We start from the raw sequence: 57,671 nt of genomic DNA, 5'->3' as shown, positions 1-57,671 counted from the left end.
CGCGTAATCATTACGAATCTTGTCAACGGCGACTTGAGCCAATCTATTCTGAATTTCATAATCGATCTCCTTTTCACTTCTTACAAAATCTCTATCTACTAATTTGATTTTCCTCAAGATAAAAGGGAGGGTCAACCCTTGAACAAGTAAGGTTAACAGAATCACAACAAATGTGATGAAAAGAATGAGATTCCTTTGAGGAAAAGGAGTTCCGTCGGCCAAAGTTAATGGGATAGATAGCGCTGCTGCCAAAGAAACGACGCCACGCATTCCAGTCCATCCGATAATCATTGGCGTTTGCCAACCGGGCGATTGAGCGTCTGCAACCGTTATAAAATTTCTCATGATCAAGGTCGTAATTACTGCAGCATACCCTGCAAAAATTCGTACAAGAATAAGGACTATTGTAACGGCGACGCCATAGCCAATAGCAGTGGAGATATTGGTATCACCCAATCCAGATACAATTTCCGGTAAATCTAATCCGATAAGCATAAAGACAATGCCATTCAGCAGAAAGCAAAAGCTTTCCCATACGGTTACTGTCCGGATTCGAGATGCACTGCTCAAAAAATCGTGACTACGATACGAGAGAAATAAGCCGCCACTGACAACCGCAAGAACCCCAGAAGCATGAAGTTGTTCTGCGATCAAATACATCGAGAAAGGTGCAATAAAAGTTAGCAATATGTCTGTATTGGAATCGGTTGGTAAAAGTTTATGCATTTTCAGAAAAACATAGGCAATTGTAAGTCCGATTCCCACTCCGCCAATACACATCCAAATAAAGCTCCCGGCCGCTTGGTACCATACATACTGCCCAGTAGCAGCAGCAATCATTGCAAAGCGAAAAATTATTAGTGAGGAAGCATCATTCAACAAACTTTCACCTTCCAATATGGACGCCAGCCTTTTGGGTACCTTCACGAATTTTAAAATTGCACCGGCACTAACCGCATCAGGAGGGGAAACTATTCCACCCAATAGAAAACCGAGAGCTAAGGAGAATCCCGGGATAAAATAGTTGGCAAAAACGGCAACGGACAATGCTGTAAAAAAGACCACAACAAAGGCAAAGCTGAAGATAATCCGGCGCCATCGCCAGAGTTCTTTCCAGGAAGTTGACCAAGCTGCCTCGTAGAGGAGCGGCGGTAAAAAAATAATGAATATCAATTCGGGTTCTATCTTTATAGGGGGAACTCCCGGGATAAAACTTATTACAAGTCCCGCTAATACGAGTAAAACAGGGTATGCAACCTGAATTTTTCTCGCCAGCATGATCAACATCGTAATTAGTAGGACTAAAAAAAGGTAAAACTCAAAATTCTCTAACATATGTAAATTTTAGGTATATAAATATAGATCAAATTTCTAGAAATATTTAAACTAGCTTGGCGGTATTCATGGTGGTAGATCTTCCTAAATTAGTTAAAGTTTGTCTTTCTCATAACCCACGATCTAAAATATGAGATGGCATTATTATAAAGAAAGGCCCGTCTTTGAGAAGTTTTACTTAAAATATAGTTTCAATAACAGTATAGGACAATACTCTAGGAATAACAACCCGAAGCTGTTCGAATACAACGATAAGTAGCATAATTACAACTAGAGGTATTTCCCTTTTCGCGATAATTACAGATTAGCCTCAATATATTTGTAAAGTTGAACATCATCAATAAACAATAATTATGGATAACAAAACATTAGGTAATAATATTGCCAAAGTGCGGAAAGAGCGAAATATGTCGCAAGCACAGCTTGCTGAACTTTTATTCGTCAGCCCCCAAGCAGTTGGAAAATGGGAGCGGGGAGAGTCTTTACCAGACTTTTTAACACTACATAGACTTGCGGAAATATTCGCAGTCGATCTAAACTACTTCGCCGAAAATTCGAAATTAGGAGATAGCGTAGCAAGTCAAAAGGTGGTCATTGGCACTTTAGATGACACGAAAGGAAATTCTCTGGAAGAGGCAAAATTTTCTGATACGGGACAAAAGCCGCTACTGACAGATTTTAGCGGTAACACGCTAGCCGAAACTGATTTTTCTGGCGTAAATGCGCCAAAGAGAAAATTTCTCGGAAGTGAGCTGCGTGGCACAGACTTCAGTACAGCAGATTTCACGGCAAGCATTTTTAAAGGAAGTGATATCCGCGATGCTAATTTTGATTCGTCGAACCTTACGGACTGTACATTTTCTGCTAGTAATATGACGAACGCAAATTTCAACAAGACCGTTCTCGCACGTACAGAATTTTATGCGTCGGAGTTGAACAATGCTAGATTTAATAGTATAAAGCTGACAGATGTCAAATTTACGGCGTCGGATCTCAGAAAAACCATTTTTGAACACTGTGAGTTCAATGGTGTTTGCTTTAAGTCCTGTGATATGAAAGGCATAAGCTTTGATGGGCAAGTATTTGTCGACGTAAAATTCGATAATGCAGACCTAGCAAACAGTTCATTTAGAGGGGTTATTCTTAGAAATGTTTCCTTTCGGCCCACGTTTGCGCTTACCAATAAATATTATAAGAGTATTAAAACAATCGATTTTGACGGGGCCTCAATGGACAAATTAACCTACGCAGCTCTTAAGGGAGTAGGCGTATCGCTTGAGAATATTGTGCTCTTATAAACAACACGATACAAATAGAAGGCATGGTTCTGCAAGTATGAACCATTGCCTAAGTGTAGGTGCCATACCAATGAAATCCATCAATTCCGGGAAATTAAATTAGGAGAGTCGTCAGCGCAGCATAGTAAAGCTAAAATATGCTAAACTAATTATCAAAGAAAGATTGGGAGACGGGTTGTATTCACGATTTCTTTCATGACAAAATAACTTTCCATATGTCTGATTCCCTTGATTGTTGCCAGTTTATTAAAATTGAATTCATGATAGTGATCAACATCCCTAACCATCACCTTTATTTGATAGTCAAATGCACCCGTTACGTGGAAACACTCGACTACTTCTGGAAATTTTTGTATCTCCTCCATAAATAACAAGGCACTTTCATTGGAATGTTTTTCCATACTAATGGATACAAGGACCATTAGATTAAGATCAAGTTTTCTTCTGTCCAGCAGAAAGACTTTCTGTTTGAGAACGGAGGTTGCCATTAACTTCTTAATACGTTCGTAAACGGGAGTCATGGATAAATTAACACGGTCAGCTATTTCCTTGTTACTTATGTTCGCATCCTGTTGCAAAAGGTCCAGAAGCATGAGGTCTTTCTCATCCAATTTCATTATCGTAGTAAATTAAATCTAAAAAAACTATATCTATGACTGTAGTTAGATCGTAAACACTAGTAAATAAAATACAACCATATTATTTTACTAAAATAGCCATAATTACAGATATATAATACTATCATTTAAACTATATGTAGTAAATTTAAATTAATTAATTACTATCAATTTACCAACCTAAATAAAATTATGAGTGAGCCTCAATTAAAAAAAGTCCTTGGTCCGGTTATGTTATGGGGATTGGGTGTAGGCTATGTTATCTCGGGAATGTATTTTGGATGGAATCTCGGTTTGGCAGAAGGCGGCACATTGGGATTGGCCATTGCTACAGTGTTCGTTATTATCATGTACCTTACATTTACTTTCAGCTATACAGAGATGGCGTGTGCGATCCCTAAGGCTGGCGGAGCCTTTGAATATGCCAATCGAGGATTGGGCAAGCATTTGGGATTTGTCGCCGGTATTGCACAAAATATCGAGTTTGTTTTTGCTCCGCCTGCCATTGCTGCTGCTATAGGTGCTTATCTACATTTATTGCATCCTTCGGTTGACTATCTTATTTTTGCCATTGGGGCCTATGTGATTTTCACTTCAATGAATATACTGGGCGTAAAGCTCGCTGCATCATTTGAATTGGTCGTAACTGTTCTTGCGGTTATCGAATTACTAATATTTGCCGGTGTTACATTTCCGGCTTTCGAATTTTCCAACCTTGAGCACAACGCATTGCCCAATGGCTTCTCGGGTATTTTTGCAGCTATTCCGTTTGCCATCTGGTTTTTTCTCGCTATTGAAGGTGTAGCGAATGTTGCTGAGGAAACGATCAATCCACAGAAAAATGTATTAATCGGCTTTGGATCGGCCATCGTAACTTTAGTTGTGCTTTGTATCATTACATTTTTGTCGGCGGTGGGTGTCGGCGGCTGGGAGGCTGTTGTTTATCCTGTCGGAAGCACTGAACCCTCCGATTCACCATTGCCACTTGCCATTGCACATGTCATTGACAATCGCCATATTCTCTATAAACTACTTATAGGCGTTGGTCTTTTGGGTCTTATAGCCTCATTTCATGGTATCATTCTCGCTGGTGGCAGAGCTACCTTCGAATTTGGGAGAGTGGGGTATGCACCGTCGATTCTTGGAAAAGTACATCAACGATTTAAGACTCCGGCCAATGCACTCTTAATCAATATGGCTATTGGCATCATAGCATTATTGACCGGAAAGACCGCAGGTATTATTACCATCGCATGTTTTGGGGCAATCTGTCTTTATATAATATCCATGTGGTCATTTTTTGCCTTGCGAAAAAAGGAACCCGATTTGGAACGCCCATTCAAAGTTCCATTGTATCCGCTGTTTCCGGCAATTGCATTTATTATTGCTGTCGTGTGTCTCATTGCAATGATATATTATAACCCCTTGACAGCTCTATTATTCTTTGGGCTTGTCATCTTATCATACCTCTATTTCCTAATCTTCCTTGACAAGGACAAAACCATCAAATTATGATAACTAAAAATGAAATTATTGCCAAATTAACAGCAAGCACAAGTACGCACGTTAAAGTTGCCGTCGCTGATATAGACGGGGTGCTCCGTGGGAAATTTATGCATCGGGATAAGTTTATCTCTGCACTGGACAATGAATTTGGGTTTTGCTCGGTGGTGTTTGGATGGGATGTTAACGATCAGGTTTATGACAATGTGGAAATTACAGGCTGGCATACAGGATACGGCGATTTCCCGGCGCGTATTGATGGAAATACATTTCGACAGATTCCCTGGCAAGAAGATATTCCCTTTTTTCTAGCTGATTTTGAATCTCCGCTTTCTCGCGACCAAAATGTGTGCCCAAGATCACTCCTTAAAAACATAATTGCACAGGCGGAGACTGCCGGATTTAAACCAATTTTTTCACAGGAATTTGAATGGTTTAATTTCGTGAAAGCCGATAATGCCGCTCCCCAAAATAGTTTTAGAGATATGACACCGATAACATCTGGTATGTTTGGTTATTCCATCTTACGGATGTCTGACAATTACGGATTTTTTCAGGATCTTTTGGCTATGCTCGAAAGATTCGGTGTACCTCTTGAGGGGCTACATACGGAGACCGGGCCAGGTGTTCTGGAAGCTGCGATCCAATGTAGTGATGCTCTTGAAGCTGCGGATAGGGCTACGCTCTTTAAATCTGCGGTTAAGGACATCGGAAAAAAACATAATATCACGGCGAGTTTTATGGCGAAACAGACCAAGGACTTACCAGGCTGCAGCGGCCATGTGCATCAAAGTCTTTGGGATCTCAACAAACAGAACAACCTCTTTTATGATAAAGAAGATGAACTCGGAATGAGCCAGTTGATGAAGCATTTTCTTGCGGGGCAATTGTATTGTTTACCTGATATTCTACCGTTATTGGCGCCCACTGTTAACAGTTATAAAAGGCTGACTGAAGGAGCATGGGCACCGACAACCCTGACTTGGGGCATAGATAATCGTACCACAGCACTCCGCGTCATCGACGGTGGTCCCAAAGCCACACGCATTGAACACCGTGTTGTCGGTTCAGATGTGAACCCTTATTTGGCAGTAGCAGCATGTTTGGCTAGCGGGTTGTATGGCATCAAGTATAAATTGCCATTGGATAATCGACATACTAGCGGTAATGGTTATAAAGATCTGCAACACGGCGTGTTACCAAGAAACCTCCACGATGCGACCGCTCGAATGGCGCAATCGCAAATAGCCTCCGAGCTATTTGGCCAAAAGTTTGTCGATCATTTTTGTAAATCACGGTTATGGGAATGGCGACAATTTTCTGAGCAGGTCACAGATTGGGAAACAAAAAGATATTTTGAAATTATTTAACTGAACAATGGATACAGCAAAAATTTACGGTTTTAATTTTCCGACACCGATCCGTTTCGGTGCTGGAGTGATCGACGAGCTACCAGACTATTTATTGACCAATGGACTTAATCGCCCTTTACTGGTAACGGATCCGACTATCGCCCAACTACCATTTTTTAAGGGAGTCCAACAAAAGCTGACGAACAAAGGGATCGACGTTATTGTCTTTCATGATTTGCATAAAAATCCAGTAAAATCTGATGTCCTCTTGGGAGGAGATGTCTTTAGAGGGCAAAATAGAGATTCAATTATTGGCGTTGGCGGTGGAGCAGCACTCGACGTAGCACGGGCAATTGCCTTGCGCGCAAATCATCATCGTGATTTATTTGATTACGACGATCTGATCGGTGGCGATATCTATGTGACCAACGAGATACCACCATTGATTACTGTACCTACGACCGCCGGGACTGGGAGTGAGGTGGGGCGTAGTGCTATTATTTCAGAAGATGAAACCAAGAAAAAACGAATTCTGTTTAGTCCCAGATTGATGGCAAAAATTGTATTTGCCGATCCTTTGCTTACAATGGATCTGCCACCGTTTATTACGGCAGCAACGGGAATGGACGCACTTACCCACAATATGGAAGCCTATTTGGCCAAAGGGTATCATCCGATGTGTGATGGTATAGCGCTTGAAGGAATGGCCATGGTGGCGACGTCTATTGAGTGTGCTACGAAAGAATCAGACTTGCCATCCCGCTCCAAAATGCTTTTGGCATCATTGATGGGAGCTGTTGCTTTTCAGAAGGGATTAGGAGTCGTTCATAGTTTAGCGCATCCGCTGTCCTCGCTCCTTGATACCCATCATGGACTGGCCAACGCGGTGAATCTTCCTTATGGAATGCAGTTTAATTATGTCGGTTTTGAAGATCGTTTCGATAAGATGGCCATGGCTTTAGGGCTCGGTAGTCATGCTGGAGACAGGGTTGTAGACTATCTGTTTGACCTCAATGTACGTTTGGGACTGCCTACACAATTATCTGCGATAGGCGTGCAAAAGGAACATCTGCAACCGTTATCAGAACTGGCGTTTGCAGATTTCTGTCACCCATCAAACCCCAAGCCCGTTAGCAAAGCAGATTTTCTTGCAATTTATGAAACCGCTTACGAAGGAAAATAATATGTTAAAAATCGGTATTAGTGCGTGTTTTTTTTATCCAGACCCCGAGAGGACGGTCTTTGGACACAAATCACTGAGCTATATGGAAAATGATATGGTTCGATGGATAACTAAAAAAGGCGTTCTTCCTATATTATTGCCGGATCTTGAAGAATCATTATTAGCGGACATCTTACACCAGATGGATGGCATAGTTCTTCAAGGTGGAAGCGATATAGCACCCCAGCATTATGGAGAAGAGCCTATCGGACCCTGGAAAGGAGACCCTTATCGGGATCAATATGAGCTAAAGATATTGGATTATGCCATCAGAAATCATAAGCCAGTCTTAGGTATCTGTCGGGGATTTCAGTTAATGAACGTCTATTTTGGAGGCACAATGTATCAGGATATCGGTAGTCAGCTTCCTCAGTCGGCTGTACATCGTTCAGCAAGTCTATACGACACCATCAATCATCCCGTACATATAGAACCAGGAACACTTTTCGACAGACTATATGGCCATGTTGCCAATCCATTGGTCAACACTGTACATCATCAGGCTATTAAAGATCTTGGCCGTGATCTCGAAGTCTTTGCGCGCTCGGAAGACGGATTTATCGAAGCATTTGGTTATACCAAAGAAGCGGCCGGGAAAGTGATGGGTGTACAATGGCATCCCGAATTTTCCCAAACACAGAAGGGAATACTTTTAGATGAAAATTTAATTCTTAATGTTTTTATCGAACATGCAAGACAACATAGAAATTAGAAATCCTGCAACCGGTGCTGTAGTAGCAACGTTGCCTTCAACCACAACAGTTGAATTGGAAAATACACTCTCCTTACTAAGACAGGGACAGCAAAAATGGGCCAACGTTCCTTTGAGGGATCGTTTGGCGTGCATCATACAATTTGGGGAGCTGATCTTGGCGAATAAACAGGAACTTGCGGAGATCCTTACCAAGGAGACGGGCAAACCCATCACACAATCGCTTAATGAAATTAACGGAGCACAAAACCGTATTGAGCATCTTCGAAAAAATGCTGAAAGATGGCTTTCAGAAGAAATTATTGTAAATGAGGGGGCTACACTAGAACATATTCGCTATGAACCACTTGGTGTCATTGCCAATATTTCTGCATGGAATTTCCCTTATAATGTGGGCTTTAATATTTTTCTGTACGCCTTGGTTGCGGGCAATGCCGTGCTCTATAAACCTTCTGAATTTGCTACGCTGACCGGATTGCAGTTTGCAAAATACCTTTATGAAGCCGGTATACCTGATGATGTATTTCACTGTGTTGTTGGAGATGGGAGGATTGGCGAGCATATCTTATCATTGCCATTGGATGGCTATTTCTTTACTGGATCCTATAAAACTGGAGTACATATTGCTAGGGCCGTAGCGCATAAATTAGTTCCAGTCCAGCTTGAGCTAGGCGGAAAGGATCCACTATACGTAACAGAAGATGTGAAAGATATAAAACAGGCGGCAGTGTCGGCAGCTGAGGGCGCTTTCTACAACAATGGGCAGAGCTGTTGTGCTGTTGAACGTATCTATGTTTCAGAACAGATATACGATGAGTTTGTCGAGGCATTTATTGAGGAGGTAGCTTCCTATCAGGTTGGCGATCCATGCGCTGGAGACACATTTATCGGTCCTTTAACGAGGGCTGCTCAGCTGGACGTCCTTGAAGATCAAGTGAAAGATGCCCTTGAAAAGGGAGCAACACTACGGTTGGGCGGACATGTATTAGAAGGTAAGGGATATTATTATGCTCCCACAGTATTTGAGCACTGTAATCACAACATGCTACTTATGCGTGAAGAGACTTTTGGTCCGTTGATAGGTATACAAAAGGTAACTTCAGACGAAGAGGCAATTACGTTGATGCAGGATACGACCTATGGCCTTACTGCAGCGGTGTTTTCGTCCGATCAGGATAGAGCAATGAATATCCTTAGCAAAATGGATACAGGAACGGTATATTGGAACTGCTGTGATAGGGTAAGCCCTAATGTGCCTTGGTCCGGAAGACGAAATTCTGGCTTAGGTTCGACCTTATCGGCTCAAGGTATACGAGCATTTGTTCAGCCTAAAGCCTATCATTTAAGACCCGCATAATTTAATGTTTAATTCTATGGATATAGCCCATTATGCCGATCGTTCATTGGATAATGGGCTTTCCCTCAAAAATAAATTTCGGTACCCCATGAGAGTGAGTGCGTAAAGATTATGGGGTCCGCTTCATGGAAAAGTGATCGCCAAGGTGACTTATGCCGATGCAATAGATATGCAAGTCCTTACTGAGGAGAGATAGACTGAATGAATTCGCTAAAATACTTGAAGACTCTCGCAACATTTTCTATTTTTGTTACAAACAGAAAAGAAATGAGCACTGAAGTGACAGGTTTGAAGCGTGTAGCCACACTATGTATATTAAGAAATAAAGATAAGTTTCTATTGTTAAAGCGCCTTAAAGAACCCAATAAAGATATGTATGTTCCCGTTGGTGGGAAATTAGACCCATTTGAAAACCCGGATGATGAGGTAGTTCGTGAAGTCATGGAAGAAACAGGGATCCATATCACGTCAAAACAATTTTGTGGCATGTTAACCGAAACATCACCGATCAATTACAATTGGATCAGCTATGTATATGTATCCGATATCGAATATGTAGAGGCCCCCTATTGTAATGAGGGTGACCTCGAATGGATCGCTGCAGACGAACTGGAATCTATTCCGACCCCTTTAACCGATCTTTATATTTATGATTATGTGGCTAAGGGAAAACTGTTTGCTTTTAATGCCGTATATGATTCAGACCTAAACTTGACCGGGTTATGGGAACAATATAATGGCATCAAGATCAAGTAAACTACTTAAATTGAATTAAAATTAGAATGATTATCAATAAAACTGCCATTAAAGTCATCGCATTCGATGCAGATGATACATTATGGGTAAACGAACCATATTTTCAAAAAGCAGAACATGATTTTTGTGCGCTGTTAGAAAATTATCTTCCACAGCATGCAGTATCAAAAGAATTATTTGAAACAGAAATGAATAACCTGTCCCTCTATGGGTATGGTGTGAAAGGCTTTATTCTTTGTATGATAGAGACTGCCAGCCGTATTTCGGCAGGACAGTTATCGCTGAAGACAATAAACAAAATCATAGCGATTGGACAAGATTTATTAAAGATGCCGATTGAATTATTGGAAGGTGTTGAAGATACGTTGGTAAGGCTGAGTGCACATTATAAGCTAATCGTAGCCACAAAAGGCGACCTTTTGGATCAGGAAAGAAAGCTGAAAAATTCGGGTCTCCAAAAGTACTTCCATCATGTGGAAATTATGAGTAACAAGAAAAATGACGATTACTCAAAATTATTAAGAAAAATTGAATGCCCCGCTGAAAATTTTATCATGATCGGAAATTCAATCAACTCCGATGTTCTGCCTGTTTTGGCATTGGGGGGACAGGCAATACATGTCCCTTACCATGTGACTTGGACACATGAGCAAGCTTGTGATGACGTTAAACCAAGCAATTTCCTGCAGGTAGAAAGTCTAGATCAACTGTTACCGATTCTGCTTTAATCGAAAATGCGCATCTAGATGCGCATTTCTTCTACCGGCTGTTACCCAGCAAAGAGCTGCGAAACAATTAACTGTTTTCTGTTGTTATTCATCAGTACAGTTAACCTCTCACATGGCAATTATTACAAAATATCTATTTTTCCTTTTACCCTTTTTTATTTTAAGCTGTAAGAGCAGTCAGCAAAAAGGGGATACGTTCTATTTTGGTGGAAATATTATTATGATGGAAGATGATTTTCCCCAGGTAGATGCGTTAGTAGTAAAAGGCGGGAAAATTCTTTTCGTCGGTAGCCGGAAAGAAGCGGCCCCCTATGTAGGGGAAAACACGAAACAGATCGATTTAAAGGGAAAAACTTTACTGCCTGGCTTTATTGATGCCCATGGCCATATCACTTCAAGAGCAGGAATGGAACAGGCAATAGATTTATCGCCCAGTCCATATGGTACCGTTAATTCAATACCAGATCTTCAAAAGACTATATTATCAGTTATTAAGCGAACAAAATTAGGCGCGTCTGTTCCTGTATTAGGAAATGGTTACGATGATGCTATCATGCGTGAGCATCGCCATCCGACTCGTCAGGAATTGGATGCGATCAGTACGACAAATCCTATTATTGTCATTCATGCTTCTGGTCATGCAAGTGTTGCCAATAGTGCGATGTTGAAGTTATTAGGTATTGCCGAAAATGTAAAAGACCCGGAGGGGGGACATTACGGCCGAAGCCCCGATAATCGACTAAACGGCAAACTAGAAGAAAATGCCTCTTTTGCCGCACTGGTGAAGTTGACGAATATGATTCCCAAGCCTCAACAGGCCAAAAATGAGCTATCTCAATCCCTAAAAGATTTTGTCAAAGCGCAAGACGAATGGCTTAGTTATGGGCAGACAACAATCTGTGACGGACGTTCGATGGGAGTGGGGGTTGGCCTGTTGAAGGAAGCAGCTTCGAAAAATCTTCTAAAGGCAGATGTGGTTTATTTTCCGGATTTTGAAGCAAACAAAGCCGAATGGAAATCCTTTAAACCCAATTACATGAAATACGAAAAGCGTTTGAAATTTGGTGGATTTAAATTTTCGGATGATGGTTCGCCTCAGGGGAAGACAGCTTGGTTGACAGAACCATACCTGGTTCCACCAGAAGGTCAACCGGCAGATTACAAAGGCTTTCCAATCTTTTCGGACCAGACCCTCTACAATGATTTAAAAACAGTGTTTTCAAATCATATTACGGCACAACTACATGTTAATGGCGATGCGGCTATTGATCAGGTACTTCGTGTGATCGGCAGATTGAAAGCCGAAGGAATTTATAAGCCTGAGCTTAGGGCAACCTTGATACATGTGCAGAACAGCCGCCCCGATCATATCGCCAAGATAAAAGATATCGGTGTTATTCCTTCCTATTTTTCATCCCATGTTTACTTATGGGGAGATTGGCACTATCAAAGTGTTTTTGGTCCCAAACGTGCGGCGTTTATTAGTCCAGCTCAGTCGGCAAAAAAAGCGGGAATACTGTTTACCATCCATCATGATAGCCCAGTAACACCTCCAGATCTATTGACCGGGGTGTATGCTGCAGTCAATCGGACGACACGTTCGGGAATGTTGTTGGGGCCAGATGAACGTATTGATGTCAGGGACGCGCTCAAAGCAATTACCATCAACGCTGCCTATCAGTATCAGGAAGAAAAAGATAAAGGGTCTCTTAAAAAAGGAAAACTAGCTGATTTGGTTATTTTGGATCAAAATCCATTAACAATTAATCCCCAAAAATTACGGGACATCAAAGTAATTGAAACAATCAAAGAAGGGAATACCGTCTTTAAGCGAAATTGATCAATCTGTCAATCCCATAATAAAACAGCATTGTAAACTCATTTTGATTCGCGATTGTTTGGAAAAACCCACTATTGTACTGTTAGTTGCCACTCTGCTGGACTAGTGACGATGAGTCGAAGTCATCGTTTTCAAGAGGATCAAATGTTGGGATAAAACAGGAGAGTTGTATAGTAATACAACAGCGTCAAGTCTTCATCCTTTAAAGAAATAGCGAATAATAAATCGCCACATGCAAATATTAAATGGTCTTAAACTTTTGCGGCTTGTGGCCTATTTTTACACGATGATCGATTCATGATGTCACTTTTGAACAAACAATAGATCTATTTCATCATGCAACGCAGGGAGGGTTATCTTAGATGGAATCCTGTTTTTACTAAAATCCAGAAATAATTATGAAATCGCTATTGATATTTCTTTTTTCGATAAACCTTGTTTACGGTCAATCTACACCAAATTTGACAGTAGGTTATGGAGATCGCTATGATAGCCTTCCCAAATTAGTAATCAAAGCAGCTACACCAGAAGACTATCATAAAGCATTTAGCTCCAACATTATCAATAAAACTCCTGCTGTTGAACGGAAAAGCTTTGTGATTCCTACAGGCAAAGGCAAGCTAAAGTTCAGGAAATATAGTTTTTCAGCCGGTTATGGTGATGGATTTAAGGGTTGGGCGTATAAAGGCTATCTTCCCAAACTGAAAATGCATATTCTCGTAAGCAATCATGTTGCTGAATCATTAGGTTTTAGCGATTTAGTTTTACTCGATAGCATCAACGGTAGTCAACATACAATTGCTTCAGTCGGCGACGGTGCAGTTGAAATACCAATTCCATCTCCAAACGGAGATTTTCTTGCTTATTATTATAATGAGGTCTATGCTGCGAATAGTTGCTTTATAGGGGTACTTGCTGTCCGCAAAGAAAAGGCTCCTTTCCGGATCAAACTTTCCGAATACAACAGTTTTGAAACGGACAATTGGGCGGTGGAAAACATCAGATGGATCGATAGCATGACGATTATCATAAAAGCATATACGCTTAAAAAAGTTGCCAATGAAAATATTAAGCAGTTTGCGTACTACACTGCCCGGTTAAGCAAAGAAAATACAAACTAAGGTATAGAGATGAACATACAACAAAATATCATCATGCTAACTGTTGCTGCAATTTGCTCTTGTAACAATCCTAGCGTACCCCTACAAAAACGGGATGTTAAGCAATCAGAACATCCTATTGACGGAGAAGTAGTGATATCCAGGCAGCAGATAGATACGGTCCCCGCCTCGCATACCACGAATGAGGTTAAGACAACAACATCCATAAAGTTCAATGAATTTGTCGTTTCGATTCAAGGTATGGCCATTTTTGATCCAGAAAGGATGGATCGACTACAACGTGATACCGTAGAAATCGAAGCAGAAGTCGGGGAAAGCATCGAGGGAACTTATATTTCTATTTTAAGTGATCAGGTCCGTGACTTGAAGGTGGAACAACGCTATGAAACCAGCGTAACTATTATGAATGAAGGTCCCCATTGTGATCTTACCGAATGGAAACATTTTAACTCAGACTGGAAGCCTTTAAAACAAAATGGGAATGGCCTTTTTCTAAGTGAAGAATATACTGATCAGGATCATCGGACCTTTCCCAGCGTATCTATGGACGAATTGAAACAAAAAGTAAAAGAGCAGTGTGGTGAAGAATGGTTTAAACTTTTGGCTAAAGTAAAATCGCCATCTGAATATCCATCAGCAGTCGGTATAAGCCGTTATTTCTTACGGATCGCATGTCGTCTTAAAGATAACGGTAAAAAAGTTACCAAATTAATCATTATCAAAACTCCAATGGGATGTTAACAGCTTAATTGCTGAATCACAATACCAGGATTTTCCAAGTTATAAATCTATACAAAGAGATTACGAAAAAAGTAATGCTTTCAAAAGATTCAGTATTTTAACACCGGTTTTATTATTTTTGCTATGGTTGGACCAATGAAATACCACTTCAAGAACACAACAATGAAATTAAGCCTATTGACTAAAGCAATTTTTACTATAGTATTCTTATTTTTAACAAAGAATAATATTTTCGCCCAAACCAAATACCAAAAGGATTTTTATGAGTTTTGGTCTGATATCAATAAACATTATGCTTATTTAGAAAGGCAAAATATCGACTGGAATAAAGTCAAAGAAATTTATTCTTCACAAGTAGAAAAAGTTAAAAATGACAACGAGTTTATTCAGTTGCTTGAAAATACGTTGAATGAGCTGTACAATGGACATTCGTCGTTAAGCACAAATCTTAATACATCAAACAGGATAATTCCATCATGGTCCGACCTACGTGTCGAAAAAAATGGAAACAAATATTTAATAAAAGACTTAAGAAAAGGTTTTGGTGCAGATTTAGCTGGGTTAAAAATTGGTATGCAAGTAACTCTTTTCAACGGAAAAGCAATCGATGAACAGTTAAAAAGTTTCTTACCTCGATTTACAGATCATTACAGTCCAAAGATGTATCAGTATGCTTTAGATATGCTTTTTGCGGGAACTCATGATAAGAAACGCGTGATTACTGTCGTTGAAAACGGCGAACGTAAAACATTTGAACCGGTAAGCTATGGCAATCGGAATGAATTGTTGTATTATAAAATTATAAATGGAAACACAGCCTATATCAAAATCAATAATTCACTGGGAAATAACAACTTGATCGCTGAATTTGATACGGCGCTTGACAGTTTGATTTCTAATAAAAACCTTATTTTGGATTTAACTGAAACCCCTAGCGGTGGAAATTCAACGGTTGCGAGGGCCATTATGGGGCGGTTTGTCAATAAAGTTCTACCTTATCAAATTCACGAATTTGATGAGAAGGATTATGACACAAAACGACATTGGGTAGAGTATGTAAGCCCACGTAAGGAAATCTTCAAGGGTAATGTGTATGTTCTCGTGGGGCACTGGACAGGAAGTATGGGCGAAGGAATAGCTATAGGTTTTGACGCGCTTGATAGAGCGACAGTTATTGGCACACCTATGGCCGGGCTATTAGGCGCAATTTCAAACTTCCGTCTCACAGAAACAAAAATTGGATTCCAATTCCCAACGGAAAGATTGTATCATATCAACGGAATGCCAAGAGAGGATTTTATTCCCAAGATTTTGTGTGAAAATATCGAAGAAACATTAAAAAAAGCGAAGGAGATAGCTTGGTAGGTTAGATAGGAGATGATGGCTCAGTTTGCCTGAAAACTCATGGAGCAATGTTAGGATCAATGTGAACAACTAAAGAGTATATGTTTAGTAAAATTAATAAAACCTTTATCCTTCTTGTGCTTGTACTTGTTTCCAACTACAGCAAAGCACAAACCGGATATAAGAATTTAAATATACCTGCATCAGTTGAAGGATCTAACTTTTTTAATACGGATAAAAGGAATTGTATAACGCTTCCATTTGGGTATTCAAATATTTCAAAACAACTACCTGTCGATTCCGTAATGTCGGCTATGCAAGATCACCGTGGTTTAGGAAATCGCTATGCATTAAAATTTGATCAATCAATCAAAAACAATCTCGTAACGATACCCGAAGCATATGATGTTTCTTTTCCATTTGAGCAAGATATCGGCAAAGAATATAATCAGATTAAACTTGCCTCCAATTTCCTCCGTTATGGGGATTATTCGCTTCATTTTCTGGCCATTTATAACGCTGTCCGCTATAGTGAACCATTCATAAAAAAAATATATTTAATTTCAGTAAAGAATGGGAAGCCGGTTGATATAAGAAGAATTTATCTTCATCATGAGGGAGAAATGGGATTCACAGACTATACACTATTCTATATCGATAAAAATTTTATAATCTCATTGCGGGATTATGAATTTAATGAGAATCCCTTTAGGCAAAAACCTGTTTGTCAATTTCAGCTCTTAAGCAACGGAACATTTGTCAGATACTATGATCAGAATGGATTATATAAAACAGATGAAGAACAGGGCTCAATTAAAAATCACCATAAAGAAGGAAAATGGATCGAATTTAAAACAAATCGGTTTGTGGACTTACAAGAATATCCATCATTTACAGATTCGTATACGTACTTGGAAGCAAAGTATAAAGGAGGTCTTCCTGATGGCGAATGGAAATGTTATAAATTATTGCAGGAATATAATGAAGAAACGGGGGAACCAATAATCAACACAAGAAAAAGAGGACCGTTGATTTATACTGAACTATACAAAAATGGATTATTGGAAAAACGAGAGTTCCATATTCTTGATAAGTAGCCCCTCCGTTATAAGTGATAAATATGTAACTTGTAGAAAAGGTGAAAAAGGCTCCGAAGTTCCTTCTAATTAGAACTTAAAATATGAAAATAATACTACAGTTGCTATGCGATTTGTAGTTTGCCAGCAGTGGATATAGCCCGAAAAAGGCGGAATAATAGACGCAGAATATTAATTATGGAAATAATCATCAGACAAGCAAAAGAAAGCGAAATCAATGTGTTAATTGAGTTTGAACAAGGGATCGTTGAAGCGGAACGACCTTTTGATAACACATTAAAGCCAGGCGAAATTCATTATTATGATCTCCTCGAATTGATCAAGTCTAGGGAGGCTGAAGTCCTTGTCGCAGTTGTTGACGATCAACTTGTCGGATCAGGATATGCGAAATTATTGGATGCAAAACCTTATCAAAAGTATGAAAAGTATGCTTATCTTGGTTTTATGTACGTTAGGCCAGAATATCGAGGTCGGGGTATCAACAAGATGATTTTACACCGATTGATCGATTGGGCAAAAGAAAGAAATATCTCGGAAGTAAGACTTCAGGTTTATGAAGAAAATACCAGTGCAATAAAAGCCTATGCAAAGGCAGGATTTAAACCAAATCTTCTGGAAATGCGTATGGAAATCGATGACAGATAATAGTGAAAATCCAATGAGATAATATCTATAACAAGTAAAAAAGACTTCTTTTAAAACTTTAAAAGAAGTCTTTTTTTTATTAATAAGGCATTACACACTCATTTTAAACCGATTTATTCGTTGTTATGCTCAATTTCGGCAATGACTTCTTTGGCAGATTTAATCACCTGATCATTCAGCTGAATAATCATATTTGCTTGAGATGCTGCATTGATAAGAATCCCTTTTACTTTTGGCGATGCGTTAATTGCTTTGTACATTAAATCAGGATTGATATTTGCATTGGGAACGGATACCAGCTCATCTGCGAGATTAAAAACCAATGAGTTATAGTAGGTTTGCCAATCGTCTTTTGATGGTACTACGGTTTGATAATATTCCAAAATTCCTGTTTTTAATTTTCGATCCTTAATGAGACCGATTTTTCCACTAGATCGAAATCCTTCATAATTTCCAGTATTTCTGATCTTAAAGATCGGATTAAGGTTCATCTTAATACGGTCATTTGGGCTGACTTTCACCAAGCTATCAATTTTTTGTTGGTTTAATTCCCCGTAAAATTTACATCCTTCCGCTGTGTTCGTTAGGTAGGAATTTTGCTTTTCTAAGTCGTGGACATCTTTTTCGAGATCGACTTTTAGGTCCTCCAAAAATTCTTTTACTTCTTGTTGTTCATGCCTATGCTCACTCCAACCGTGAAGCCATATCGAAAGTGATACTGCAAAAACGATAATGAAGATCTCAATGGATATTTCTTTCAATTTTTCGGTGAGACTATGCTTTGGCTCCTTTGCGGTTTTATAAATTTTCTTCGTGTGCTTAATGATCTCGTCTTGCATTTTACAGCTTTAAGTTAATATAAAGGTGATTTGTTAAATATTGGTGCTAATACGCAAAGATGCAAAAGTTTGGTAAAACACACAAATTAATAACTTATCTATTACCTCTTTTATGGCAGAAAACACCTATCAAATTGTTTTATCGGGTATATACCATGGATTACACTAAATAGTGACTGGTTTAGAACAGAAAAATTCCGTATATTTAGGTCCGTAAATTAACTGAAAATAGACTTTATATTATGAGAATTCGGGCAGGACTGCTAGTAGTAGTGGCTCTTACGCTTCCTTTCCTCGTTTGTGGGCAAAATCGCTATCAAATTAATGGCACAATACCCCCATTGCAGGATGGTGCTAAAGTATTTTTGATCTACGAAATAGAAGGTAAGTCTGTCGTGGATTCCACTTTTTCCAGAGGAGGAAATTTTTCATTTTCGGGAACCGTAGACTATCCTGTTTCATCATCGTTATATCTCAATAAAAATCCATATGTAAATAGACCAGCTCGCAACGAGCAAATGGATTTTTTTCGTTTTTACCTTGAGCCTGTGACTATGGAAATGCGAGCAAGCGACTCCTTGAAGAACATTGTAATTAGCGGGTCTCAAATTAATCTCGACCAAGATGCTTTAAAAAAAATGCGAAGCGTTGTAGATGATAAATTTACAGCACTTAATAAAGAGTTTTATGCACTTTCAGCTAATCAACAGAGCGATCCTAAAGTACGGGAAGCTTTTATTGATCGGGAAAAGGGATTAATGGATGACCTGTATAGCGTTCATTTAGCATTTGCTCGCCAGCATCCATCGTCTTACCTTAGTTTAATCAGTTTATCCTTTGTTGCTGGACAGGAGAAATTTATAGAAGAGGTTAAAGGGATATACAGCGGTTTAGCGGAGGAGCTCAGAAGCTACCCTTTGGCCAAAGAGATACCCATGCAATTAGAATCGTCGATCAGGACGAAAGTTGGACAGATTGCCCCCGATCTTGAACTACAAACGCAAATGGGTACGAGTCTAAAACTAACTGAATTCCGAGGAAAGTATCTATTAGTAGACTTTTGGGCTAGTTGGTGTGGACCATGCCGTGAGGAAAATCCAAATCTTGTAGCGCTTTACAATAAATACAAAGATTCGGGATTCGAGATCTTAGGAGTATCCCTGGACAAGGCGGCTCAACGCGAACAATGGATGAAAGCAATTGCAGATGATAAGCTCAGTTGGCCACAAGTATCTGATTTAAAAGGTTGGGATAGCCAAGCAGCAAAACGTTATGGCATAAATTCCATACCAGCAAGCTTCTTATTGGATCCCACAGGAAAAATTATATACCGCGACCTCAGGGGAAAAGATTTAGAAGAAAAGTTAAAGGCGATCTTTTCAGATAAAGACGATCATAAATAGTGCGTTTAGTAGTGTGTCCGATAAGCCGTATTAAGACTGGAGTATTCTTGTTAGGCCCGGAACGTAAATGCAAAATGTAATAAGAAGAAAGCTGGTAATAAATAGGCTGATCAAATCACTGATTCATCTAATCTATAAATAAATTCCTCGATTTCGATTTGGCGTGCATTAGCAAAACCTCGGTCTGTACCAACCTTAACAAAACCACAATTTTCCAGTACTTTTTGAGAACCGATATTATCGAAAGCGACACGCCCATAAATCGGACGGCTTGTTTCAAATGAAAGAAGTTCTTTAAGCGCCTTTGTTGCAATTCCACGTCCCCAGAATTTCCGGTCAATCCAATAAGTGATCTCAGCATCACCATCAATAACAAACTTCGCAATACTTCCTACAATTGTCCCATCAACCAGAATCGTTTGATTGTTTATACTTGGCTCATTGAGAAATTTAGCATATTTCTCAAGGTAAGCTTCTTTGTCTGAAGAAGTACTTGAGGTAAATGCGGCGAGATAATTTGCTTCTTCATCAAGCTGAAACTGATAATGTGTTTCTAAATCCGTGTATACTGTCGGTCTAAGTGTAAGTTGAAAGTTGAGGGCATCCATGCTTTTTTATGTTCGGTTTATTCCCAAATATAGTAATAAATACACTATTGTTTAAACTCGCCTCAGGTATATGTGGATATGAAGCAAAAAACAAATTCTATCGTCTTCGAATTGGGCGTTTATATCTTTCCAACCTATATTGTCATTGACCGAGATGGCAAGATCATCTTTAGAGATTCATCCGAGGGTCTTGCCCGCATAAAAGATATTGTACTAAAATAATGATTACAATAGGCCAAAGTTATTATAATCGTTGTGGTAGTAATAATATTTATCGCTTAAAAAGATCAACCATTTACAACTGCAGTAAGTATGAATATGAAAGTTTTCATCAAAGCCAACTTAAAGTCCAGCTGAGGAAAAGCCGAACAAAGGTAGAAGTTGGTCAGGTCAAGAGCCTTTAAATTTAGACTTCTCCTTTTATCGAAATTTAAGTGGGTATGATGTTCCTTCACTGAGCCCATACGGGGAGAGATGTAGATACCTCGATTCCTAAAGCATTATCTTGGTATTTAAACACAGTTTCAGGTACTATGTGGTTTTCGCTTATATCCACCCCCTTAACAGAGGAAAAGAGATTTAGATGTCTTTTCACAAGCGGCATGGTATGAATATATGAACGGGTTATTTTGTCAGGGTCGGAGTCGCAACTACTATTTTTCTTAGCCTTAGACCTCGCTTGGCATATGTACATATTATCGGTGTAAAAAAAGATCATTTCAATCTTATTTTCAGGATACAAGGCTTTAATGTCTTGTAGCATTTGAAGATGCACCTTATTAACGATATTGACCTCAACAGCAAAATCTTCGTCATGACTTAGCAGCCCCAACAGCTGTTCCTCAAATCTCCGATATCCATCTTTTAAACCTAGTTCAGCATAGCTTTGAACAAAGAGATTTGGGTCAAGTATCTTAATCCCTTCTGGGATGAAATACTGACCACAAGTACTTTTCCCAATGTAAGGGGGACCGGTTATCACATATATTGTCGCCATGATCAAATACTTTGAATCGTGCCATCGCGATGCTCTTCAACCATTTGCCCATCCTTGTTATAAACCAATGGCTGTTCGCGAGAAAATAAATAGGAACGAATGCTCTTTTGCAATTCTTGCCTCCATTGTATCTTTTCATCCGCAGACATAGTGAGCGGATCTTTTTTCATCTTTCCAGTTTTGACAAGTTCTTCTTCTTGAATTGTCCTTTTCATTTAAAACTTAATTAACATTAGCTTGTACGATTAATTAAATATAAACATATATTAATATATTATAAAAAAATATTAATATAAAAAACGCCAATAATTTGATGAATTGACTTTTGATTGGCAACAAGATCCATTAATAAAAATTGACTGGAGTTGTTTATTCTCTTTAGCAAGAAAGCCTACAAAGAATTATACAGTTCATAGGTAAAGCTATGTACCTATTTGAATAGTTTAAGGTAAAATTTAGACAACTAACAAAATGTAGAGCAATAATGTAAAACTTTCGAACTCATTAATCTAGCTCAGAATCTCGTATTCATAACGACTCTCCAGTCACCGGATTTGGCTCTTATTATACGTGGGATTTGGAAGAAGACACTCCCATTAAACATGAACTTCTTTGCTTTTATCTAAGTGCTGTTTTTGGTGCCGATTTAGTACTCAAAAAAGAAAAACCGTTTTTAACAGTGTTAAAAACGGTTTGTTTTGCGGAAAGGGAGGGATTCGAACCCTCGATACAGTCATCCCGTATACAGTCTTTCCAGGACTGCTCATTCGACCACTCTGACACCTTTCCGTGTTTCAGTGCACAAATGTAGTAATTTTTTAATTTATTGCAACCTTATTCGTATTATTTACCATCCAATTTATTATATTCTATTGAGCCTAAGCCTATTGTTTTTATTTTTTAATGAATAAAACTTATTCCTTATTTTTCGGAATGACAAATAATTATTTCGACATAAAAGGGGAGGTCCTTGACATAGCGCTAAAACGCACCAGGGAACGTATTACAATGATAGAATCTGCTTTGGAAACCGCACGGGATTCAAGTAATGACGATACAAAAAGTAGTGCTGGAGACAAATATGAGACGTCACGTGAAATGATCCAACAGGACATTAATCGCTACCAGAAACAACTCGTGGAAGCCAATAAAGATCTGCAGCAACTGATCAGTATAGAATCATTATCAAATGATGTAATTGATGTCGTCAGATTAGGAACACTTGTTCAAACCAATGTTGGACTATATTTGATCGCCACAAGTATCGGAGCTGTAAAAATAGGGACCAATAATATCTTCGTTATCTCGCCTGCATCTCCAATTGGACAACTACTTATCGGGAAAAAAATAGGTGATAGTTTTGTTTTTAATAACGTTAATCAAAAAGTTATTGCAATTTACTAGGTGATGAAAATACCGAAAAATTAAACAATATGCCGATGCATCTGTTCTTATTTAGTACAGAAACAAAGAATGACATGAAATTCAATAGTTTACTTTTAATCTTCTTGCTTGGTGCTGCACTATTTATTCACTCTTGTAGATCGCCCGAGTCGGACGAAAAACTAAGATCAAAAATCGAGACAGCGTTGGAAACTACTGCGGGAATCGGAGTCGATGTCGAAGAGGGGAATGTAACCTTGAATGGACAAATAGGTTCAGACTCTCTCAAGCAGGACATAGAAAACAAAACAAAGCTAGCCGGAGGAGAGGATATCAAATCCATTCACAACAATATTGTCGTAAATCTTCCTGAACCAGAAGATGCCCGTGAAAAATATCATGAAATTTTGGGCGGCGCGATAGATTCTACCTTAACACGAGATGTTAACCTTGTTCTGGAAGATTTTCCGACCATTACAGCACAGGTTAAAGAAGGGATTATAATTGCAACGGGTAATCTTGAAAAATCAAAAATAGATACACTCAAGAAACGATTGGAACATATCAAGCCCAAAGGTATTGATATAAAAGGGGTCACAAGCCGATAGCCTAAGAAAAAAAGAAGCTACCGTCAATTGGCAGGCAGCTTCTTTCATTTCTTCATATGTTTATTTAATACCTAAGTTAAGCATTTTCTATTAAATCTCGTATAGCAACAGAAGCTATTGCCCCACCAAAAGCCGCTGGTAGATAGGACATGGTGCCATAAGCGGACTTTTTAAAATTACTCCCATCGGTATACAATAATGAATCCTTGTTTGGAAGTTCGGTTGAAAATGCCACTTTCACTCCATCACGTATACCATGTTTGCGCAATTTCTTACGGATATGTTGGGCCAACTTACAATTATAAGATTTACCGATATCAGCAATTTTTATTTTTGTCGGATCCACTTTGCCACCGGCACCCATTGAACTTACAAATGGTATATTGGCTTCTAACGCCCTCCGAATGAAAAATAGTTTCGGTGTAATACTATCAATGGCTTCCACACAATAATCTGGCGCCAAATCTAATAAAGCGGGTATCTTTTCTGGAATGATAAAATCTTGTATTACGGTTAAATCCAATTCAGGATTAATGGCCAACAATCTTTCCCGCATAATTTCAGCTTTTGCTTCACCATGATTAGTTGCCAAGGCAGGCAATTGTCTATTACGGTTAGACGGATCCACTGTGTCTCCATCGATAATGGTCATTTTCCCAACTCCCGCTCGGCATATAAATTCCGCAGCAAAGGATCCAACACCACCTAATCCCAAAACCATCACATGTGAATTTGCCAATTTTTCAACCGCTGATCGACCTATCAATGCTTCGGTACGTGACAGCCAACTTAAATCTTTCATCTATCTAAATTTGTTTTTTTATATTTTCATGAAACCTTATAGCTATCCGACAACGTGAATAAACAGACTATGACGGCCTCACTTATTAAATACTTTCTTATAATTCTGGTATAAAGCCCGCTTTAGCTCCTCCAACTCGATCGATCTGATCCGAGCTACGTATTGATAAAGCGTAGTAATTTCTACGGTCGTATCTGTATCCGTTTCTAGAAACAATTGACTGAGTGAAATATTTTCCAAAAGCTCGTCTTGGCTTCCATTTAAACAATGTCCACCTATTGAAAGATAGTACCCCTGATCAATTAATTGCCGAGCTAGTGTCCAATTTTTCCGATAGCCATGGAAAACAACAGCTTCGTTAAAATTCACTTTTTTTAAACAACTGACAATCTCCTGAAAAGCTCGAACACAATGAATAATCAACGGTTTTCGATAAACTTGAGCCAGTTGAACCTGTCGATCAAAGACCTGCTGCTGCTGGATGAGGGGAATAGCAATATTTTTATCCAAACCGCATTCGCCTATCGCCAAAACTTGAACCTGTTTTAATCCTCCTTTCATTAAGGCTAAAGCAAGTTCAGAATTCCCGTCTATATACCATGGATGTAACCCTATGGAGCAATCTGTTTCAGTGATTTCTTCAGCATGATTCAATGCGATATTCTTCACCGAGAGAATCGCGCGCTCTTTGATCGGATAATTCCGATGAGTATGTAGATCGATATAAGGAACTTGTGGTACCAATGGGACAAAGGTCGAAAAAATACTTGAAGCAAAAAATATTCTCTACAAATTTAGTATAGTTTTATTCTTTCAACTTTGCATCTAGGGCTTCAAGGATGGCTGAAGCTTTCAAAAGGCATTCTTGATACTCCTGATCTGCAGCTGCCTGATTGGTGACCGCCCCTCCAGTATGAAAGGAAAGGTACCGTTTTTGTTTATTATACAGCAGTGAGCGGATGACTACATTAAAATCGAACTCATCATGTACAGTGTCAAAGTATCCGATAGACCCTGCATAGATACCTCTCTTTCGAGCTTCAAGCTGATCGCAAATTTGCATAGCTGCAATTTTAGGAGCACCTGTCATCGAACCTGCAGGAAAGGTATTTCTAAATACATCCACATTGGCGACTTTTGGGTCTTGCATGCAGGTAATGGTAGAAATCATTTGATGCACTTGTTCGAAGGATTGAATCTCAAAAAGGCGAGTAGCCTCAACTGTTCCAGGAAGAGCACTTCGTGTCAAGTCATTACGCACCAAATCAACGATCATCACATTTTCCGCAATCTCCTTTTTTGACCTCAACATATCAGCTATAATCTGTCGGTCCTCTTCCGGGCTTGTTCCTCTTCTAGCTGTCCCTTTAATCGGTTGAGAAATCAGCTTTCCCTGCCTTTTCGCTAAAAATCGCTCCGGAGAAGCACACATGATAAAATGATGTCCTACTCTGAAGAATGAACTAAATGGGGTAGGTGATAGGCTATTTAATTGATGATAAACTTCGAGCGGCGAGATGTCGACGTTCTCCGCATAAAATTCCTGACAAAGGTTAACTTCATAAATGTCTCCACGTTGAATATGCGCTTGCACATCTTCAAATGCTTTAACGTATTCACTTTTTGTCCAACGCGATTGTACTTGCACTACGATTGGAGCTGCTAAAGGAATCTTCGTATCGGAAATAGCTTGATAGATTTTAACTGGATCTTCAGCCTCTATATGCACTTGATTTGCCGTCCATCGGAGCGTAATCGCTGGCACGAAGAAATAAGTTTCCGGAAATTCGAGCTGATCCTTTCCCGTTGTCTGTAATTCCTCTATCTCATTCTTGAGGTCGTAGGATAGAAATCCAGGGATAAACTGAGATTGATGTAAATTCAAAAATGTATCGAGCTGATCAAATACATTTTCATTTGCACGGAAGGAGAATAATGCCTTGACAGCCAAAACTTGCTCATATCTTCCCCATTGATCGGACATCCCATTACTATTAAAGAAAGAAATTTCATCAAATTGCCCCGACCAATGCAGGGCTTTTTGATGAAATTTATCTTTAGAATCGAGAAGATCAAAACTTTCGATCCGCATAGTTTATTTTGATAAAGCTAATGTTTGTTTACGATCAGGACCTACCGATAGGATTGTGATAGGTACTTCAAGAGCTTTCTCTAAATAAGAAATGTAATTTTTTAATGCTTCAGGTATCTCCTGTTCAGACGTTATACCAGTCAAATCTTGTTTCCACCCATCAATTTCTTCCAAGATAGGTTCGGCTTGATGTGTGATGATTTCATAAGGCATATAATCAATCACTTCACCATTATATTTATAATGTGTACATGCATAGATTTTGTCGAAGGTATCCAAAACGTCGGCCTTCATCATAATCAAGTCTGTTACGCCATTAAGCATAATAGCATATTTCAAGGCAGGAATATCAATCCAACCTGTACGGCGAGCACGACCAGTAGTTGCTCCAAATTCATGACCTAATTGACGTAATTTTTCGCCAGTTTCATCGTGAAGTTCAGTAGGGAAGGGACCACCACCTACACGAGTCGCATAAGCTTTAAAGATACCATATACCTTGCCGATTTTATTTGGCGCAATACCTAGGCCTGTACAAGCTCCGGCTGTTGTGGTATTCGATGAAGTTACAAATGGATAAGAACCAAAATCAACATCCAACAGCGTACCTTGCGCACCCTCAGCCAACACACGTTTGCCTTCTTTCAGATATTGATTCACCAAATGCTCTGAATCCACATGTGGGATAGATTTAATGAATTCGATAGCATCTAAAAATGCCTTCTCTTTTTCACTGAAATCAGGTATCTCACCATAGTGCGAAAGAATGCTTAGGTGTTTTTCTTTCAACTTTTGGTAACGCTCTTGAAAATCCGGAAGTGTCGTATCACCTACACGTAAACCATTTCTACCGGTTTTATCCATGTAAGTTGGACCGATACCTTTCAAAGTGGATCCAATTTTTCCTGCACCCATTTTTGATTCTGAGGCAGCATCCAATAATTGGTGTGTAGGCAGAATAAGGTGTGCTTTTCGCGCTAAAACTAAATTGCCTTTACCCACCGGATCAAAACCAGCTGTCTTCAGGTTGTCTAACTCTCTTTTTAAGATAATCGGATCGATAACGACACCATTACCAATAAGATTTAGTGTACCTTCATTGAAGATACCAGATGGAATTGTGTTGAGTACGAATTTTTTGTTATCGAATTCCAACGTGTGTCCGGCGTTAGGGCCGCCTTGGAAACGAGCGATTAAATCGTATTTTGGACAAAATACGTCTACGATTTTACCTTTACCCTCGTCACCCCATTGTAAGCCCAAAAGCACATCAACTTGCATAGCTTTTAAAGTATAGTAATTAAAATGTTATTAATAAAAATAGACTCTATTTAAAAATAAAATGTTCAGGAATTTTCCCCTGAACATTCCTGAACAAATGTACTATTATATTTAAGAAAATATAAGATTAATTTGAAATAGCTTCGTGAGCGACGGTCTCTTCTTTTTTGTTCTTAAGTTGACAGTCTTGACATACACCATACAAATTGAGTGAGTGGTGCTTAATATCAAATTTTAAAAGATCTCCCATGAGACTCTGAATTTGGTTGATACGTGGATCACAGAATTCAACAACCTTATTACATTCAATACAGATCACGTGATCGTGTTGTTTGAACCCATATGACTTCTCAAATTGTGCCATGTTCCTTCCAAACTGGTGTTTTGTAACCAAGTCACAAGAGACCAAAAGTTCTAGAGTATTATAAACTGTAGCACGACTGACACGATATTTCTTGTTCTTCATATGGATATACAAAGACTCTACATCAAAGTGATCAGTACGTGAATAAATCTCTTCCAAAATCGCATAGCGCTCTGGTGTTTTTCTTAGATTTTTATTTTCTAAGTAGGCTTCAAAGATTTTTTTTACAGTTGCAAAATTTTCAGCTTGATTCATAGTAAAAATATTCTTGTACAAATTTACCAATTAAGATTGATATTTCCTCTATTAAAAATAGTGCTTAATAGTAGTCGCCTTAGCGTAATTTTCAATCCAATGGTTGGCTACTAATTTTCCGATTCATATCGATTGACACCTGTTATCCCCCTGACTTGCTTTAAATTTCTCATCAAACTTTCAAGCTGAGCAGTATCATTTACATACACCATAATATTACCATCAAAAATACCTTCGTTACTTGAAATTGATAAGGATCGAATATTAACAGCAAATTCTTGAGAAATAACAGTTGTAAGTTTATTTACTAATCCTACATCATCTATGCCAACGATATGTAAACCTGTCAAAAATGCAGAATCCTTTGTAGAAGCCCAGCGTGCTTTTAAAATTCTATAGCCATAATTTGCCATCAGCTTGGAGGCATTTGGACAGCTCGTACGGTGAATTTTTATACCATCATTAACTGTCAAAAAACCGAAGACATCATCACCAGGAATAGGATTACAACAGGGTGCTAGAGTATAATCAACCTTCTGCATATCATCACCGATCAAGATCGTGTCGAATTCCTTCTTATTTATCTTTTCAACTAGCCCACCTATATGGGTATTAAATTGATTTCCTGATGAAGAACTTACATTAATTTCAACCGCTTTCTCATGCGCAACATATTCTCTCAGTTGCCTGATATCAACAATACCCTTGGCAACATTATAGAAAAGGTCCTGCGAACTGGGATATTTTAAAAAGTTGGCAATTTTGTTAATATTATCCGTATTGTAAGTAACTTTTAGCGATTTCAACTTACGTTCCAAAATTTCTTTCCCATCTTCCGCTACTCTTCTCTTTTCTTCTTTTAGAGAAGATCTGATTTTGGATTTGGCTTTCGCAGTCACAACAAAATTCAACCAATCCTCTTTAGGTGACTGCTTGCTTGATGTAATAATCTCTACCTGATCCCCATTTTGCAAAATATGGCTTAAAGGAACAAGTTTGTGATTTACTTTGGCGCCAATACAACTTGCACCGATATCAGAGTGAATCTCAAAGGCAAAATCTAAAGCAGTGGCATTGTTGGGGAGTTGAATCAGTGTTCCTTTGGGGGTGAATATAAAAATCTCATCGGAGAAGAGATTCATCTTAAAATCATCCACAAAATCCATCGCATTCTGATCTGGACTGCTTAAGACGTCACGTACTTTTTTGATCCATTGATCCAAGCCAGAATCTGAATTTGATTCTTTGTACTTCCAATGTGCTGCAAATCCTTTTTCGGCAATTTCATTCATCCGTTTGGTTCGAATCTGAACTTCTACCCATTGCCCTTTAGGCCCCATCACCGTAGTGTGTAAGGACTCATAACCATTTCCTTTCGGAGAGGAGATCCAATCCCGAAGACGGTCGGGGTTAGGACGGTACAAATCAGTGACAATAGAATAAACTTTCCAACATTCTGTCTTTTCTTTCTCATCCACAGCATCTATTACAATACGTATAGCAAACAAATCATAAACCTCCTCAAAAGGAATCGATTTTTTTCGCATCTTATTCCAAATAGAATGGATTGATTTAGGTCGCCCAAATACGGACGCCTTAATACCCTGTTCCTCCAATATCTCTTTGATTGGACCAATAAAATCGCCTATAAATTTTTCACGCTCAGCTTTTTTCTCATTCAGTTTTCTAGCGATAAATTTATAGGTATCCGGATCAGTAAATTTCATCGAGAGATCTTCCAATTCGGATTTTATCGCATACAGCCCAAGACGATGTGCCAATGGCGCATAAAGGTAGCTTGTCTCTGAAGCAATTTTCAGCTGCTTATCCCTGGCCATAAATTCCATGGTGCGCATATTGTGGAGCCTATCTGCCAATTTAATGAGAATTACACGAACATCGTCGGCCAATGTGAGCAACATTTTCCTAAAGTTCTCCGCTTGCATAGAGCTGTTTGGATCGAAAATTCCTGAAATTTTGGTAAGCCCATCGATAATTCGGCGAACTTTCTTACCAAACATTTCTTCAATTTCATCCAGAGTAACATTGGTATCTTCAACTACATCATGGAGCAAGGCGCATACAATAGATGTCGTCCCTAAGCCAATCTCTTCAGCAGCAATTTGGGCAACAGCAATTGGGTGATAGATGTAAGGCTCCCCTGATTTACGTCGCATCTCTTTATGACTATCCAACGCCAAATCAAATGCCTTGCGGATCTCTTGCTTGTCCCCGCGTTGTAAAGTTGGTTTACAGGCGCGTAACAATGCTCGGTAACGTTTCCTTATCTCTTTGTTTTCTGCTTCAATATCAATCACATAATCTTTCATAAACGTTGCAGGTAAATGATGTTTTTTGAGTAAATTTGTGTAATTTAGTTATTGTATTCTTGAATACTAATTTTCAAGCTAACTATTTTGTAATAAATCTACCAAAATATTATAGCATTGACAAATTAAAAAGCGTTATATAATTGCCCAAATGAAGACAATATTATTTTGTTTGCTATTCCTCACAGCGACTCTGTCCGGATGGGCGCAGTCTCAATCACTCACTCTTCCTTTGTATGGAGAGGGGGCACAGGAGACCGTAAACAGTTATATGACAACAACCTTGGCAAACGGAGAGGTATTACCCTGGTTTCCGATTCCACAGGTCACTGTTGTGGCCAAAAGGACCTGGTCAAGTGAAGAAGCACGAAGAGAATATCTCCGCTTTAGAAGAAATGTCCTCAAGGTTCTTCCTTATGCAATCTATGCGCAAAAAAGATATGATCAACTTGACAGAGACCTAGCGCTGACTTCGGACAAGAAGGAACATAAAGCATTGGTTGAAAAATGTGAAAGTGACGTAAAACAGATGTTTGACCGAGAAATCAAAAATATGACTATTTCCCAAGGCAAAATACTCATTAAATTGATCGATCGTTATACGGGACATACCGGCTATGAAATGGTAAAGGAAATGAAGGGTGGGATTTCCGCTTTTTTTTATCAGGGAGTCGCGAAAATATTCGGTCACAACCTAAAGTCAACTTATGACCCAAAAGAAGACTTTGCCATTGAAAATATCATTAGGGAATTTGAGAAATCGAGACCCCAACCTGTCATGTGACCAATCAAACTAAAACCAGATGAAAACAGTATACGACTTTGACGCACTTCAGTTTAATGGTAAAAAAAAATCTCTCGCTGATTTTGAAGGTAAAGTTTTACTCATCGTCAATACTGCTAGTCAATGCCTCTTTACCAGACAATTTAAATCCCTCGAAAAACTCTACCAAAGATATAAAGACCAAGGTTTCGAAATCCTGGCATTTCCGGCAAATAATTTTCGTAACCAGGAACCATTAACCGGTGGTACACTAGAGACATTCTGCCGGATCAATCAACAGGTGAGTTTCCCTATTTTTAAGCGTAGCCATGTTATCGGCGAATACACAACACCCTTATACAGTTTTCTTTCAAGCAAAGATCAGAATGGACATATTAACAGTAAACCTTCCTGGAATTTTCACAAATACCTGATAAACAAAAAAGGAGAGGTCATTGATTTCTATTATCCGACTACTTCGCCATTATCAAGTAAAATTTGCCGCAATATCGAGCGTCTTTTACAAGAGTAACCCATAAACTGCTTACCTTTGCCGCGGCTTTCACAACGTCAATCTAATCGTATATCGACTCAGGAACAATAGTATATTGAAGCTGTCTATAGCATCTCAGTAAAATTGTTCGTTGATTAAATGGAATGATTTGTCATTGAAGAGCCAAATAAAAAGAGAGATATCATATGTTAAAATTAGATCTACTTATCATTGCTGTACATCCTGATGATGCTGAATTAGGCGCAGGTGGAGTAATGGCAAAATATGTTGCTGAAGGAAAAAAGGTTGGAATTGTTGATTTGACTCAAGGCGAGCTTGGCACACGCGGCACAGCAGAAACCAGGGCTCAGGAAGCAAAAGATGCTGCCGAAATCCTAGGACTGGCCGCTAGAGAGAACCTGGGCTTAAGAGATGGTTTTTTTGAAAATGCCGAAAGAGAGAAAATGGCAGTAATAAGAGCTATCCGCAAATATCAACCCGAAATTATTATTACAAATGCCATCACAGACCGCCACCCGGACCATGGAAGAGCGGGGCAGATGGTCAGTGAAGCTTGCTTTCTTGCTGGCTTGAGAAGAGTGGAAACTTTTGATCAGGACAATGTTCCTCAGGAGGCCCACCGCCCCCGATTGGTACTGCAATTTGTACAGGATTATTATATAAAACCAGATGTTGTTATCGATATAACAGATTATTACCATGTTAAAGAAAAATCCGTTTTAGCCTATAAAACTCAATTTTACACAGGAGAAAACGTAAATCCTGATGAACCACAAACCTACATTTCCAATCCGGATTTCATGGAATCAACTGCTGCCAGAGCCCGAGAATTTGGACGATATATCCAAGCGAAATATGCCGAAGGATTTACTTCCAAGAAGATACTTGGCGTTGATGATTTATTCCACCTGAAGTAGGAAATAGAGTCTATCTGATACCATGATAAAATAAATGCGGGAGTATTCCTATTTTACCCCTGAATACTCCCGCATAATTTCTTAAGCGAAGTTACGGACTGATTTGATGGAAACAATATCGGTCATATGCTTATTTTGCTAATGTTTATCCCAACAAAGCAATCGTCTTCACAATTATAGGGAAGATATCCCGCAGTAGAAATTAAGCCTTTGGCTTATTCTTTTTATCAGCCAATCCTTATTGCTTTCTCATAAACCTAATCCAGTGTCGATGTTTCTTAAGCTTCTAGGAAATAAATCCTTTTACATACTGTTTTGTGATTTCATTCTGCGGATTCAATAAAACCTGTTCCGTCGGTCCAAACTCAAGAATTTCTCCACCATAGACAAACAGAATATAGTCAGACACCCGTCTTGCCTGTCGTAAAATATGCGTTACCAATACGATGGTATAATCTTTCTTCAATTCAATTAGTAATTCCTCAATTTTAGCAGTTGAAAGCGGATCTAACGCTGATGTCGATTCATCTCCAAGTATAATCTCAGGTTCTACAGCCAAACCTCTTGCAAGACAAAGCCTTTGTTGCTGACCGATGGACAATCCGCTAGCCGAATGTCCGAGACGGTCCTTGACTTCGTCCCATAACGCCACATTTCGCAATTGCGTTTCCACAATTCTGTCCAACTCCTTTTTGCTTCGAGTACCATGTATGCGAGGACCGTAAGCCACATTATCATAGATCGACATTGGTAAAGGATAAGGTTTTTGGGATAAAAGTCCCATTTTCTTACGGATATGTGTTACTTCAGCATTTCTACCATAAATATCCTCACCATTAACAAGTACAGATCCCGTTATTTCAACCCCCTTGGTATCATCTACTAATCTATTGAGTGTCTTTAAAAGTGTCGTCTTTCCGCAACCTGAAGGACCAATAATCGAAGTTACACTATTGTTAGGAAGGGCGAGATTAATATTTTTAAGTATATGTCGGCCGTCAATATAGACATTAAGATCCTTGATTTCAATGTGGGGATTGCTCAAAGGACTTATTATCGACGATTTTTTTGTTTCGATTGAAGGATATGAGTGCATACTACAATAATTAAAATAATGATTGTTAAAACTAAAGCTGAAGCATAAGCGCGCCCCTGAACTTCAGGAATAGGACTACTTAGCTGAAAAAAAATGGACAATGGCAACGTTGCCGCTGGTTCATCAATATATTTTGGAAGATTGTCACTAAAACCTGTTGTCAATAAAACGCCCGCAACATCACCAATAGCACGCCCAAAAGCCAGCAAAATCGCGGTAAGAAGCCCTGATCGGATGCTTCTTAGCATGACCTTAGCCAATTCCCAGCGTGTGGTCCCAAGGGAAAGAGTGACATTCTTTAAATCGTCAGGAATTGTTTTTATCAATTCATCAACCGTGCGAACCACAATTGGAATGGTTAACAGTGTCACTGTAATAATTCCCCCCAATAACGATGCTCGAATACCTAAATAAACCATAATACCAAAACCAACCGCCCCATAAACAATAGAAGGAACACCATACAAGACATCAAACAACAATTTAGCAAGCTGTGTCACTTTTGATTTCGCCCCCAAATAAACGTTGAGGTACAACGAAATCGGAATACCTATAATTGCGGACAAGGCTGTCGCTACACCTGCTAGATAGAGGGAGCCCAAGATTGCGTTCAAAATCCCACCTTCTTTTCCAATATAAAATCCACCTTTTGGCAACTGGCTAACCATCTCCCAACTGAGATAAGGAAGCCCCTTATATAAGATAGTTCCTACGATAAAAAATAGGGAAGCAGTCACAGTTATCCCGGAGAGATGCATGAAACCTTTGGCTACCTTTTCACTCAATAGCCGTCTTTTCGTATTATCCATGCTGAGCTCCTTCCAGTCGTCTCAATATAAGACGAGATATTAAATTAAAAACAAATATGATCACAAACAGCAGCAACGCAGAGAACATTAACGCAGATTCATAAAGTGGAATTGACATCATTTCCCCGAAATTATTGGCTATTAATGCTGGAATTGGGTATCCGGCATCAAATACCGAAGTAGGGACTTTTGCAACATTGCCACAGACCATCAACACCGCTATTGTTTCACCAAATGCCCTCGATGTTGACAAAACAATTGCAGCAACAATGCCAGGTCTAGCCTTCTTCAGAATAACATGCTTAATGGTATCCCATTTTGTTGCACCTAAAGATAGCGAAGCCGCTTTTAGCTCATAAGGTATCGTTTGCAGCACCTCCACCATAATGGAAATCATAATGGGAAAGATCATCACTGCCAATACAATTCCACCGGCAAGCACTGAATAACCCGATGTAACAACCCCAAAGATGGGAGCGATATACAGCTGAATTAAAGGTACAATAAACAATACCCCCCAAACACCATACAGAACCGGCGGTATCGCTGCTAAAATATTGACCAACGGAAACATCATATTTTTTAAGGCATCCGAAGCATATTCAGTCAAATAAACCGCAGTCAGTATACAAAGCGGAATCGCAATAACAAGAGAAATCAAGGTAACAGCAAGCGTACCTGCAATAAAAGGCAAAAAGCCAAACGATCCTTTCATTGGTGACCAAACCTTGTCGGTCAACAGTTGAAAGATATTACTGTATTCAAATAACGGAATCGATTTTATAGTTAAACCAATCGCAATAATCACCACAACTGAAAGTGAAATCAGTAGCAGGAGCAAGGTGGATCGCTTGACCAGAGAATCTTTAACGAGACGAGTATTTAGCATGCTATAACTTATTAAGTTCTTCTTTTATCAATGTTTCATTTAGTGGGACATAACCATTCTCAAGGAGTTGCGATTGCGCCTGTTTTTGAAGCACAAAAGAAATAAATTCTTTCAAGAGAAGGGATTCGGTCTTATTGCGCGTTACAAAAGTTAGTTCTCTTGAGGGGGGAGCTGGGTATTTTCCTGTAGCGACGGCCTCTGTCAAATTAGATAGAGTGCCATAAAACTGCTCATCATCCTCAATGTGCCCATTTTTATTGAGATCCAAAGGAACAACCGCAATACGATCAAACACGTTATTGGTTTTCAGATTATAGACGTAGTTAATGTTATTGAATCCAATCCCGTGAGTATCATCTTTAATGGCCTGAGCAATCCCAGGGTCACCAAAAATGCCAATACCTTGCAGATCCTCCTGCTTATGACCAAAAAATTTAGCCCATGTTTCAGCTGCTCCGGCAGCATCCGAACGTACATAAACGTTGATAGGATCCGCCGTAAACTGAGGATCAATTTCTTTCCAGGTCTTAAACTTTCTATTTACAAAAATATTCAGCAATTCTTCGCGGCTCAGACCACGCTTCAAAATAGCGGAATAATTAGGGTTACCGGGATTAATCGTACAGATAACAGCGTCTTTAGCAACAATAACTGGAACAGCCCCTTTTTTTATTTCCTGCTCGTGTAGGTCTCTCGACACCATTCCAATATCAACCATACCTGTCAGAACATCGGCGATTCCTTTTCCAGCACCTCCCGCTGAAATATTGAAACGAACATTAGGGTGTATTTTTTTAAAATCTTCACTCCAAACTACAGCTAAAGGATAAAGGGCAAAGGCACCGGACAAAGAAATATTACCTTCAAAACCATGTTCCTTACTATAACCATTTTTGACTTTTGGCGCACAGGAAGTCATTTTAAATACGATTACATAGCTTAAAATCAAGATTATAAAAAACTTTCTCATCATTACACCTAAAAGTCTACAGGTTTTATATATTAAATTTTATAGGGCAAATATATATTAATTTGGTAGATATTATAGAATATTAAAAAAATATTTTTACATTTGACATCGAGAAAAGAATACTAAATCAATAGATTTTATTTGTTATATGCAAAGCTTCCGCACAGAATTAGAAAATCCTATCGTGGAGAAGGAAATTATCGAACTTGAAAAAAAGATTCGATTGTTCCACGAGGGCAAAATTGCCGACGAAAAATTTAGATCGTTGCGTTTGGCTAGGGGGGTATATGGACAAAGACAACCTGGAGTTCAAATGGTTCGTATAAAGCTTCCGTTTGGAAAGGTTACGTTTAAGCAATTGAACAAAATTGCAGCAATATCAGACGAATACGCAAGCCGTAATCTGCACCTGACCACACGTCAAGATATACAGATTCATTACGTTAGTCTTGACCGTACACCAGAACTTTGGTCCAAATTGGCTGAAGACGATATTACATTACGCGAAGCTTGTGGAAATACAGTCCGTAATGTCACCGCTTCTCCAAGTTCGGGAATCGATCCAAAGGAGCCATTTGATGTTTCGCCATATGCTCAGGCGACCTTTGAATATTTTTTGCGCAATCCAGTATGTGCGGAAATGGGACGAAAATTCAAAATGTCATTTTCTGCCAGTGATGAAGACACTGCGTTTTCCTATATTCATGACCTTGGTTTTATTCCAAAACTAAAAATTGTTGATGGTGTGGAAGTTCGTGGTTTTAAAGTGTTATTGGGTGGGGGATTGGGATCTCAGCCTTTCTTAGCATCAGTGACAAGCGAGTTTTTACCAGAAGATGAATTGATCCCTTATATCGAAGCGACACTTCGTGTCTTTGATCGTTATGGTGAAAGAAATAACCGAAATAAAGCTCGATTCAAATACCTTATTCAGAAACTAGGGTTAGAGGAAGTGCTAAGTTTAATTGAAGCCGAGAAAATCGCCACGAAGGTGAAAAGCTATCCGATCGACCGAACCAAAATCGAACAGCCAATACCACCGGACGACAATCAGCTATCAACGATTAACCTAGATAGTGATCTAAATTATCAAGTTTGGAAGGGCACCAATACATTCGAACAAAAACAAAAAGGATATTACGGTGTCTATGTGCGGGTATCCACCGGTGATATAGGTACAGATAAAGCACGCGCGTTGGTTGCAGGTCTGAAGGATTTGGTCGCGGACGATATCCGTATCACACAAAACCAAAGCCTACTGCTAAAATACGCAACAGAAAAGTCACTGCCACATATTTATCAACTACTTAAATCGTTGGATCTAGCGCAGGTAGGTTTTGATAGTACTGCTGATGTAACAACTTGCCCTGGTACGGATACCTGTAATCTAGGCATTTCAAACAGTACTGAAATGGCGCGGGTTATCGAATCTTATATCGCCGAATTTCATCAGGATTTTGTCTTTAATCGGGATTTAAAAATCAAAATTTCGGGTTGTATGAATTCTTGTGGCCAACATGGTCTGGCACATATCGGCTTTCATGGTAGCTCGGTTAAAGCGGAGGGCAAATTGGTCCCTGCAGCCCAAGTTATGCTTGGTGGCGGGACAATTGGTAATGGTGAAGGACGTGTTGCCGAGCGTATTATTAAAGTGCCGACAAAAAGAGTCTTGCATGTTGTAGAATGGGTGCTGAATGATTATAAAAAAAATGCGGAAACAAATGAAAACTTCCATGCTTACTACGACAGACAAAGTAAAAATTACTTTTATAATCTTTTAAAGCCTCTATCGGATTTGACCAATCTTGCTGCGGACGAATTTGTCGACTGGGGACATGAAGGAACTTTCCAAACGGCAATCGGAGTTGGCGAGTGTGCAGGCGTGGTGATTGACTTGGTTGCTACGTTGATCTATGAGGCGGAAGAGAAATTACAATGGGCAAATGAAACATTTCGGGAATCCAAATTCTCGGATGCGATTTATCATGCTTATAATGCCTTTGTACAAGCAGCAAAAGCCCTACTATTGGATAAAGGGATTAGCGCCAGCACGCAAAATATTGTAATCAACGAATTCCAAACACATTTCGTGGAAACAGGTGAATATAGTTTTGACCAAACGTTTCCAGAATTAGTTCTACAGATTAGTAAAAATGAACCAACAGAGCATTTTGCAATCAACTACCTTCAGGAAGCAACGAAGTTTATCAATGAAGTCTATCAACGGAAAAATTTAAAACCAGTATTGGTATAGGAGGGAATAGGTATGTCAATAAAAGCAAAAGTAACATTGGTAGGAGCAGGCCCTGGTGATCCGGATCTGATCAGCCTAAAAGGCATCAAAGCAATAGAAAAAGCAGATGTCATTTTATACGACGCCTTGGTGAATGATGAACTACTGGATTATGCACAGGCTGAATGCATCAAGATATATGTTGGAAAACGAGCCGAACAACTCTCTACTTCACAGGATGAAATCAATCGCCTTTTGGTGGATTATGCCTTAAACTATGGCCATGTTGTACGTCTAAAAGGTGGTGATCCATTTGTTTTTGGCCGTGGTGGCGAAGAAATTGACTACGTACAGCAATATGGTATTGAAACTACCGTTGTGCCAGGTATTTCCTCCGCAATTGGACTTACCGGACTACAGCAACTTCCATTAACTTACCGGGGAATCAGTGAGAGCTTTTGGGTCATCACAGGCTCCAAATCGGACGGTTCACTTTCAACAGATCTTTATCTGGCGGCAGAATCCAAGGCCACTGTCGTTGTCTTGATGGGATACAGAAAATTGGCAGAGATCGTGGAAATCTACCGCCAAAGAAATCTTCATAATTTACCAATAGCCTTGATTCAAAATGGTTCATTGCCTAATGAAAAAGTTGTACTAGGTACTATCGATAATATTCTTGATGAATCAACAGAGAAAAGGGTCGGTGTCCCAGCGATTATTGTAATCGGCGAGGTCGTTGCCAAGCATCGTTCATTCCAACACATTAAAGAAAAAGCTTTAGCTTTATAGATATGAACCAGCTATTTCCAATATTCGTCAAATTGAATCAAATTGACACCTTACTTGTTGGAGGCGGGAAAGTTGCATTGGAAAAATTTCAATCTTTAATTTCCAATGATGAGGGATTAAAACTGACCATTGTGACTCGGGAAATCATCCCGGAATTTAAGGAGCTATTACAAAATTACACACAAATTCAGCTCCACATGCGTCCGTTTAGACCAGACGACCTTACGGACAAACAACTTGTTATTGCAGCAACCAATAACATGGAGCTCAACGAGCAGCTGCGTAATTTAACAGGGCAAAATAACATACTGTTTAATGCCGCGGACAAACCCGAATTATGCGACTTCTACCTGGGGTCCATCGTAAAGAAAGGCGACTTGAAAATAGCTATTTCCACCAATGGCAAATCACCGACGATTGCCAAAAGGGTGAAGGAACTATTAAATGACTTGTTACCGGAGGAAATTGACGAAACACTATCACTCATGAGTGCTTATCGAGAGCAGCTTCGAGGAGATTTTGAATACAAAGTAAAGCAGTTGAACGAGCATACCAAAAATATATTACGTTATGAACGTTAAGGAAATTAAAGAAATTATTGGCGAAAAAAAAGGAGTGGAGCTCTTACAAACAATAGCCTCACTATTTCCTAATGAGGTAGTTTTTTCAACCTCTTTCGGTATTGAGGATCAAGTAATCACGGAATGGATCGGTAAAAATAATATTAATATCGACATATTCACACTGGATACTGGAAGACTGTTCAAAGAAACCTATTCCCTGTGGAGCCGCACCTTGGAACGTTATCAGTTGCGTATTAAAACATATACTGCGGATACAACATTGTTGGAAGATTTTATCAGCAGAAAAGGTCCAAACTCCTTTTATGAGTCGGTTGAGAATCGGAAGGAATGTTGTAGGATAAGGAAAATTGAACCTTTACAACGCGCGATTAAAGGGAAAAAAATTTGGGTAACGGGCATCCGATCAGATCAATCCATCAATCGCCACGACATGGACTTTATCGAATACGATGAAACGAACCAAATCATCAAAATCCATCCTTTATTTGACTGGACTTTTGAGGAAGTTAAAAATTATTGTAAAGAGCAATATATCCCGTACAATGTGCTACACGACAAGGGTTTCCCAAGTATCGGTTGTCAACCTTGTACAAGAGCAATACAAGAAGGAGAGGACTTCCGCGCTGGTAGATGGTGGTGGGAAGATCAAAGTAAAAAAGAATGTGGTTTGCACGCCGTTAAATCATAAAATAGCGAAGTAGAAACCCAAATTCATTAAAATCAAATTTTATTATTTCAGAGAATGGACTATTTAGATCATTTAGAAGCGGAAGCAATATATATTTTAAGGGAGGTAGCCGGACAATTTGAAAAACCAGCGCTATTATTCTCTGGTGGTAAGGACTCCATTACACTTGTTCACCTAGCAAAAAAAGCATTTAGACCTGGTAAATTTCCTTTTCCACTAGTTCATATTGACACTGGTCACAATTTTCCCGAGACAATTACGTTCAGGGATTCATTGATTGAAGACATAGGAGAAAAACTTATCGTTGGTTATGTTCAAGACAGCATTGATCAAGGAAAAGTCGTTGAGCAAAAAGGAAAAAATGCAAGTCGGAACGCCTTGCAAACAGTTACCTTACTCGATACAATCGCAAAACATGGTTTTGATGCCTGTATCGGTGGCGCACGTCGGGACGAAGAAAAAGCGCGTGCTAAGGAAAGAATCTTCTCCGTGCGTGATGAATTTGGACAATGGGATCCGAAACGCCAAAGACCTGAGCTGTGGAGCATCTTTAATGGCAAAATAAACAAAGGCGAAAATGTACGGGTGTTTCCTATTTCAAACTGGACCGAGCTCGATGTTTGGAACTATATTAAACGTGAACAGATTGCATTGCCATCGATTTATTTCAGCCATGAACGGGATGTTATTACCCGCAATGGGCAACTGATGGCTGCTGCCTCATTCTTAAATATCGATGCAGATGATATCATAGAACGCAAATCTGTACGTTTCAGAACTGTAGGCGACATGACTTGTACAGCAGCTGTAGATTCAACAGCAACGGAGTTAGATGATATTATCGCCGAAATCAAGGCCTCAACGGTAAGTGAACGTGGCGCTAGAATGGACGATAAGGTATCGGAAGCAGCCATGGAAGAACGTAAAAAACAAGGATACTTTTAATTCAAATCAAATACCTGATATTGACAACAATGAATATATTGAAATTTATAACGGCCGGTTCTGTAGATGATGGTAAAAGTACCTTGATTGGCCGATTACTATATGATACAAACTCCATTTTGGACGACCAATTGGAAGCTATACAGCGTGCCAACCGGAAAAATGACGATGGGACGGTAGACTTGGCCATATTGACTGATGGACTTAAAGCTGAACGTGAACAAGGCATAACAATTGATGTAGCCTATAAATATTTCCAGACTGAACACCGAAAATATATTATAGCCGATGCTCCAGGACATATCCAATACACCAGAAACATGGTAACTGGAGCTTCCAATTCAGATCTCATAATCATTCTGGTTGATGCACGCAAAGGCGTAATAGAGCAAACAAAACGTCATTCTTTTATAGCCAAATTATTGGCCATGAAACAAGTCTTGGTCTGCATAAACAAGATGGATATGGTCGATTATAGCGCTTCTGTTTTCGAACAGATCAAGGCTGATTATTTAACTTTAGCTAACAATCTCGGACTTAAGGATATTGATTTCATACCTGTTTCAGCCTTAAAAGGAGACAATATTGTCCATAAGTCAGAAAGAATGAGCTGGTATGCAGGCGAATCTTTATTGGATTACCTGGAAAATGTAGAAATTCACGAACAGGAAGCAGCCAGTTGGAGGTTTCCCGTCCAATGGGTTGTAAGACCACAAACCGATGATTTACACGACTATAGAGGCTATGCAGGCATAGTACTAGGAGAGGGGCTGACGGTTGGTGACCAGGTTATTGTTTATCCAGCAGAAACATATAGCACAATTCAAGCGATTGAATTAAACGGGCAACAACTTCAACGGGCTGAAAACGGACAATCTGTCATTGTACACCTCAGTGACGATGTCGACATTAGTCGCGGCGATACCATTGCAAGTGTAGAACAGCCGCCAAAGTTTGAGCGCAATATTCAAGCAAACTTATGTTGGTTCGACAATAAGCCTTTGGATACTGCGCAAGTTTATCTTGTCCAAAGCCACAGTAAATTAACCAAGGTTAAGATTGTAGATGTGTTATACAAATTTGATATCAATACACAGGAAAAAATATATAATGATCCAATCAAACTAAATGATATTGGTCGAATAGCCATTAAGTCCGCTGAGAATCTAGTATTTGATCTACAGCAGGAAAATCCGGCAAATTCTCAAGCGATTGTTATTGATCCACGGACAAATCTAACCGTTGGTGCTTTAATGATTCAGGCAATCGATTAATATTTTTTTAAACGTAAATATTCAACCTAAATATTATTCAAGGAACTCAGGCATTGTTTGGGTTCCTTTTTTTTATGAAGTTGAACTTATACACCACAGAATCTATTTTAAAGAACCAAGCTTAAAGATCAACTGTATAGAGAGGGCACACTCGGATATTTACTATTTAACATAATATAAATTATAATTACCAAATATATAAAGAAAATAGGGGTCATCTACATTTATCAAATAGTCAGAAAAAAAAGCTAAACATTAAATATTCATCAATTGTAATGAGTATTCATAGCTATTTTATCAAAAACGAAAATGATTCTATCTTTTAGATTTAGTTTCGAATAAAATACTGTTAAATGGTCATTATGCCTTCATTTCGCTATTGATTAGTCTGTTTGAAATAATTTTAAAAAATATGAAATTTCATTAAAAAAGACCAATAATTGTAAATAATTAACAAATATTGGTTTTTTATTAAAAATTATATAAATTAGTGCCAGCCAAAGGGAAATTTTACTAATTAAAACATGTCAAAAAACTTTAACGAGTTCATTTCAATCGTTGAGAAACGCAATCCAAATGAACCAGAATTCTTACAAGCTGTAAAAGAAGTTACTGAGGATTTATTTCCTTATATTACTGAAAATCATCCTGAATTTTTCGACCAAAAAATTCTCGAAAGACTTACTGAACCTGAACGTATTATATCTTTTCGCGTAACTTGGTTGGATGATAATCACCAAGTACAGGTAAATCGTGGTTATCGTGTTCAAATGAACAGTTCAATCGGTCCATATAAAGGTGGCCTTCGCTTCGCCCCTTCTGTCAACCAAAGTATTTTAAAATTTCTCGCTTTTGAACAAGTATTTAAAAATAGCTTAACAGGACTACCAATTGGTGGTGGTAAAGGAGGTTCTGATTTTGACCCTAAAGGTAAATCAGATAATGAAATTATGCGTTTTTGCCAAAGCTTTATGACAGAACTTTATCGCCATATTGGCGCAGATACAGATGTTCCTGCAGGAGATATCGGCGTTGGTGGACGCGAAATAGGCTTTTTATTCGGTCAATTTAAACGACTTCAAAACAATTTTACAGGCGTTCTAACGGGCAAAGGTGAATTATGGGGTGGATCATATATTCGTCCTGAAGCTACCGGCTATGGGCTCCTATATTTTGTTGACTGCATATTCAGATATCAAGGAAAATCTTTACAAGGTAAAGTAGCTACAGTATCTGGTGCTGGCAACGTAGCCTTTTACGCTGTTGAAAAGGCTGTTCAACTTGGCGCCAAAGTAATCACTGTATCAAATAGCTTGGGCACACTTTACGATCCTGATGGTTTTAATGCTGAAAAAATGGCATTTGGGGCTACTTTGGGAAGAAACCTCGATCAATATCCTGCTCGCTATCCAAACGCCAAATTCTTACCTGGTCAAAAGCCATGGCAATTTAAATGTGATATCGCTCTGCCATGTGCAACACAAAATGAATTAGAAGAATCGGATGCTAAAGCGCTTGTAGCAAATGGTTGTATCTGCGTAGCTGAGGGTGCAAATATGCCTTCTACTGCAGAAGCTATTAAAGTTTTTCTAGATGCAAAAATCAGTTTTGCACCTGGCAAAGCTGCGAATGCTGGTGGTGTTGCTGTCAGCGGCTTGGAAATGTCTCAAAACTCAATCCGTACACAATGGTGTACAGAAGAAGTTGACAATCGCTTAAAAACCATTATGGAAAGCATTCACGAAACTTGCTTGAAATATGGCCAAGACAGTGGATTCGTTAATTATCTGAAAGGTGCCAATATTGGTGGTTTTATAAAAGTCGCTAACGCGATGAAAGCACAAGGTATCGTATAACACGCCTTTTTCTAATCATATCATAATCCTGAGCGCTCAAATGCATTGCATTTGGGCGTTTTTTTATACTTTTATGCTAATTTTAAAAAACACAAAATTTAAATGAGATTAATAGCTGAACTCCCCCATCCCGATTGCAAGATTTCAATCTTTGGTATGAATCAAAAATTCATTATTAAATTTGAACAAGGAAACTTAGAACAATCTTATAAAATTGCAGAAATGGATATAATTGGAGGTGTAAATGGGGTCTTTGATTTACTTGACGAAGAATTTCTGAAGAGTGTGATCGATCAATTCGCATTGATGCGCCAATCTTTTAATAGTGCTTATAGTAGATACGAATAAAAAATCCATGCTGAACTATATATATTTTGTGGCATTTTGGGCCTGTCAAATTATTTCATCTATCCTGTTTAAACTTGGCGGGATACATCCAAAGTATAAATGGACAACTTTAATTATAGGAAACATTATTCTTTTATCAGCAAGTTGGTTTCTTGTGCAGTTATTTAAGAACGTCTCTCAACCTATCGTAATAGCCTTATGTTCTGGTGGCACATTTCTAACTGTCCAATTGGCGATGGCGCTATATTTTAAAAGTTCATTGAGCTGGCAGCAGGTACTGGGTATGTTTGTCATCATTTCAGGTATGGTTTTGATTACTTTCGGAGGTAAAGAAACGACTTAAGCTACAATGAGGTTAGTTATAGATGTGTTTATTTGTTATAATAAAACTCATCTATAACTAATGAACCTGCCAATTGTTGGTTAAAACGATCTAAATCGGTCATTTTCCCAGAAATATCATACATTACTTCTAACTTACCACTAATCTTTTCAATAACACGCCTGGTAGCTTTAATCTTAAAATCCAATGCCAATTGTTCAAACTCATGTAAGTGATAAAACTCATTGGAACTAAACTTTACGTGTAGAGAACGGACTAGGTAGTAACGAGCCAAAAGAATTTCGATCCGCTGAAAAAGCGCGAGTATTACCACCATAAAAACAGCAAAGGAAATCGCATAAACCAGTTGCCCCAATCCGGCAAACATGCCAATACCAGCTGTCGCCCAAATAACGGCCGCTGTTGTGAGACCACTAACCGATAGTTTGCCTTTAAAGATCACACCAGCACCAATAAAGCCTATACCAGTCACAATATTTGCAGCAACGCGATCAGTACTATTGCCAATAAACAAACAGGAAACAATAGTAAACATCGCCGAACCGAAACAAATAAGCACTACCGTCCGAAATCCAGCAGATTTATTCCTATACTCACGTTCAAAACCAATTAAACTCCCACACAGAATTGAAGTGAGAGCGTTTAACAATGGCTCACTAGTCAAAAAGTTAATGATATTCTCCATACCGAACTTTACAGAAAGATGAAACACGGAGCTTCGAACATGCTCAGCTCCGTGCAATTAAGACTATAGATAAGCGTAAGTTATACCATCGCCCCCACGATCTTGATGTTCGTCCTCAAAACGGCTTACATGACTATATTTACGAAGGTAATCGCGAATAAATTTGCGCAAAATACCATCACCTTTACCATGAATAATTTTTAAGGACGGATAACCTATCATGACGGCCCGATCCAAAACACGTTCTAATTCATGCAGTGCGTCTTCTGTGCGCATTCCTCTTAAATCAAGTTCTGGCTTGAAATCAGCTACACTGCCAGAAGATAATGATCTTGATAGACTTTTTGCAGACTTCTTCCCTTCCCGCCCTTCGAGTTTAATCACATTCTTTCGCTTTTGAACAGTGCGAAGTTCCCCCATGGCAAGAATAAGGTTGTTCTTTGCAATTTCGACAATCTGCGCTTCAGCACCATTATCTATAATCTGTACCCAATCCCCAATATTTAATTCGGTGGCTTCAGGCGTTTTTTCTTTGACGATTTGCTTCGCCGGTTTTTGCTCTTTGGGAAGAACAGCTTGAAGTGCCTTATCCAAATTGCTGCGCAACTCACGAGTTTTCTCCTTATCCGCTTTTGCAGATTTGATCTGCGCTACCGTATTTTCGATTAGCTTGTTCGAACTTTTAATAATTTGCTGCGCCTCCTCTTTCGCCTTCTTCAAAATTACACGCTTATTTTCTTCTAAATAACTTTGTAATTCCAAATACTCCGATTTAATTGACTCCAGTTCCTTTTCACGCTTATTAATAGCAACTTTTGTATCAAACACCTCCTTCTTTTCTCGCTCAAGATCGATCAATAATGTATCTACCTTCTTCTGCTGAACACCAATTTTACTTTTAGCAGACTCCAAAATATCCTTACCTAATCCTATTTTCTGTGCGATTTCAAAAGCATAAGAGCTTCCTGGCTTACCAATTTGTAGGATATACATCGGTTTCATTTCGCGATTATCAAATAACATTGAAGCATTTTCCAGACCTGTCGTATTGCTGGCAAAAACTTTGAGATTTGAATAGTGGGTGGTCACAACTCCCCTGATTTGTTTTTTGTTAAGGGATTCCAATACAGCCTCAGCAATAGGTCCGCCAAACAAAGGGTCGGTACCGGTTCCAAACTCATCGATCAGTACCAAAGTACGTCCATTTGCAAATTCCGTAAAATATTTCATTTTGGATAGATGCGCACTGTAGGTACTTAAGTCACTTTCAATGGATTGATCATCCCCTATATCTGCAAATAGCTGCTTAAAAACACCGACTTTACTTGTTGGTTCCGCTGGTATTAATAAGCCCGATTGCACCATGATTTGCAAAAGACCAACCGTTTTCATACACACAGATTTCCCACCAGCATTCGGCCCCGATACAACAATAATACGCTGAATATGATCGATTTGAATGTTCAATGGAACAACAATATGATGCTGATTCAGCAATAGAAGCGGGTGTCGACCATTGACCAAATTAATCTCAGCCTCCTTCGATAACTCGGGCATCTCCGCCTCAATATCCAAGGCAAAAAGTGCTTTCGCTCGCACAAAATCTACTTTGGTTAATAGGCTGTGATAGGAAAGCAAGAGCGGAATATGTGGCCGGATCTTGTCCGTTAGTTCGACTAAAATACGGATGACCTCACGCCTACGTTCAAACTCTAGGTCCCTAATTTTATTATTTAACTGAAATACTTCTTCAGGCTCTATATAAGCAGTTTGTCCCGTAGCGGACTCATCATGAATCAAACCTTTGAGCTTTCTTTTATTTTCCGCAAGAATAGGAATACAGAGCCTTCCATCCCGTATCGTCAGATTCCCATCCGCTGTCCATCCGCTGTCCTGTGCGCTCTTAAAGATACTATTGATACGTTTTAGGGCCTCCTGTTCTGCCCGTTGAATTTGTTGGGTTATTTCCAACAGTAATCGGGAAGCATTATTTTTAAGCTTTCCACGCTCGTCAATGACCATTTCGATATCGCGAATAATCCCCTTCTCGATCGGTAAATGCTCAAACAATACCTCTAAATTGGGATAGAGACCTTCCCGCTCATTAAAATAACGGATAATAGCGTAAACAGTCTTGAGGGATAGTAATACCCGAAAAAATTCATCCTCGAGTAAGAACGCGCCCTCGACTCGAGCTTTCTCGATAATGGATCTAAGCGGAAAGAAATTTTCAACAGGAAATGCGCCATCATTCATTAGAAGATCCTTAAACTCACTGGTCTGTCTTAGAAATCGGTCGATTTGGTCAAACCGGGTTTGAGGTTGAATTTTTTCAACTAGCTCACGCCCAGACTCACTTAGGCATTTTTGTTTTATTTTATCTTTTATCTCGGAAAATCCGAGTTTATCAATTGCATTTATTGGATATACCATAGAAATTATATTCTTTGATGGTTAAAGTTCCGTCGGCGGCTTAATGTGCCGTGGCGGTGTAAGAATTGGTCTTTTTTCCAATTCACTTGTTGGTAATTGTGGCTCCACATGGTTTTGTATCACAAGAGTATCCTTGACTGAAGTACCAGGTGTTTTCAGTTGGGAAACCGTATCTTTCTGTGGAGAAGGCGATTCAATTGGTAAATTTGAATTACCGACCGACAATTGGTTCATGAGATAGCCGTTCATGCTTATACCAGTCTTTGTTTGAAAGTTCGTATTAAACAAGGAAGAAGCTTCTCTAAAGGTGAATTTCGTCTTATTAGGCAGATAATGGATAAGTGCTGCAACTCGTTCCTGATAAGCCTGTTGTGCACGCATAACGCGATTGGTGCTATCTTGAATACGCATATTCTGGATTGAATCGCGCGTTCGAATTGAATCTTGCTTTTTCCGTTCTATATCGGCGTAAATCTTATTTTCCTTCGTTAAATTATCCTCCACTTTTTTATAAATCGCAGACATCACTTCAGCATCCTTACCATAATAGTCTAAGTTCTTTCGAAAAGAAACCGAATCCAATCCATATTTATCAAAGGTCACTTGATACAAAGGCAACATTACTTTACGTGCGCTGTCAATGGGTAAAATATTGAGATAGGAGTCTGTCAGTTGGATTTCGGTCAATGCATCCACAAACTTACTTTTGGAGATAATATCTTTCCCTCCAGTTCCGATACAAGAACCAAATAAAAAAATCACTGCAAGTAGATTCAGTATTAATCGTAGCATTTTGTAGTTTTGTACAAATTTACAAAAAGCACCGACATTTGGCACTTTTTACATCATCAAAACTATATCGGAAATGAGTATTGCTAGTAATTTAGAAGCGTTAAGATTGGAAACCGAGGCTGTTGGCGTACAACTTGTAGCAGTTTCAAAAACAAAATCCAATTCGGACATTATGGAAGCCTACGAGGCGGGACAGCGTATATTTGGTGAAAATCATGTTCAAGAATTAGTCGAAAAAGCCGCTCTTTTACCTAATGATATTCAGTGGCATATGATTGGTCACCTTCAAACAAATAAGGTCAAATATATCGCACCATTCGTGAGCTTAATTGCGTCAGTTGATTCTTTAAAATTATTAAAGGAAATTAACAAACATGCGCAGAAAGCGAACCGCACAATCGACTGTTTGCTGCAAGTATATATTGCAGAAGAAGAAACAAAATTCGGTTTCGACCATGCTGAACTAATCGAACTTCTTCGCGACGACGAGTTTCTTGAATTAAAAAATATTCGGATCTGTGGCTTAATGGGCATAGCATCCAATACAGATAATGAAAAGGTAATTAAAGCCGAATTTTATGAGTTAAAAATGTTATTCGATGGAATTAAGGTAAGTTTCTACCGGAAGCAAGAGTATTTCAATATCCTATCCATGGGAATGTCTTCAGACTATAGGCTAGCGATTGAAGAAGGTTCGACAATGGTACGGATTGGAAGCACAATATTTGGCAAAAGAGTAATCAAACACTTCAAAAACAATGATTAAAACAACGATACGAGAGGCAATTGAAAGTGATTGCATCCAAATGCTTGAGCTAATTAAAGAATTAGCTATTTTTGAAAAAGCACCGGACGAGGTCACCGTGTCGCTTGAAGAATTTAAAGATGCAGGATTTGGAAAGAATCCCGTTTGGGGTGCATTTGTTGCCGAAGTGGATGGCGAAATTGTCGGAATTTCATTATATTATGTCCGGTATTCAACCTGGAAAGGTAGAAGACTCTATTTGGAAGATTTGATTGTTACCGAAAGAATGCGAGGTTTAGGGATAGGCAAGCTGCTTTTTGATAAAACTTTAGCTTACGGCAAACAGTGTGGATTTCATGGCATGGTGTGGCAGGTCCTCGATTGGAATGAGCCAGCTATAAAGTTTTATGAAAAATATAAAGCAAACTTCGATGCCGAATGGATTAATGTGTCAATCACGTATTAAATAACGAGAATCATCAATTCAATGCGATTTTACTTTTTTTTAATAGTATTATTTATTAGCTGCGTTCTGTCCGCTTGCAGTGACCACAAAAAGGCCGCTATAGCGAAACAGCCCACAGACACACTTTCCTATAGTCAAAAAATCATCGATGAGCATAGCAATTATTTTCTAAAAGAAGATGATCGCTTGGACACAACTTATTTTCGCGCAAAATACCCGATTTTCCAAGAAAATAAAATCAATACCCTCATATCAAGTATCGTTCATCTTGAAGGCGACACAAGCATGGCAGATGCAGCACATCGCTTTATAAATTCATACAACGAATATGTGGAAGACAATAATGGCAAATCTACATCAACCTGGAGTCGGGATCTACAGATTGATGTGATCGTCAATACACCTGTTTTCTTGGGTATAAGAACCAAACAAGAGGAATATACTGGTGGAGCGCATGGGGACCATTTCACGCTGTACTCCAATTTTGATCGTCAATCTAACAGTGCAATTACAATCAATGATGTCATTCAGGAAGAGAACAAAAATAAATTCGTTCAAATCGCCGAGCAATACTTCCGTAAGCAAGAAGGATTAAGTGCTGATGATTCCCTAAATGGAAAGTACTTTTTTGAAGATGGTAAATTTTCTTTGGCCGATAACTTCACTTTTGAAAAAAACGACATCCTGTTTTACTACAACGTATACGAAATCAAATCTTATGCTGAAGGAAATACTGAATTACGTATTCCCTATACAACATTTAAACATCTGATTTCAGAAAAAGGATTACACTATATTAATAGTATCAACTAGCAATCAACTAAACTAATAAATAAATGCAGGTTTTTAAATTTGGGGGTGCATCAGTAAAAGATGCTGAAAGTGTCAGAAATTCGGCGCGGATTATTTCTAAATACAAAGGCGACGCCTTGTTAGTCGTCATATCCGCCATGGGAAAGACAACAAACCTTCTAGAGAAATTGACCAAAGAATATTTTAACAACACGGGGAACCAATTTCAGACACTTGAAGAGGCGAAAGCATTTCACTTTCAAATCCTTCAAGAATTATTCCCTGAAGCTGAACATCCTATATTTGATGAGATTTCCAACTGCTTTGTGGAGATCGAGTGGATTTTAGAGGAAGCACCTCAAGATTCATATGATTATCTTTTCGATCAAATTGTTTCGATGGGTGAATTTATCTCCACCAAGATTGTTGCAGCCTACGTTGCATTCATTGGTGAAAAGGTAAAATGGCTAGATGCACGAGATTATATATTTACGGACAACACCTATCGCGAAGCTGTCGTAGACTGGAACAAAACGGAAGAAAAAATCCGTGCCGAACTGCCAGCCATCCTAGACGAGTATATTGTAATTACGCAGGGATTTTTAGGTTCTACCTCTGAAAATTTCACAACCACTTTAGGCCGTGAAGGTTCCGATTACTCTGCGGCAATTTTTGCTTCTTGTCTAAATGCCGAAAATGTAACTATATGGAAAGACGTTCCAGGTGTACTTAATGCGGATCCGAAGTGGTTTGAGAAAACCGAGTTGATTCCTGAGCTATCTTATACCGATGCTATCGAGCTTACCTATTATGGGGCTACGGTTATTCACCCGAAAACAATCAAGCCGCTTCAGAATAAAAAGATCGCATTAAATGTGCGATCCTTTGTGGACCCTGACTCACCTGGAACAATGATAAAGAGTACAAACCAAACTTTACCTGTGCCTTCCTTCATCTTTAAGGTGAACCAGATTTTTATTTCCATCTCCCCGAGGGATTTCTCATTTATCGTTGAAGACAATCTGAGAGACATCTTCAACCTATTTCATGAACATCGTATTAAAATTAATATGATGCATAATACGGCGATCAACTTTACGGTTTCCGTCGATGATACTGGAAAAAATCTAGTCGACTTAATTAACGAACTGGAGCAAAAATTCAAAGTCAGGTATGAATCTGGGCTAGAACTCATTACAATCCGTTATTATAATCAAGAAACCATTGATCGCGTTTTGGTTGATAAAGAAGTTATTAGCGAACTAAAGGATACCTATACTTGCCAACTTCTCGTTAAGAAAATATAAATGAACACATTAATCCTTCAAGAGGAGGCTCAACAGTTTTTAGAACGAAACAAACTGGAGTCTCCGACTAAAATCGCTTTAAAAAAATCTCCTTTTGAAGGAATATCATCTTCCGAGCTCGCGGCACAACTCGATGGTAGACAACGGGCGAGCGGCAAAATTCCACTATGGGCCGAAACAGCAGGGATTTACTTCCCCACCAAACTCAATCTCGAACAATGTTCTTCCGAGAAAACCGGATTATTTAAAAGTTCACTCATCGAAAAAAACAGCCATTTAATTGATGCTACCAGTGGCTTCGGTGTTGATAGCTTTTACTTCTCTAAACGGGCAAAGCAAGTAACATCTTGCGAACTCAATCCCGAACTCGCTGCAATCACCCAACATAATGCAAAGATATTGAAAGCAGAAAATCTTCAGATCATTGCGGCAAATGGAGTTGAATATATACTAAACGATCCAAAGAGAAGATTTGATTATATCTATTTGGATCCTTCAAGAAGAGTTCAAAACAAAAAAGTGTTTCTACTTGATGAATGTGAACCTAATTTGGTTGCCTTGCAAGATGAATTTTTCAAACATGCCAACAAAATAATAAGTAAGCTAGCTCCACTATTGGATATTTCTGCAGCAATACACATGCTGCAACATGTTAAGGACGTTTATGTCGTCTCTTTGCAAAATGACTGCAAAGAACTTATCTTCGTGCAGGAGAAAGGATACGAAGCTGAACCTTGCATCCACGCGGTCAGGTTATATCAAGAACAACAGCAGATTATATCTTTCACTTACGAAAATGAACGTGCAATTTCAAATGACTACAGTAGGCCGCTATCCTATTTATACGAACCGGATGTAGCTCTCTCCAAAGCCGGAGCATTTAAGACTATTGCCGAAGTATTCAACGTAAAAAAACTCCATAAAAATACCCATCTCTACACCTCCGATCAAAAGATCGAAAATTTTCCCGGTAAAACATTCATCATCAAAGAGGTGGAATCATTTACAGATTTTAAGAAAAATAAAAGAGCATTGAATTCCGATATCATCGCCAAAAATTTTCCCTTGAAGACCGAAGAGATCAAAAAGAAATTTAAAATCAAAGACGCTGGTGACTCGTTCACATTTTTCACGACAACCGTGAATGATCAATTTAGTGTCATACATACACAACGTATTTTAGAATAGACATTTTCATTACAATTGTCGAATAACTTCTCCGTAATTTTAATGCATGGATAAAATAGCGTTATCAGCATTGGACTTGGCTCCGATCAAAAAAGGAGAGAATACAGCAAGCGCATTGGCTCGCACCGTAAAAATAGCCCAACATGTAGAAAAATTAGATTTTGAAAGGATATGGGTTGCCGAACATCATAATATGGAATATATTGCCAGTTCAGCAACCTCACTCCTCATACAACATATCGCATCAAACACCAGTTTTATACGCGTGGGTTCTGGTGGGATCATGTTACCAAATCACGCTCCTTTAGTCATTGCAGAGCAATTTGGAACATTAGAAACCTTGTTTCCCGGGCGTATTGACCTCGGTTTGGGACGTGCACCGGGCACTGATCAATTGACCGCAATGGCTTTGCGCAGAAACAACTTGAATACAGCCTTTCAGTTTCCACAAGAGGTAAAAGACTTACAGCGCTACTTCAGTGGAGACAACTACGACGCAAAAGTACGTGCGTTTCCAGGAGAAGGATTGGACATCCCACTCTATATCCTCGGGTCAAGTACCGATAGTGCCTATTTAGCTGCTAGCTTAGGTCTTCCATATGCTTTTGCAACGCATTTTGCTCCGGCACAGTTTGCCTCAGCAAGCATGATCTATCATCAAAATTTTGTTCCTTCTAATACCTTAGAAAAACCATATTTCATCTCTTGTGTCAATGTTATCGCTGCCGATAGTACGGAAGAAGCCAATTTCTTAGCAACAAGCTTCTATAATCTATTCGCTGGTATTGTGACAAATACCAGAAGACCACTTTCAGAACCTACTCAAGAGGTAATCTACAAAGGCATTCCCGCGATAGAGCAAGCTGTACAAAGTATGGCTTCCTGTGCATTTATTGGCGATGGCCCTAAAATCCTTCCGGAAATAGAAAAATTCGTAAACGATCACAAAGTGGACGAGATCATGGCGACTTCCTATATCTTTGATGATGAAAAGTGTCTCCATTCATTATCATTGTTGAAAGAAATTCTTACGTAAGAATCCAAACTACTTTATATACGGTGAATTTTATATATTTAAGCAAAATTCACCGCATATGAATGTTTTTTTTTCCTTCAGCCTGATATTGGGTTTGCTCTCCCTGCAGGCATGTTCAAACCAGACAACAAAACAACAGCAAGATCGACCTGATAAAAAAATAGTATCAGACAGTTTAGCGGTATCGACTGTGGATGACACAACATCTTCTATTTACCAAAAAGCAGACCCTGCTAAAGGTCAGATTTTCCTTGTTCGTAGTTACCGTATCTGGGAAAAGGAAGATCCAACGGCTGTCTTAAATAAAGAATGGTATGATCTTTACGAAGAAAGTGGACAATATTACTTGGCAAAGGCGGATTATGTGATTAAAGATGGTTTTGACGAGTGTGCTCAGGTACCGTCTAAGAGTGTCGAATCACGCAGAAATTCATTGTTATTCTTGAAGTTAAGCGGACTTAAGCCTGGTCTTATTGAACATGTCAAAATAAATCAGGCCGAAATCTGGCCAAAAGAATCTGTACAGTATACTTTTAAAAACCAAAAAGTTAACCTCAAAGCAGTGGGTGATATTAGATCGACTGAAGTGCAAACCGACGAAAACGGTCACGAGAAAGTATTTCATGAGGTTGCCAATTATAAACTCAACTATAGCCCAACTAACGGAGATAAAGAAAAGACAATTTTTCAGGTAGATCAATATGACCATGTATTTATGAGGACATTATTTGTTGGAGATATTGACCGGGATGGCGCGCTGGATTTTATTTTTTCCAATCCAAGGAATTATGAGGAAGAGGCGCTATTACTGCTGCTTTCCAATCATGGCAATCCATTGATTTTTGATGCAGAAGAACAGTTTGATTGTTAATAGAACTGAAATGGGAAAAATAAACTATTACCTACATCGAATGCAATCCATTCATAGGGCAATGATTTCGGTCTGTATTTTTTTATTGATCTACTTCATCTCTCCCATTAAAACCATTCCCTTGCTCAATTTAATGTTGTGCTGGTTTGGTTTTTGTCTTGCCTACGTTTCTATATCTTGGTATACATTCTACACCACACCTATTTCTACCATTGCGCGCAAAGCACAGCAGGAAGATGGCAGCCGTCTCTTTGTATCCCTTTTTATTATTTTAGTAACCATAGGCTGTTTTATTTCAGTATTAATGATTATCATATCAAGTAAGGATAAACAGCTGAATGATGCCTACATTATCATTATTTGTATGCTGGCCATGTTGGCTTCATGGATATTGGTTCACACCATATACACCTTTCATTATGCGCGATTATACTACGAACATCACGCAAATGGAGCTGGACTGGAGTTTCCAGGAGATGACCATCCAGATTATTTAGATTTTGCTTATTTTTCATTTGTGATGGGCTGTACCTTTCAAGTATCTGATGTGGAAATATCGTCAAAAAAAATAAGAAGAGTAGCATTATTTCATGGCCTCCTCTCCTTTGCTTTAAATACGTTTGTCGTTGCATTGACCATTAACATCATTTCTGGATTGATCAATTGAGATTTTGGCCAAAAAAGCTTATTTTAGCACAAAAATTACACACATGAAGTTGTTTAAGCCTTTAGTCTCGTCCGTTTTATTCGTTATCTTATTTATCTCGTGTAAAAAAAATGAAAATACAGGTGGTGCTGCGGACGCTTCCGGCAGCTTTATCGGTCGTGTTAAATACCAAGGCAATTCCATTGAAGTGGACCGGGATAATCGCCTGATACGGGTGCTTCGTGATGGTACCGATACCTATAAAATTGAGTTTTTCACAGGCATCCCAAATATTACAGGCGTTCGATTTGATAAAACCAATGATAGCACTTGGACTTCTACTGATACAACACTCTTAAAAGACGTGAAGATCGAAGGAAAGTTGCTAAAAATTAATTATCAATCCAATAGCCAATCTTGGGTTGTGGATAATGCAGTACGTAAATAATAATCAATCTAAATTGTCATATTAACTTCATTTTCTGATTGAAAATTATCTCTTTCTCCCTATATTTAGGTAAGCATAAAGGAAAAGAGAAATGAAAGAAATAAATAAATTAGGTGCAATTGCATCTGTGTTTGCTATTGCCATTGCTTTGAGTGCATTTAGCTTCCAACAGGAAAAACCTAAAGAAGAACCAAAACCGACTAATCTCAAAGTTCTTCCCAAAAATATCTCCCACGATGAATTGATTTCCACTATGAAGGAATTTAATGTCGCATTGGGTGTAAAATGTGGTTTCTGTCATGCACCGTCGAAGGAAGATCCCAAAAAAATGGATTTTGCGAGTGATGATAACCACAAAAAAGAGATTGGACGAGCGATGATTAAGATGACCCAAAAGATAAACAAAAAGTATTTTAATCGAAGCTGGGATAGCTCGCCTGCCAAAGCTATTTCCTGTAAAACCTGTCATGGCGGAAAAGAAGAACCAGAAATGGTCTTAGCAAAAAACTAATCAAACCACATATTCATGTAACACCATAATACGCTGTATTGTGGTGTTTTTTATTTCTATTACATTTTAATGGAAAAAAGTCACTTGCGTCCTAAACGTT

The 57,671-nt window shown here is 38.8% G+C and carries 59 protein-coding genes and 1 tRNA gene (1 of these 60 running past the window's edge); 40 read left to right on the top strand and 20 right to left on the bottom strand.

From position 1 onward, the window contains the following. Positions 1 to 1,335: the 5' portion of a Na+/H+ antiporter gene (locus B4Z47_RS06085; RefSeq protein WP_115048708.1), read on the bottom strand. 243 nt of this gene lie to the left of the window's left edge; the window shows 1,335 of its 1,578 coding nt (coding positions 1–1,335); it begins with the start codon at positions 1,333 to 1,335; the stop codon falls past the left edge of the window. A 353-nt stretch (positions 1,336 to 1,688) separates the two neighbouring features. On the opposite strand from B4Z47_RS06085, the gene B4Z47_RS06080 reads away from it, so the two are divergent. Further along, positions 1,689 to 2,633 carry a pentapeptide repeat-containing protein gene (locus B4Z47_RS06080; protein WP_112374120.1) on the top strand — a complete coding sequence of 315 codons (945 nt, stop codon included), beginning with the start codon at positions 1,689 to 1,691 and terminating at the stop codon, positions 2,631 to 2,633. Between the two features lie 152 nt (positions 2,634 to 2,785). Here B4Z47_RS06080 and B4Z47_RS06075 read toward each other — a convergent pair whose 3' ends face one another. Then, positions 2,786 to 3,250 (bottom strand): Lrp/AsnC family transcriptional regulator, encoded by a 465-nt coding sequence (locus B4Z47_RS06075; protein WP_070564088.1) that lies wholly within the window; start codon positions 3,248 to 3,250, stop codon positions 2,786 to 2,788. A gap of 192 nt (positions 3,251 to 3,442) precedes the next feature. Here B4Z47_RS06075 and eat point away from each other — a divergent pair, with 192 nt between their 5' ends. From eat to B4Z47_RS06010, 13 genes are all read left to right on the top strand, one after another. After that, positions 3,443 to 4,765, top strand: coding sequence for an ethanolamine permease (eat, locus tag B4Z47_RS06070; protein WP_115048706.1), 1,323 nt, complete (start codon positions 3,443 to 3,445; stop codon positions 4,763 to 4,765). Further along, complete coding sequence (locus tag B4Z47_RS06065; protein ID WP_115048704.1) at positions 4,762 to 6,123, top strand: glutamine synthetase family protein; 1,362 nt, start codon at positions 4,762 to 4,764, stop codon at positions 6,121 to 6,123. The genes eat and B4Z47_RS06065 overlap by 4 nt, the downstream gene beginning before the upstream one ends. A 7-nt stretch (positions 6,124 to 6,130) precedes the next feature. Further along, positions 6,131 to 7,288: an iron-containing alcohol dehydrogenase gene (locus tag B4Z47_RS06060; protein WP_070564090.1), complete on the top strand. Its 1,158-nt coding sequence runs from the start codon at positions 6,131 to 6,133 to the stop codon at positions 7,286 to 7,288. After that, positions 7,263 to 8,039: a gamma-glutamyl-gamma-aminobutyrate hydrolase family protein gene (locus B4Z47_RS06055; RefSeq protein WP_201303532.1), complete on the top strand. Its 777-nt coding sequence runs from the start codon at positions 7,263 to 7,265 to the stop codon at positions 8,037 to 8,039. The genes B4Z47_RS06060 and B4Z47_RS06055 overlap by 26 nt, the downstream gene beginning before the upstream one ends. After that, positions 8,017 to 9,396, top strand: coding sequence for an aldehyde dehydrogenase family protein (locus B4Z47_RS06050; RefSeq protein ID WP_236560200.1), 1,380 nt, complete (start codon positions 8,017 to 8,019; stop codon positions 9,394 to 9,396). The genes B4Z47_RS06055 and B4Z47_RS06050 overlap by 23 nt, the downstream gene beginning before the upstream one ends. Positions 9,397 to 9,663: 267 nt before the next feature. After that, positions 9,664 to 10,152: an NUDIX hydrolase gene (locus B4Z47_RS06045; RefSeq protein WP_070564092.1), complete on the top strand. Its 489-nt coding sequence runs from the start codon at positions 9,664 to 9,666 to the stop codon at positions 10,150 to 10,152. 26 nt (positions 10,153 to 10,178) lie between these two features. Then, positions 10,179 to 10,880: an HAD family hydrolase gene (locus tag B4Z47_RS06040; RefSeq protein WP_115048702.1), complete on the top strand. Its 702-nt coding sequence runs from the start codon at positions 10,179 to 10,181 to the stop codon at positions 10,878 to 10,880. A 112-nt stretch (positions 10,881 to 10,992) separates the two neighbouring features. Further along, positions 10,993 to 12,720, top strand: a complete 1,728-nt coding sequence (locus B4Z47_RS06035; protein WP_286727032.1) for an amidohydrolase — start codon at positions 10,993 to 10,995, stop codon at positions 12,718 to 12,720. A gap of 398 nt (positions 12,721 to 13,118) precedes the next feature. After that, a complete protein-coding gene (locus B4Z47_RS06030) occupies positions 13,119 to 13,841 on the top strand; it encodes a hypothetical protein (RefSeq protein ID WP_083295859.1) in 723 nt (240 codons plus the stop codon). A gap of 9 nt (positions 13,842 to 13,850) precedes the next feature. Then, the gene (locus B4Z47_RS06025; RefSeq protein WP_236560199.1) at positions 13,851 to 14,582 is read left to right on the top strand and encodes a hypothetical protein; all 732 of its coding nucleotides are present in this window, start codon (positions 13,851 to 13,853) and stop codon (positions 14,580 to 14,582) included. Between the two features lie 162 nt (positions 14,583 to 14,744). After that, the gene (locus B4Z47_RS06020; protein WP_115049571.1) at positions 14,745 to 15,947 is read left to right on the top strand and encodes a S41 family peptidase; all 1,203 of its coding nucleotides are present in this window, start codon (positions 14,745 to 14,747) and stop codon (positions 15,945 to 15,947) included. Between the two features lie 80 nt (positions 15,948 to 16,027). After that, the gene (locus B4Z47_RS06015; RefSeq protein WP_070564098.1) at positions 16,028 to 17,023 is read left to right on the top strand and encodes a hypothetical protein; all 996 of its coding nucleotides are present in this window, start codon (positions 16,028 to 16,030) and stop codon (positions 17,021 to 17,023) included. A 177-nt stretch (positions 17,024 to 17,200) separates the two neighbouring features. Further along, complete coding sequence (locus B4Z47_RS06010) at positions 17,201 to 17,668, top strand: GNAT family N-acetyltransferase (protein ID WP_115048698.1); 468 nt, start codon at positions 17,201 to 17,203, stop codon at positions 17,666 to 17,668. A 113-nt stretch (positions 17,669 to 17,781) separates the two neighbouring features. Here B4Z47_RS06010 and B4Z47_RS06005 read toward each other — a convergent pair whose 3' ends face one another. Then, positions 17,782 to 18,507 (bottom strand): DUF6090 family protein, encoded by a 726-nt coding sequence (locus tag B4Z47_RS06005; protein WP_115048696.1) that lies wholly within the window; start codon positions 18,505 to 18,507, stop codon positions 17,782 to 17,784. Positions 18,508 to 18,749: 242 nt separating this feature from the next. Here B4Z47_RS06005 and B4Z47_RS06000 point away from each other — a divergent pair, with 242 nt between their 5' ends. Continuing rightward, positions 18,750 to 19,910 (top strand): TlpA disulfide reductase family protein, encoded by a 1,161-nt coding sequence (locus B4Z47_RS06000; protein WP_115048694.1) that lies wholly within the window; start codon positions 18,750 to 18,752, stop codon positions 19,908 to 19,910. Positions 19,911 to 20,020: 110 nt separating this feature from the next. Here the strand turns inward: B4Z47_RS06000 and B4Z47_RS05995 are convergent, their stop codons facing one another. Next, entirely contained in the window at positions 20,021 to 20,518 is a 498-nt protein-coding gene (locus tag B4Z47_RS05995; RefSeq protein WP_070564113.1) for a GNAT family N-acetyltransferase, read from the bottom strand. 78 nt (positions 20,519 to 20,596) lie between these two features. Between B4Z47_RS05995 and B4Z47_RS05990 the strand changes: the two genes are divergently transcribed. Next, positions 20,597 to 20,740 (top strand): hypothetical protein, encoded by a 144-nt coding sequence (locus tag B4Z47_RS05990; RefSeq protein WP_159332943.1) that lies wholly within the window; start codon positions 20,597 to 20,599, stop codon positions 20,738 to 20,740. A 229-nt stretch (positions 20,741 to 20,969) separates the two neighbouring features. On the opposite strand, the gene B4Z47_RS05985 is transcribed toward B4Z47_RS05990, so the two are convergent. From B4Z47_RS05985 to B4Z47_RS05975, 3 genes are all read right to left on the bottom strand, one after another. Next, positions 20,970 to 21,515 (bottom strand): hypothetical protein, encoded by a 546-nt coding sequence (locus B4Z47_RS05985; protein ID WP_115048692.1) that lies wholly within the window; start codon positions 21,513 to 21,515, stop codon positions 20,970 to 20,972. A 2-nt stretch (positions 21,516 to 21,517) separates the two neighbouring features. Then, complete coding sequence (locus B4Z47_RS05980; RefSeq protein ID WP_070564118.1) at positions 21,518 to 21,730, bottom strand: hypothetical protein; 213 nt, start codon at positions 21,728 to 21,730, stop codon at positions 21,518 to 21,520. Between the two features lie 486 nt (positions 21,731 to 22,216). Continuing rightward, positions 22,217 to 22,304, bottom strand: a tRNA-Ser gene (locus B4Z47_RS05975). A 219-nt stretch (positions 22,305 to 22,523) separates the two neighbouring features. Between B4Z47_RS05975 and B4Z47_RS05970 the strand changes: the two genes are divergently transcribed. Together B4Z47_RS05970 and B4Z47_RS05965 are read left to right on the top strand one after the other, a co-directional pair. Further along, complete coding sequence (locus B4Z47_RS05970; RefSeq protein ID WP_236586055.1) at positions 22,524 to 22,919, top strand: 3-oxoacyl-ACP synthase; 396 nt, start codon at positions 22,524 to 22,526, stop codon at positions 22,917 to 22,919. 74 nt (positions 22,920 to 22,993) lie between these two features. Beyond that, positions 22,994 to 23,506, top strand: a complete 513-nt coding sequence (locus tag B4Z47_RS05965) for a BON domain-containing protein (protein WP_159332942.1) — start codon at positions 22,994 to 22,996, stop codon at positions 23,504 to 23,506. 76 nt (positions 23,507 to 23,582) lie between these two features. On the opposite strand, the gene B4Z47_RS05960 is transcribed toward B4Z47_RS05965, so the two are convergent. From B4Z47_RS05960 to B4Z47_RS05935, 6 genes are all read right to left on the bottom strand, one after another. Beyond that, a complete protein-coding gene (locus tag B4Z47_RS05960; RefSeq protein ID WP_112374130.1) occupies positions 23,583 to 24,308 on the bottom strand; it encodes a tRNA threonylcarbamoyladenosine dehydratase in 726 nt (241 codons plus the stop codon). Positions 24,309 to 24,386: 78 nt separating this feature from the next. Continuing rightward, entirely contained in the window at positions 24,387 to 25,052 is a 666-nt protein-coding gene (locus B4Z47_RS05955) for a TatD family hydrolase (RefSeq protein WP_070564127.1), read from the bottom strand. Positions 25,053 to 25,113: 61 nt separating this feature from the next. Beyond that, entirely contained in the window at positions 25,114 to 26,400 is a 1,287-nt protein-coding gene (locus B4Z47_RS05950; protein WP_070564130.1) for an anthranilate synthase component I family protein, read from the bottom strand. Positions 26,401 to 26,403: 3 nt separating this feature from the next. Then, complete coding sequence (locus B4Z47_RS05945) at positions 26,404 to 27,681, bottom strand: adenylosuccinate synthase (RefSeq protein WP_070564133.1); 1,278 nt, start codon at positions 27,679 to 27,681, stop codon at positions 26,404 to 26,406. Positions 27,682 to 27,808: 127 nt separating this feature from the next. Beyond that, complete coding sequence (locus B4Z47_RS05940) at positions 27,809 to 28,300, bottom strand: Fur family transcriptional regulator (protein WP_046673375.1); 492 nt, start codon at positions 28,298 to 28,300, stop codon at positions 27,809 to 27,811. Between the two features lie 110 nt (positions 28,301 to 28,410). After that, the gene (locus B4Z47_RS05935; RefSeq protein ID WP_070564136.1) at positions 28,411 to 30,630 is read right to left on the bottom strand and encodes a RelA/SpoT family protein; all 2,220 of its coding nucleotides are present in this window, start codon (positions 30,628 to 30,630) and stop codon (positions 28,411 to 28,413) included. Positions 30,631 to 30,781: 151 nt separating this feature from the next. Here B4Z47_RS05935 and B4Z47_RS05930 point away from each other — a divergent pair, with 151 nt between their 5' ends. The 3 genes from B4Z47_RS05930 to bshB1 all read left to right on the top strand — a co-directional run bounded on the left by B4Z47_RS05930 (position 30,782) and on the right by bshB1 (position 32,824). Next, complete coding sequence (locus B4Z47_RS05930) at positions 30,782 to 31,414, top strand: DUF4294 domain-containing protein (RefSeq protein ID WP_070564139.1); 633 nt, start codon at positions 30,782 to 30,784, stop codon at positions 31,412 to 31,414. Positions 31,415 to 31,433: 19 nt separating this feature from the next. Beyond that, positions 31,434 to 31,925, top strand: coding sequence for a glutathione peroxidase (locus B4Z47_RS05925; RefSeq protein ID WP_070564142.1), 492 nt, complete (start codon positions 31,434 to 31,436; stop codon positions 31,923 to 31,925). A gap of 167 nt (positions 31,926 to 32,092) precedes the next feature. Continuing rightward, positions 32,093 to 32,824 (top strand): bacillithiol biosynthesis deacetylase BshB1, encoded by a 732-nt coding sequence (bshB1, locus tag B4Z47_RS05920; protein ID WP_046673378.1) that lies wholly within the window; start codon positions 32,093 to 32,095, stop codon positions 32,822 to 32,824. 286 nt (positions 32,825 to 33,110) lie between these two features. Here bshB1 and B4Z47_RS05915 read toward each other — a convergent pair whose 3' ends face one another. Genes B4Z47_RS05915 through B4Z47_RS05900 form a run of 4 tightly spaced genes read right to left on the bottom strand, consistent with a single transcriptional unit; the run spans position 33,111 to position 36,537 of the window. Next, complete coding sequence (locus B4Z47_RS05915) at positions 33,111 to 33,920, bottom strand: phosphate ABC transporter ATP-binding protein (protein ID WP_046673379.1); 810 nt, start codon at positions 33,918 to 33,920, stop codon at positions 33,111 to 33,113. Continuing rightward, on the bottom strand, positions 33,878 to 34,729 hold the full coding sequence (locus B4Z47_RS05910) for a PstA family ABC transporter permease (RefSeq protein WP_046673380.1): 852 nt from the start codon (positions 34,727 to 34,729) through the stop codon (positions 33,878 to 33,880). Before B4Z47_RS05910 ends, B4Z47_RS05915 begins: the two co-directional genes overlap by 43 nt. Next, positions 34,722 to 35,618, bottom strand: coding sequence for a phosphate ABC transporter permease subunit PstC (pstC, locus tag B4Z47_RS05905; RefSeq protein ID WP_070564149.1), 897 nt, complete (start codon positions 35,616 to 35,618; stop codon positions 34,722 to 34,724). Before pstC ends, B4Z47_RS05910 begins: the two co-directional genes overlap by 8 nt. Position 35,619: 1 nt before the next feature. Continuing rightward, positions 35,620 to 36,537, bottom strand: a complete 918-nt coding sequence (locus tag B4Z47_RS05900; protein WP_236560197.1) for a PstS family phosphate ABC transporter substrate-binding protein — start codon at positions 36,535 to 36,537, stop codon at positions 35,620 to 35,622. A gap of 199 nt (positions 36,538 to 36,736) precedes the next feature. Between B4Z47_RS05900 and B4Z47_RS05895 the strand changes: the two genes are divergently transcribed. The 9 genes from B4Z47_RS05895 to B4Z47_RS05855 all read left to right on the top strand — a co-directional run bounded on the left by B4Z47_RS05895 (position 36,737) and on the right by B4Z47_RS05855 (position 45,651). Further along, a complete protein-coding gene (locus tag B4Z47_RS05895; RefSeq protein WP_070564155.1) occupies positions 36,737 to 38,842 on the top strand; it encodes a HEPN domain-containing protein in 2,106 nt (701 codons plus the stop codon). Between the two features lie 12 nt (positions 38,843 to 38,854). Further along, positions 38,855 to 39,613 (top strand): uroporphyrinogen-III C-methyltransferase, encoded by a 759-nt coding sequence (gene cobA / locus B4Z47_RS05890; RefSeq protein ID WP_070564158.1) that lies wholly within the window; start codon positions 38,855 to 38,857, stop codon positions 39,611 to 39,613. Between the two features lie 2 nt (positions 39,614 to 39,615). Next, positions 39,616 to 40,194 (top strand): precorrin-2 dehydrogenase/sirohydrochlorin ferrochelatase family protein, encoded by a 579-nt coding sequence (locus B4Z47_RS05885; protein ID WP_115048687.1) that lies wholly within the window; start codon positions 39,616 to 39,618, stop codon positions 40,192 to 40,194. Further along, positions 40,184 to 40,885, top strand: coding sequence for a phosphoadenylyl-sulfate reductase (locus tag B4Z47_RS05880; RefSeq protein ID WP_070564164.1), 702 nt, complete (start codon positions 40,184 to 40,186; stop codon positions 40,883 to 40,885). The genes B4Z47_RS05885 and B4Z47_RS05880 overlap by 11 nt, the downstream gene beginning before the upstream one ends. Before the next feature lie 54 nt (positions 40,886 to 40,939). Then, a complete protein-coding gene (gene cysD, locus B4Z47_RS05875) occupies positions 40,940 to 41,830 on the top strand; it encodes a sulfate adenylyltransferase subunit CysD (RefSeq protein WP_070564167.1) in 891 nt (296 codons plus the stop codon). A gap of 29 nt (positions 41,831 to 41,859) precedes the next feature. Beyond that, positions 41,860 to 43,104: a sulfate adenylyltransferase subunit 1 gene (locus B4Z47_RS05870; RefSeq protein WP_115048685.1), complete on the top strand. Its 1,245-nt coding sequence runs from the start codon at positions 41,860 to 41,862 to the stop codon at positions 43,102 to 43,104. Between the two features lie 524 nt (positions 43,105 to 43,628). Then, a complete protein-coding gene (gene gdhA / locus B4Z47_RS05865) occupies positions 43,629 to 44,960 on the top strand; it encodes an NADP-specific glutamate dehydrogenase (protein ID WP_070564173.1) in 1,332 nt (443 codons plus the stop codon). 102 nt (positions 44,961 to 45,062) lie between these two features. Next, positions 45,063 to 45,308 carry a hypothetical protein gene (locus B4Z47_RS05860; protein WP_046673390.1) on the top strand — a complete coding sequence of 82 codons (246 nt, stop codon included), beginning with the start codon at positions 45,063 to 45,065 and terminating at the stop codon, positions 45,306 to 45,308. A gap of 7 nt (positions 45,309 to 45,315) precedes the next feature. Then, positions 45,316 to 45,651: a hypothetical protein gene (locus tag B4Z47_RS05855; protein WP_231585243.1), complete on the top strand. Its 336-nt coding sequence runs from the start codon at positions 45,316 to 45,318 to the stop codon at positions 45,649 to 45,651. A 28-nt stretch (positions 45,652 to 45,679) separates the two neighbouring features. Here the strand turns inward: B4Z47_RS05855 and B4Z47_RS05850 are convergent, their stop codons facing one another. From B4Z47_RS05850 to B4Z47_RS05840, 3 genes are all read right to left on the bottom strand, one after another. Next, positions 45,680 to 46,336 (bottom strand): MgtC/SapB family protein, encoded by a 657-nt coding sequence (locus B4Z47_RS05850; protein ID WP_112374139.1) that lies wholly within the window; start codon positions 46,334 to 46,336, stop codon positions 45,680 to 45,682. A gap of 63 nt (positions 46,337 to 46,399) precedes the next feature. Beyond that, the gene (locus B4Z47_RS05845) at positions 46,400 to 48,769 is read right to left on the bottom strand and encodes an endonuclease MutS2 (protein WP_115048683.1); all 2,370 of its coding nucleotides are present in this window, start codon (positions 48,767 to 48,769) and stop codon (positions 46,400 to 46,402) included. Positions 48,770 to 48,790: 21 nt separating this feature from the next. Continuing rightward, entirely contained in the window at positions 48,791 to 49,561 is a 771-nt protein-coding gene (locus B4Z47_RS05840; RefSeq protein ID WP_112374799.1) for a DUF4296 domain-containing protein, read from the bottom strand. 73 nt (positions 49,562 to 49,634) lie between these two features. Here B4Z47_RS05840 and B4Z47_RS05835 point away from each other — a divergent pair, with 73 nt between their 5' ends. From B4Z47_RS05835 to B4Z47_RS05790, 10 genes are all read left to right on the top strand, one after another. Continuing rightward, positions 49,635 to 50,327, top strand: a complete 693-nt coding sequence (locus tag B4Z47_RS05835) for a YggS family pyridoxal phosphate-dependent enzyme (RefSeq protein ID WP_112374798.1) — start codon at positions 49,635 to 49,637, stop codon at positions 50,325 to 50,327. Then, on the top strand, positions 50,320 to 50,772 hold the full coding sequence (locus tag B4Z47_RS05830) for a GNAT family N-acetyltransferase (protein ID WP_112374797.1): 453 nt from the start codon (positions 50,320 to 50,322) through the stop codon (positions 50,770 to 50,772). The genes B4Z47_RS05835 and B4Z47_RS05830 overlap by 8 nt, the downstream gene beginning before the upstream one ends. A gap of 21 nt (positions 50,773 to 50,793) precedes the next feature. Next, positions 50,794 to 51,585: a DUF3298 and DUF4163 domain-containing protein gene (locus B4Z47_RS05825; protein ID WP_112374796.1), complete on the top strand. Its 792-nt coding sequence runs from the start codon at positions 50,794 to 50,796 to the stop codon at positions 51,583 to 51,585. A gap of 23 nt (positions 51,586 to 51,608) precedes the next feature. Further along, positions 51,609 to 52,871: an aspartate kinase gene (locus B4Z47_RS05820; protein ID WP_115048681.1), complete on the top strand. Its 1,263-nt coding sequence runs from the start codon at positions 51,609 to 51,611 to the stop codon at positions 52,869 to 52,871. After that, positions 52,872 to 54,059, top strand: a complete 1,188-nt coding sequence (locus B4Z47_RS05815; protein ID WP_115048679.1) for a THUMP-like domain-containing protein — start codon at positions 52,872 to 52,874, stop codon at positions 54,057 to 54,059. 46 nt (positions 54,060 to 54,105) lie between these two features. After that, complete coding sequence (locus B4Z47_RS05810) at positions 54,106 to 55,095, top strand: LLM class flavin-dependent oxidoreductase (protein WP_112374794.1); 990 nt, start codon at positions 54,106 to 54,108, stop codon at positions 55,093 to 55,095. 58 nt (positions 55,096 to 55,153) lie between these two features. After that, the gene (locus B4Z47_RS05805; RefSeq protein WP_115048677.1) at positions 55,154 to 55,966 is read left to right on the top strand and encodes a hypothetical protein; all 813 of its coding nucleotides are present in this window, start codon (positions 55,154 to 55,156) and stop codon (positions 55,964 to 55,966) included. A gap of 10 nt (positions 55,967 to 55,976) precedes the next feature. Next, entirely contained in the window at positions 55,977 to 56,633 is a 657-nt protein-coding gene (locus tag B4Z47_RS05800) for a DUF1345 domain-containing protein (RefSeq protein ID WP_201303531.1), read from the top strand. 43 nt (positions 56,634 to 56,676) lie between these two features. Then, positions 56,677 to 57,060 (top strand): hypothetical protein, encoded by a 384-nt coding sequence (locus B4Z47_RS05795; protein WP_115048675.1) that lies wholly within the window; start codon positions 56,677 to 56,679, stop codon positions 57,058 to 57,060. A gap of 91 nt (positions 57,061 to 57,151) precedes the next feature. Further along, positions 57,152 to 57,571 carry a c-type cytochrome gene (locus tag B4Z47_RS05790; protein ID WP_112374791.1) on the top strand — a complete coding sequence of 140 codons (420 nt, stop codon included), beginning with the start codon at positions 57,152 to 57,154 and terminating at the stop codon, positions 57,569 to 57,571. Positions 57,572 to 57,671 lie beyond the last annotated feature (100 nt).

The sequence above is a fragment of the Sphingobacterium sp. UBA2610 genome (assembly GCF_002339225.1).
GTDB classification, from domain to species: Bacteria; Bacteroidota; Bacteroidia; order Sphingobacteriales; family Sphingobacteriaceae; genus Sphingobacterium; species Sphingobacterium multivorum.
This window is presented reverse-complemented; position numbering and strand designations above follow the sequence as displayed.

Bases quoted from the DNA above. Each gene is read 5' to 3' on its own strand.
- B4Z47_RS06080 (WP_112374120.1), top strand. From the start codon at position 1,689: ATGGATAACAAAACATTAGGTAATAATATTGCCAAAGTGCGGAAAGAG.
- B4Z47_RS06075 (WP_070564088.1), bottom strand. From the start codon at position 3,250: ATGAAATTGGATGAGAAAGACCTCATGCTTCTGGACCTTTTGCAACAG.
- eat (WP_115048706.1), top strand. From the start codon at position 3,443: ATGAGTGAGCCTCAATTAAAAAAAGTCCTTGGTCCGGTTATGTTATGG.
- B4Z47_RS06065 (WP_115048704.1), top strand. From the start codon at position 4,762: ATGATAACTAAAAATGAAATTATTGCCAAATTAACAGCAAGCACAAGT.
- B4Z47_RS06060 (WP_070564090.1), top strand. From the start codon at position 6,131: ATGGATACAGCAAAAATTTACGGTTTTAATTTTCCGACACCGATCCGT.
- B4Z47_RS06055 (WP_201303532.1), top strand. From the start codon at position 7,263: ATGAAACCGCTTACGAAGGAAAATAATATGTTAAAAATCGGTATTAGT.
- B4Z47_RS06050 (WP_236560200.1), top strand. From the start codon at position 8,017: ATGCAAGACAACATAGAAATTAGAAATCCTGCAACCGGTGCTGTAGTA.
- B4Z47_RS06045 (WP_070564092.1), top strand. From the start codon at position 9,664: ATGAGCACTGAAGTGACAGGTTTGAAGCGTGTAGCCACACTATGTATA.
- B4Z47_RS06040 (WP_115048702.1), top strand. From the start codon at position 10,179: ATGATTATCAATAAAACTGCCATTAAAGTCATCGCATTCGATGCAGAT.
- B4Z47_RS06035 (WP_286727032.1), top strand. From the start codon at position 10,993: ATGGCAATTATTACAAAATATCTATTTTTCCTTTTACCCTTTTTTATT.
- B4Z47_RS06030 (WP_083295859.1), top strand. From the start codon at position 13,119: ATGAAATCGCTATTGATATTTCTTTTTTCGATAAACCTTGTTTACGGT.
- B4Z47_RS06025 (WP_236560199.1), top strand. From the start codon at position 13,851: ATGAACATACAACAAAATATCATCATGCTAACTGTTGCTGCAATTTGC.
- B4Z47_RS06020 (WP_115049571.1), top strand. From the start codon at position 14,745: ATGAAATTAAGCCTATTGACTAAAGCAATTTTTACTATAGTATTCTTA.
- B4Z47_RS06015 (WP_070564098.1), top strand. From the start codon at position 16,028: ATGTTTAGTAAAATTAATAAAACCTTTATCCTTCTTGTGCTTGTACTT.
- B4Z47_RS06010 (WP_115048698.1), top strand. From the start codon at position 17,201: ATGGAAATAATCATCAGACAAGCAAAAGAAAGCGAAATCAATGTGTTA.
- B4Z47_RS06005 (WP_115048696.1), bottom strand. From the start codon at position 18,507: ATGCAAGACGAGATCATTAAGCACACGAAGAAAATTTATAAAACCGCA.
- B4Z47_RS06000 (WP_115048694.1), top strand. From the start codon at position 18,750: ATGAGAATTCGGGCAGGACTGCTAGTAGTAGTGGCTCTTACGCTTCCT.
- B4Z47_RS05995 (WP_070564113.1), bottom strand. From the start codon at position 20,518: ATGGATGCCCTCAACTTTCAACTTACACTTAGACCGACAGTATACACG.
- B4Z47_RS05990 (WP_159332943.1), top strand. From the start codon at position 20,597: ATGAAGCAAAAAACAAATTCTATCGTCTTCGAATTGGGCGTTTATATC.
- B4Z47_RS05985 (WP_115048692.1), bottom strand. From the start codon at position 21,515: ATGGCGACAATATATGTGATAACCGGTCCCCCTTACATTGGGAAAAGT.
- B4Z47_RS05980 (WP_070564118.1), bottom strand. From the start codon at position 21,730: ATGAAAAGGACAATTCAAGAAGAAGAACTTGTCAAAACTGGAAAGATG.
- B4Z47_RS05970 (WP_236586055.1), top strand. From the start codon at position 22,524: ATGATAGAATCTGCTTTGGAAACCGCACGGGATTCAAGTAATGACGAT.
- B4Z47_RS05965 (WP_159332942.1), top strand. From the start codon at position 22,994: ATGAAATTCAATAGTTTACTTTTAATCTTCTTGCTTGGTGCTGCACTA.
- B4Z47_RS05960 (WP_112374130.1), bottom strand. From the start codon at position 24,308: ATGAAAGATTTAAGTTGGCTGTCACGTACCGAAGCATTGATAGGTCGA.
- B4Z47_RS05950 (WP_070564130.1), bottom strand. From the start codon at position 26,400: ATGCGGATCGAAAGTTTTGATCTTCTCGATTCTAAAGATAAATTTCAT.
- B4Z47_RS05945 (WP_070564133.1), bottom strand. From the start codon at position 27,681: ATGCAAGTTGATGTGCTTTTGGGCTTACAATGGGGTGACGAGGGTAAA.
- B4Z47_RS05940 (WP_046673375.1), bottom strand. From the start codon at position 28,300: ATGAATCAAGCTGAAAATTTTGCAACTGTAAAAAAAATCTTTGAAGCC.
- B4Z47_RS05935 (WP_070564136.1), bottom strand. From the start codon at position 30,630: ATGAAAGATTATGTGATTGATATTGAAGCAGAAAACAAAGAGATAAGG.
- B4Z47_RS05930 (WP_070564139.1), top strand. From the start codon at position 30,782: ATGAAGACAATATTATTTTGTTTGCTATTCCTCACAGCGACTCTGTCC.
- B4Z47_RS05925 (WP_070564142.1), top strand. From the start codon at position 31,434: ATGAAAACAGTATACGACTTTGACGCACTTCAGTTTAATGGTAAAAAA.
- bshB1 (WP_046673378.1), top strand. From the start codon at position 32,093: ATGTTAAAATTAGATCTACTTATCATTGCTGTACATCCTGATGATGCT.
- B4Z47_RS05915 (WP_046673379.1), bottom strand. From the start codon at position 33,920: ATGCACTCATATCCTTCAATCGAAACAAAAAAATCGTCGATAATAAGT.
- B4Z47_RS05910 (WP_046673380.1), bottom strand. From the start codon at position 34,729: ATGGATAATACGAAAAGACGGCTATTGAGTGAAAAGGTAGCCAAAGGT.
- pstC (WP_070564149.1), bottom strand. From the start codon at position 35,618: ATGCTAAATACTCGTCTCGTTAAAGATTCTCTGGTCAAGCGATCCACC.
- B4Z47_RS05900 (WP_236560197.1), bottom strand. From the start codon at position 36,537: ATGACTTCCTGTGCGCCAAAAGTCAAAAATGGTTATAGTAAGGAACAT.
- B4Z47_RS05895 (WP_070564155.1), top strand. From the start codon at position 36,737: ATGCAAAGCTTCCGCACAGAATTAGAAAATCCTATCGTGGAGAAGGAA.
- cobA (WP_070564158.1), top strand. From the start codon at position 38,855: ATGTCAATAAAAGCAAAAGTAACATTGGTAGGAGCAGGCCCTGGTGAT.
- B4Z47_RS05885 (WP_115048687.1), top strand. From the start codon at position 39,616: ATGAACCAGCTATTTCCAATATTCGTCAAATTGAATCAAATTGACACC.
- B4Z47_RS05880 (WP_070564164.1), top strand. From the start codon at position 40,184: ATGAACGTTAAGGAAATTAAAGAAATTATTGGCGAAAAAAAAGGAGTG.
- cysD (WP_070564167.1), top strand. From the start codon at position 40,940: ATGGACTATTTAGATCATTTAGAAGCGGAAGCAATATATATTTTAAGG.
- B4Z47_RS05870 (WP_115048685.1), top strand. From the start codon at position 41,860: ATGAATATATTGAAATTTATAACGGCCGGTTCTGTAGATGATGGTAAA.
- gdhA (WP_070564173.1), top strand. From the start codon at position 43,629: ATGTCAAAAAACTTTAACGAGTTCATTTCAATCGTTGAGAAACGCAAT.
- B4Z47_RS05860 (WP_046673390.1), top strand. From the start codon at position 45,063: ATGAGATTAATAGCTGAACTCCCCCATCCCGATTGCAAGATTTCAATC.
- B4Z47_RS05855 (WP_231585243.1), top strand. From the start codon at position 45,316: ATGCTGAACTATATATATTTTGTGGCATTTTGGGCCTGTCAAATTATT.
- B4Z47_RS05850 (WP_112374139.1), bottom strand. From the start codon at position 46,336: ATGGAGAATATCATTAACTTTTTGACTAGTGAGCCATTGTTAAACGCT.
- B4Z47_RS05845 (WP_115048683.1), bottom strand. From the start codon at position 48,769: ATGGTATATCCAATAAATGCAATTGATAAACTCGGATTTTCCGAGATA.
- B4Z47_RS05840 (WP_112374799.1), bottom strand. From the start codon at position 49,561: ATGCTACGATTAATACTGAATCTACTTGCAGTGATTTTTTTATTTGGT.
- B4Z47_RS05835 (WP_112374798.1), top strand. From the start codon at position 49,635: ATGAGTATTGCTAGTAATTTAGAAGCGTTAAGATTGGAAACCGAGGCT.
- B4Z47_RS05830 (WP_112374797.1), top strand. From the start codon at position 50,320: ATGATTAAAACAACGATACGAGAGGCAATTGAAAGTGATTGCATCCAA.
- B4Z47_RS05825 (WP_112374796.1), top strand. From the start codon at position 50,794: ATGCGATTTTACTTTTTTTTAATAGTATTATTTATTAGCTGCGTTCTG.
- B4Z47_RS05820 (WP_115048681.1), top strand. From the start codon at position 51,609: ATGCAGGTTTTTAAATTTGGGGGTGCATCAGTAAAAGATGCTGAAAGT.
- B4Z47_RS05815 (WP_115048679.1), top strand. From the start codon at position 52,872: ATGAACACATTAATCCTTCAAGAGGAGGCTCAACAGTTTTTAGAACGA.
- B4Z47_RS05810 (WP_112374794.1), top strand. From the start codon at position 54,106: ATGGATAAAATAGCGTTATCAGCATTGGACTTGGCTCCGATCAAAAAA.
- B4Z47_RS05805 (WP_115048677.1), top strand. From the start codon at position 55,154: ATGAATGTTTTTTTTTCCTTCAGCCTGATATTGGGTTTGCTCTCCCTG.
- B4Z47_RS05800 (WP_201303531.1), top strand. From the start codon at position 55,977: ATGGGAAAAATAAACTATTACCTACATCGAATGCAATCCATTCATAGG.
- B4Z47_RS05795 (WP_115048675.1), top strand. From the start codon at position 56,677: ATGAAGTTGTTTAAGCCTTTAGTCTCGTCCGTTTTATTCGTTATCTTA.
- B4Z47_RS05790 (WP_112374791.1), top strand. From the start codon at position 57,152: ATGAAAGAAATAAATAAATTAGGTGCAATTGCATCTGTGTTTGCTATT.